The organism is Micromonospora sp. NPDC047187, assembly GCF_040643355.1.
Classification (GTDB): domain Bacteria; phylum Actinomycetota; class Actinomycetes; order Mycobacteriales; family Micromonosporaceae; genus Micromonospora; species Micromonospora salmantinae.
The window spans coordinates 128,870-186,540 of sequence record NZ_JBEYUF010000010.1; the positions used below are offsets into that span (position 1 = coordinate 128,870).

Annotated in this window: 38 protein-coding genes and 8 pseudogenes (1 of these 46 cut by a window edge); 15 read left to right on the forward strand and 31 right to left on the reverse strand. The window is 67.7% G+C overall.

The features are described from left to right. Window positions 1–194: 194 nt before the first annotated feature. From ABZ794_RS18325 to ABZ794_RS18350, 6 genes are all read right to left on the reverse strand, one after another. Window positions 195–950 carry a hypothetical protein gene (locus ABZ794_RS18325; RefSeq protein ID WP_357516507.1) on the reverse strand — a complete coding sequence of 252 codons (756 nt, stop codon included), beginning with the start codon at window positions 948–950 and terminating at the stop codon, window positions 195–197. Between the two features lie 34 nt (window positions 951–984). After that, window positions 985–1,407, reverse strand: coding sequence for a hypothetical protein (locus ABZ794_RS18330; RefSeq protein ID WP_357516509.1), 423 nt, complete (start codon window positions 1,405–1,407; stop codon window positions 985–987). A gap of 311 nt (window positions 1,408–1,718) precedes the next feature. Then, window positions 1,719–2,483 (reverse strand): GGDEF domain-containing protein, encoded by a 765-nt coding sequence (locus tag ABZ794_RS18335; protein ID WP_357516511.1) that lies wholly within the window; start codon window positions 2,481–2,483, stop codon window positions 1,719–1,721. Window positions 2,484–2,576: 93 nt separating this feature from the next. After that, the gene (locus ABZ794_RS18340) at window positions 2,577–3,239 is read right to left on the reverse strand and encodes a hypothetical protein (protein WP_357516513.1); all 663 of its coding nucleotides are present in this window, start codon (window positions 3,237–3,239) and stop codon (window positions 2,577–2,579) included. Between the two features lie 563 nt (window positions 3,240–3,802). After that, window positions 3,803–4,660, reverse strand: a complete 858-nt coding sequence (locus ABZ794_RS18345) for a replication-relaxation family protein (protein ID WP_357516515.1) — start codon at window positions 4,658–4,660, stop codon at window positions 3,803–3,805. Window positions 4,661–4,940: 280 nt separating this feature from the next. Beyond that, window positions 4,941–7,532: a DUF87 domain-containing protein gene (locus tag ABZ794_RS18350; RefSeq protein WP_357516517.1), complete on the reverse strand. Its 2,592-nt coding sequence runs from the start codon at window positions 7,530–7,532 to the stop codon at window positions 4,941–4,943. Window positions 7,533–7,875: 343 nt separating this feature from the next. On the opposite strand from ABZ794_RS18350, the gene ABZ794_RS18355 reads away from it, so the two are divergent. Then, the gene (locus ABZ794_RS18355) at window positions 7,876–8,568 is read left to right on the forward strand and encodes a DUF6348 family protein (protein ID WP_357516519.1); all 693 of its coding nucleotides are present in this window, start codon (window positions 7,876–7,878) and stop codon (window positions 8,566–8,568) included. 166 nt (window positions 8,569–8,734) lie between these two features. On the opposite strand, the gene ABZ794_RS18360 is transcribed toward ABZ794_RS18355, so the two are convergent. From ABZ794_RS18360 to ABZ794_RS18385, 6 genes are all read right to left on the reverse strand, one after another. Beyond that, window positions 8,735–10,522 (reverse strand): DUF87 domain-containing protein, encoded by a 1,788-nt coding sequence (locus ABZ794_RS18360; protein ID WP_357516521.1) that lies wholly within the window; start codon window positions 10,520–10,522, stop codon window positions 8,735–8,737. Then, window positions 10,500–11,462 (reverse strand): PrgI family protein, encoded by a 963-nt coding sequence (locus ABZ794_RS18365; protein WP_357516523.1) that lies wholly within the window; start codon window positions 11,460–11,462, stop codon window positions 10,500–10,502. The genes ABZ794_RS18360 and ABZ794_RS18365 overlap by 23 nt, the downstream gene beginning before the upstream one ends. After that, window positions 11,449–11,664 carry a hypothetical protein gene (locus ABZ794_RS18370; protein WP_357516525.1) on the reverse strand — a complete coding sequence of 72 codons (216 nt, stop codon included), beginning with the start codon at window positions 11,662–11,664 and terminating at the stop codon, window positions 11,449–11,451. The genes ABZ794_RS18365 and ABZ794_RS18370 overlap by 14 nt, the downstream gene beginning before the upstream one ends. Further along, the gene (locus ABZ794_RS18375) at window positions 11,664–12,911 is read right to left on the reverse strand and encodes a conjugal transfer protein TrbL family protein (RefSeq protein ID WP_357516527.1); all 1,248 of its coding nucleotides are present in this window, start codon (window positions 12,909–12,911) and stop codon (window positions 11,664–11,666) included. Before ABZ794_RS18375 ends, ABZ794_RS18370 begins: the two co-directional genes overlap by 1 nt. 1 nt (window position 12,912) lies before the next feature. Further along, the gene (locus ABZ794_RS18380) at window positions 12,913–13,251 is read right to left on the reverse strand and encodes a pilin (RefSeq protein WP_357516529.1); all 339 of its coding nucleotides are present in this window, start codon (window positions 13,249–13,251) and stop codon (window positions 12,913–12,915) included. 390 nt (window positions 13,252–13,641) lie between these two features. Continuing rightward, the gene (locus tag ABZ794_RS18385; protein WP_357516531.1) at window positions 13,642–14,460 is read right to left on the reverse strand and encodes a hypothetical protein; all 819 of its coding nucleotides are present in this window, start codon (window positions 14,458–14,460) and stop codon (window positions 13,642–13,644) included. A gap of 434 nt (window positions 14,461–14,894) precedes the next feature. Between ABZ794_RS18385 and ABZ794_RS18390 the strand changes: the two genes are divergently transcribed. After that, window positions 14,895–15,635 carry a hypothetical protein gene (locus ABZ794_RS18390; protein WP_357516533.1) on the forward strand — a complete coding sequence of 247 codons (741 nt, stop codon included), beginning with the start codon at window positions 14,895–14,897 and terminating at the stop codon, window positions 15,633–15,635. Window positions 15,636–15,692: 57 nt separating this feature from the next. Here the strand turns inward: ABZ794_RS18390 and ABZ794_RS18395 are convergent, their stop codons facing one another. Beyond that, the gene (locus tag ABZ794_RS18395; protein WP_357516535.1) at window positions 15,693–15,917 is read right to left on the reverse strand and encodes a hypothetical protein; all 225 of its coding nucleotides are present in this window, start codon (window positions 15,915–15,917) and stop codon (window positions 15,693–15,695) included. Between the two features lie 1,086 nt (window positions 15,918–17,003). Here ABZ794_RS18395 and ABZ794_RS18400 point away from each other — a divergent pair. From ABZ794_RS18400 to ABZ794_RS18415, 4 genes and pseudogenes are all read left to right on the forward strand, one after another. Next, a pseudogene (locus tag ABZ794_RS18400) lies at window positions 17,004–17,403 on the forward strand (IS110 family transposase); the annotation flags it as partial. Further along, complete coding sequence (locus ABZ794_RS18405) at window positions 17,366–17,812, forward strand: hypothetical protein (RefSeq protein ID WP_357516537.1); 447 nt, start codon at window positions 17,366–17,368, stop codon at window positions 17,810–17,812. The pseudogene ABZ794_RS18400 and the gene ABZ794_RS18405, both read left to right, overlap by 38 nt. Before the next feature lie 120 nt (window positions 17,813–17,932). Continuing rightward, window positions 17,933–19,753: pseudogene (locus tag ABZ794_RS18410) on the forward strand (IS481 family transposase). A gap of 38 nt (window positions 19,754–19,791) precedes the next feature. Next, a complete protein-coding gene (locus ABZ794_RS18415) occupies window positions 19,792–20,511 on the forward strand; it encodes a hypothetical protein (protein ID WP_357516539.1) in 720 nt (239 codons plus the stop codon). Between the two features lie 561 nt (window positions 20,512–21,072). Here ABZ794_RS18415 and ABZ794_RS18420 read toward each other — a convergent pair. From ABZ794_RS18420 to ABZ794_RS18430, 3 genes and pseudogenes are all read right to left on the reverse strand, one after another. Further along, window positions 21,073–21,263 (reverse strand): annotated as a pseudogene (locus ABZ794_RS18420) (IS5/IS1182 family transposase); the annotation flags it as partial. Window positions 21,264–21,429: 166 nt separating this feature from the next. Next, window positions 21,430–21,714, reverse strand: a pseudogene (locus tag ABZ794_RS18425) (transposase domain-containing protein); the annotation flags it as partial. A gap of 100 nt (window positions 21,715–21,814) precedes the next feature. Then, on the reverse strand, window positions 21,815–22,021 hold the full coding sequence (locus ABZ794_RS18430) for a DUF2716 domain-containing protein (RefSeq protein ID WP_357516541.1): 207 nt from the start codon (window positions 22,019–22,021) through the stop codon (window positions 21,815–21,817). A 92-nt stretch (window positions 22,022–22,113) separates the two neighbouring features. On the opposite strand from ABZ794_RS18430, the gene ABZ794_RS18435 reads away from it, so the two are divergent. Next, window positions 22,114–23,106 carry a DUF4238 domain-containing protein gene (locus tag ABZ794_RS18435; protein ID WP_357516543.1) on the forward strand — a complete coding sequence of 331 codons (993 nt, stop codon included), beginning with the start codon at window positions 22,114–22,116 and terminating at the stop codon, window positions 23,104–23,106. A gap of 209 nt (window positions 23,107–23,315) precedes the next feature. Here ABZ794_RS18435 and ABZ794_RS18440 read toward each other — a convergent pair whose 3' ends face one another. The 3 genes and pseudogenes from ABZ794_RS18440 to ABZ794_RS18450 form a co-directional block, all read right to left on the reverse strand. Then, the gene (locus tag ABZ794_RS18440) at window positions 23,316–27,059 is read right to left on the reverse strand and encodes a DUF4365 domain-containing protein (RefSeq protein ID WP_357516545.1); all 3,744 of its coding nucleotides are present in this window, start codon (window positions 27,057–27,059) and stop codon (window positions 23,316–23,318) included. A 150-nt stretch (window positions 27,060–27,209) separates the two neighbouring features. After that, a pseudogene (locus ABZ794_RS18445) lies at window positions 27,210–27,751 on the reverse strand (hypothetical protein); the annotation flags it as partial. A 56-nt stretch (window positions 27,752–27,807) separates the two neighbouring features. Beyond that, window positions 27,808–29,004: pseudogene (locus tag ABZ794_RS18450) on the reverse strand (IS110 family transposase). A 1,048-nt stretch (window positions 29,005–30,052) separates the two neighbouring features. Between ABZ794_RS18450 and ABZ794_RS18455 the strand changes: the two are divergent. Both ABZ794_RS18455 and ABZ794_RS18460 read left to right on the forward strand, forming a co-directional pair. After that, the gene (locus ABZ794_RS18455) at window positions 30,053–30,703 is read left to right on the forward strand and encodes an abortive infection system antitoxin AbiGi family protein (protein WP_357516547.1); all 651 of its coding nucleotides are present in this window, start codon (window positions 30,053–30,055) and stop codon (window positions 30,701–30,703) included. Between the two features lie 206 nt (window positions 30,704–30,909). Next, window positions 30,910–31,455 (forward strand): hypothetical protein, encoded by a 546-nt coding sequence (locus ABZ794_RS18460; RefSeq protein ID WP_357516549.1) that lies wholly within the window; start codon window positions 30,910–30,912, stop codon window positions 31,453–31,455. 146 nt (window positions 31,456–31,601) lie between these two features. Here ABZ794_RS18460 and ABZ794_RS18465 read toward each other — a convergent pair whose 3' ends face one another. The 5 genes from ABZ794_RS18465 to ABZ794_RS18485 all read right to left on the reverse strand — a co-directional run bounded on the left by ABZ794_RS18465 (window position 31,602) and on the right by ABZ794_RS18485 (window position 37,373). Then, window positions 31,602–31,742 carry a hypothetical protein gene (locus tag ABZ794_RS18465; protein WP_357516551.1) on the reverse strand — a complete coding sequence of 47 codons (141 nt, stop codon included), beginning with the start codon at window positions 31,740–31,742 and terminating at the stop codon, window positions 31,602–31,604. A 10-nt stretch (window positions 31,743–31,752) separates the two neighbouring features. Then, a complete protein-coding gene (locus tag ABZ794_RS18470; protein WP_357516553.1) occupies window positions 31,753–35,484 on the reverse strand; it encodes a hypothetical protein in 3,732 nt (1,243 codons plus the stop codon). Window positions 35,485–35,955: 471 nt separating this feature from the next. After that, window positions 35,956–36,528: a hypothetical protein gene (locus ABZ794_RS18475; RefSeq protein ID WP_357516555.1), complete on the reverse strand. Its 573-nt coding sequence runs from the start codon at window positions 36,526–36,528 to the stop codon at window positions 35,956–35,958. Window positions 36,529–36,806: 278 nt separating this feature from the next. Continuing rightward, window positions 36,807–37,043 carry a hypothetical protein gene (locus tag ABZ794_RS18480; RefSeq protein WP_357516557.1) on the reverse strand — a complete coding sequence of 79 codons (237 nt, stop codon included), beginning with the start codon at window positions 37,041–37,043 and terminating at the stop codon, window positions 36,807–36,809. Between the two features lie 21 nt (window positions 37,044–37,064). Then, the gene (locus ABZ794_RS18485; protein WP_357516559.1) at window positions 37,065–37,373 is read right to left on the reverse strand and encodes a hypothetical protein; all 309 of its coding nucleotides are present in this window, start codon (window positions 37,371–37,373) and stop codon (window positions 37,065–37,067) included. Between the two features lie 763 nt (window positions 37,374–38,136). On the opposite strand from ABZ794_RS18485, the gene ABZ794_RS18490 reads away from it, so the two are divergent. After that, window positions 38,137–41,958, forward strand: a complete 3,822-nt coding sequence (locus ABZ794_RS18490; RefSeq protein WP_357516560.1) for a hypothetical protein — start codon at window positions 38,137–38,139, stop codon at window positions 41,956–41,958. Window positions 41,959–42,387: 429 nt separating this feature from the next. Here the strand turns inward: ABZ794_RS18490 and ABZ794_RS18495 are convergent. The 3 genes and pseudogenes from ABZ794_RS18495 to ABZ794_RS18505 form a co-directional block, all read right to left on the reverse strand. Continuing rightward, a pseudogene (locus ABZ794_RS18495) lies at window positions 42,388–42,508 on the reverse strand (IS481 family transposase); the annotation flags it as partial. Between the two features lie 67 nt (window positions 42,509–42,575). Then, window positions 42,576–43,931, reverse strand: a complete 1,356-nt coding sequence (locus ABZ794_RS18500) for a hypothetical protein (RefSeq protein ID WP_357516562.1) — start codon at window positions 43,929–43,931, stop codon at window positions 42,576–42,578. Further along, complete coding sequence (locus ABZ794_RS18505; RefSeq protein ID WP_357516563.1) at window positions 43,932–45,728, reverse strand: hypothetical protein; 1,797 nt, start codon at window positions 45,726–45,728, stop codon at window positions 43,932–43,934. Between the two features lie 125 nt (window positions 45,729–45,853). Between ABZ794_RS18505 and ABZ794_RS18510 the strand changes: the two are divergent. Then, window positions 45,854–46,016: pseudogene (locus ABZ794_RS18510) on the forward strand (pentapeptide repeat-containing protein); the annotation flags it as partial. On the opposite strand, the gene ABZ794_RS18515 reads toward ABZ794_RS18510, so the two are convergent. Further along, window positions 45,985–46,290: a hypothetical protein gene (locus ABZ794_RS18515; RefSeq protein WP_357516635.1), complete on the reverse strand. Its 306-nt coding sequence runs from the start codon at window positions 46,288–46,290 to the stop codon at window positions 45,985–45,987. The pseudogene ABZ794_RS18510 and the gene ABZ794_RS18515 overlap by 32 nt on opposite strands. Window positions 46,291–46,910: 620 nt before the next feature. Between ABZ794_RS18515 and ABZ794_RS18520 the strand changes: the two genes are divergently transcribed. Then, the gene (locus ABZ794_RS18520; RefSeq protein ID WP_357516565.1) at window positions 46,911–48,320 is read left to right on the forward strand and encodes an ATP-binding protein; all 1,410 of its coding nucleotides are present in this window, start codon (window positions 46,911–46,913) and stop codon (window positions 48,318–48,320) included. A 475-nt stretch (window positions 48,321–48,795) separates the two neighbouring features. Here ABZ794_RS18520 and ABZ794_RS18525 read toward each other — a convergent pair whose 3' ends face one another. Continuing rightward, window positions 48,796–49,464: an HNH endonuclease family protein gene (locus ABZ794_RS18525; RefSeq protein ID WP_357516567.1), complete on the reverse strand. Its 669-nt coding sequence runs from the start codon at window positions 49,462–49,464 to the stop codon at window positions 48,796–48,798. A gap of 405 nt (window positions 49,465–49,869) precedes the next feature. Between ABZ794_RS18525 and ABZ794_RS18530 the strand changes: the two genes are divergently transcribed. After that, complete coding sequence (locus ABZ794_RS18530) at window positions 49,870–50,907, forward strand: endonuclease/exonuclease/phosphatase family protein (protein WP_357516569.1); 1,038 nt, start codon at window positions 49,870–49,872, stop codon at window positions 50,905–50,907. 108 nt (window positions 50,908–51,015) lie between these two features. Further along, entirely contained in the window at window positions 51,016–51,759 is a 744-nt protein-coding gene (locus tag ABZ794_RS18535) for a hypothetical protein (protein ID WP_357516571.1), read from the forward strand. Window positions 51,760–52,104: 345 nt separating this feature from the next. On the opposite strand, the gene ABZ794_RS18540 is transcribed toward ABZ794_RS18535, so the two are convergent. Beyond that, window positions 52,105–54,366, reverse strand: a complete 2,262-nt coding sequence (locus tag ABZ794_RS18540; RefSeq protein ID WP_357516573.1) for a restriction endonuclease — start codon at window positions 54,364–54,366, stop codon at window positions 52,105–52,107. A gap of 450 nt (window positions 54,367–54,816) precedes the next feature. Here ABZ794_RS18540 and ABZ794_RS18545 point away from each other — a divergent pair, with 450 nt between their 5' ends. Next, window positions 54,817–56,475 (forward strand): HEPN domain-containing protein, encoded by a 1,659-nt coding sequence (locus ABZ794_RS18545; protein ID WP_357516575.1) that lies wholly within the window; start codon window positions 54,817–54,819, stop codon window positions 56,473–56,475. Between the two features lie 486 nt (window positions 56,476–56,961). Here the strand turns inward: ABZ794_RS18545 and ABZ794_RS18550 are convergent, their stop codons facing one another. Beyond that, window positions 56,962–57,671 carry the final stretch of a protein kinase gene (locus tag ABZ794_RS18550; RefSeq protein ID WP_357516629.1) on the reverse strand. 1,669 nt of this gene lie beyond the right edge of the window, so 710 of the gene's 2,379 nt are visible here — the last part of the coding sequence; its start codon lies off the right edge, out of view; it ends in the stop codon at window positions 56,962–56,964.

Genomic DNA, 57,671 nt, shown 5'->3' on the forward strand with positions numbered 1-57,671 from the left:
GGGGTGGGTCCCTCGGCCACCACTTTCAAGGTTTATGCGGTGGGCCCAAGCCGTAACCCCTTGGTGGGGTCGCCGGGGCTGGCCAGACGGCCCTGCCCGGCGACACGTGATGGCCGGGCGTCGGCCAGGAACGCAAGAGTGGGCACCCGTCGAGCCGTCGGAGCGGCCCTCCGCGGCGCGGGTGCGGTGGTGATCTAGGCGTCGAACACGGGCTCCCCGTCGACGGTGACCCGCATCGGGACGGTGCCGTCGGCGCGGCGCAGCCACCCGGCCGCGTCCTGCAGGTGCGCGGACACCTGCAGCACACCGGCGGCGTCGACGGCGGCGATGACCCACACCCCGGCGACGTGGATCGCCGGGTGCGGCGCGTCGAAGCGCGCCGCGACGACGCGGGCGTCGAGGTTCGCGCCGATCGCGAGCACCGGCGTCGACTGGTGGATCTCGTGGAATCCTTGGGCGCGGCGCCGCCACCCGTCGGGGTCGTTGCCCGGCGACGCGGTGCCGCCGTGCCTGTCGGCCCACCGGCGGGCGCCGTCGGCCATCAGCTCGCACAGCCGCGCCGCTTCCCCGTAGAGGGTGGCGTGGGTCAACTCCGCCACCAACTGCGGCTGCGGCTGCGGCTGCCCCAACGGTCCGCGTAGCTGGTACACGCGCAGCCGCACGGCGTGCGAGTCGTCGTGCAGGACCAGGTGGTAGCGGTAGTCGAGGTCACCGATGTAGGTGTCGGTGGCGGCAGTCGTGCCGGTGACCTCCAACCGCGGCAGGGTGCCGGGGAAGGTGTCGGCGTGGGCGAGCCAGCTGTCCACGGTCAACGGCCGCTGATGCCGGTCGGCCCACGCGACGAAGTCGGCCACGTGCGGTATCTGGTACTCCGGGCTGCCCCAGCCGGCCCAGAAACAGCGGCTGTTCCCGTGTTCGTCGGTGATGGTGACCACAGCGCGGTTACCCATCAGGTGTTCCTCCTTCAAGGGCGACGGCACGTGCTCACAGCGGGATGCCGTGGACGGTGACCGTCGGGGTCGGATCGGTCAGGCGCAGCACAGCGGTCGGCGGCACAACCGCCCGGGCACCGTCGGCGTGGGAGATGACCCACCAGCGGTCACGCCGGGGCCAGATCGCGGCGACGGTGCGGGTGGTGCCGTCGAAGGCGAGCACGTCGTCCCCGGCGCGCAGCTCACGCACCGGGCGCAGACACACCCCGTCGGCGGGCCGCACCCTCCACGGCGCCACCACCTCGCTGCGCCGAAGGCCAGGCGCCACGGCGAGGCGGTAGTCGACGGTGACGCGTGCGGCGGCCAGGGAGGTGACGGTCGCCGGCAGCCAGGCGGCGCGGGCGTTGACGTGTACGGCCTGCCCCACCTGCAGCACGGCCGCGGGGAGGAAGGGAGACGTGAACAGATCGGTCATGCCGGGCTCCTTCACGGGGAAATGACGAACCCGGACACGGCGGCGCTGCCGAGCCCGGGTGGAGTGATCGGGTGCTCAGGCCGGGCAGCGGCCGGTGAATTGCCCGCAGGGGTGCCGGGCTGTCGCGCCGCACATGTCATGCCAGCGCGACCAGCGGTAGCGGCCGGCCAGTGCGGCGTCAGTGGGTGCCACGCGGACCGTGACTGCCGCAGCCTGATCAGCTAGCCTGCCGTCGGACGACGATCAGGTAGCTGTGGTGGGGGTACCGGTTGCAGACCCCACCCCGTGGTGCGCCACGGTGCGGGGTGGGATCAGGAGATGCCGGTGCGGTGCCGGTGGGGGCGGCGGTCGCGGTGGCGCACCGCCGGGCGCACACCGGGTGCGGGCGGTTCACCGTCGCGGGCGGGGTCGTAGTGCGCGATGCCGCCGCCGCGGCGTTTCGCCGCGTACATGGCCCGGTCGGCCCGGCCGAGGGCACGGTGCGGGTCTCCGCCGGGTGTGCGGCAGATACCGATGCTGACGGCCATCGGCCGGGTGATGCCGTCGATCGTGATGGGCGGCGCGAGGGCCCTGGTCAGGGACCGGGCCAGGGCCTGCGGGTCGCGGGGGGTGACGAGGACGAATTCGTCGCCGCCGAGGCGGGCGACGAGGTCGCCAACGTGACTGGCCTGCTCGAGTCGGGCGGCGAGGTCGGCGAGGAACCGGTCACCGCCGTCGTGGGTGTGGGTGGTGTTGATGGCATGCATGCCGTCGACGTCGATCAGAGCGACGGTCAGCTCGGTGCCGACGGCGGCGGTGAGGTGGTGTTCAGCGACGCGGCGGACCGCGAGGCCGGTGACCGGGTCCCGGTAGGCGACCGACAGGTCCCTCTCCAGGGCGGCGATGCGGTCCGCCGCGTACACGACACAGCGATGGGCGAGGGCCAGCAGGACCGCCTGGGTGATGCCGACGGTGGCGATGGTGCCCGCCACCCAGGGGCGACCGGTGGGTAGCAGGGCGAACAGTGCGGCCTGGGCCGTGATCGTGGTGGCGGCCGGGATCCGGCGCAGGGCTGTCGCCCACGTGGTGAGGCGCATGAACGGTTCTCCTTTCGACAGAGGGGGACGCGCATGCCGGTAGGCGGACCGGTTTGACCGGTCCGCCTGCTCGTTCAGGGGTGACGCGATGGTTCAGCGGGTGTGCAGCGCGACGAGTACGTCGCGGTGGTGCAGCAGGCTGATGTGGTGGTTGACCGCGGCGAGGTAGGCCATCTCGGCGACGTACCGATCGGTGGCGGCCACCAGGTGAGCGCCGTCGAGGCAGACGAGGCTGCGGCCCGGCACAGCGCGCAGCCACCCGTAGTGGGCGTAGCTGTGCGCGCCGGTCTGCAGCGCCTCCAGGTGGCGGGTGGGCAGATCCGTGAGCCGGTTCGGCAGGGCGTTGTAGGTGAGCATGCTCGCGATGCGGGGTTGGGCGAGGTAGTGCTGGCGGGCGGTGGTGATCGGGTACGTGCCCGGATGGGCGCGGTGCCGGTCGAGGAACGTCCAGTAGGGCTGCGCGGGTCGGGTGCCGCCGACGACCTGGTTCCAGAGGTGCCAGCGGCACCAGAACGCGTCGCGGGCGGCGGCGCGCATCGCCTGAAGGTCCAGATGTCGGACGGGTCCACCGGCGGCGGTGTTCTTGCGGGGCTGCAGCAGGCTGCCGCGGTGCCAGCGGGTGCGGGTGAGGAAGTGCCCGGCGATGCCGAGGGGGGTCAGCGGGGTGCCCGCGAGGCGGGTCGCGGCCGTGGTGGCCAGGCGGTGGGTGGGCGTGCCGTCAGGCAGGCACACGATGGTCAGGGACGTCTGGGGCACAGTTCCTCCTTGCACGGGCGTGGTGGGACGCGGGTACACCGGAAGCGGTTTCCCCTGATAGGGGAGGCGAGGAAGAGGGCTGGACCGCGTCGCGGTCAGCGGGTCGCGGGAAGGATCCGCGGTGGGCGCCGGGGCGGCGCGAGGTGGTGCTGAGGGTGGGCGGGACGCCTACGGGCGGCGCAGGCCGACCGGCCAGGTGGCGGGTGGGCGGTGGCGACCGCGGTCGTGGGCGGCAAGGCCCGATGGTGCTGCCTAAAGGGGTTTCAATGAATTGAGCCCTCACCGTAGCCCGGTCACCCAACAGACACCGGCCTCGCGGATCCTGCCGGCACGGGCGGTGAGGCACGCCGGTGCCACGGCACCGCCGGGCCCACCGCTGTTGGGTGGGGTGCAGGTGCCTGTTGGCCAACCCGCCACCGTCGTGGCCGTCGGGTAACCCGCCGCGGCGTCTCGGACCCGGGTGGCCCCGCTTCACCGGTGACTCCTCGTCGGCCACCATCACCGACGCCGAACTCTCGGAGCCCGCGGCTGCTCCCTGTGCCCGCGCGCCGCCACCCGCAGGGTCACGTCGTGGCGTCGACGATGAGGCGCAGCGGATGGTCCTCCGGTCGCGCCGGTCCGGGGGTGAGAGGGCCAGGTGGGCCGTGGCTGCTCGGCACATTGGCCAGGGTGAGCCGGTGACGTCCGTTACCGGCCAGCCGCCACACCGGCCCCGCCGGATCAGACCCGGATTCCGGTGAGGTGGTGGCGACGGTCAGGGTGGGCTCCGGCCGGTCGGCGAGCCTGCGGTGCAGGTTCTGCTCGCGCAGCCGGCTGGGCAGGACGAACAGCAGCGGGTACTGCGGTCCGCCCTCGGCGTGCAGCTTGCGGTGCGACGCCAACTTGTCGACCAGGCGCCCGATCGGCTCGGTGCCGCGGTCGAGCTCGAGGAAGAACCCGGTCTCCTGGTCGCCGTCGGTCCAGACGCCGTGGCCGTCGGGTTTGATGCGGTGACCGAACGCCGCGGCGGTGGTGCGCTCCGACCACCAGCGGGTCAGCGCAGCGCCCGGCCGGTGGCGGGCGTGTACGAGCAGGGCGACGAACACGTCGTTCACCGCGAGCAGGTGGCGCAGGGTGGGGCTGGAGTAGATGCGGTCCTGACGTTCCCGCACGGCCCGGGCGGTCGGGGGGCTCTCATCACGGGAGAGGGCGACGTAGCGGGAGGACAGCAGTCCGGGTAGCCAGCACACCGGGTCGGGTGCGCCGGGTCGGTTGCGGATGAACCGGTCGATGAAGCCGAGGCGCCGCAACAGGTGCAGGCGGTGCCGGCAGGTGGTGGGGTTGGCGAACAGGACGGCGGTGAGGTGCTCGGTGGTGAGGGTGCCGTGCTCGTCGAGGAGCGCGGCGATGGTGTAGTCGCGGGGTCGCAGACGATGGGACACGTCGATGAGGGTGTGCGCAGGCGTCGGACGACGGGTGGTCGGGCGCGCCGTCGTTAGCGGCGTGTCCCCCGTGGAGGGCTCCCCCTCAGGGAGGTGTCGGGTTTCGGTGTCACCGGTCATGACGGCTCCTAGCTGGGCTGTTGGGTGGGCAGGGGCGGCCTTCCCCCGGCAGCACGGCGCCCGGCGCCGGCCGGGTCGGTGGCTGCCGCGACGATCGGTTCCCGGCCGACCCCCGGTGGATGCCGGACGGTCACCACCGCGGCGGCGCGGGCCCTGAATCTCATCGGGCGGCGTCGCCTGGTGGCGCGCTGGCGGGTCCCGCAGCTTCCCCTGCGATGGGTGGCGGGTCACCCGGATTAGCGGTGTCCTGCCCGGGGAGGTTGGCCACGCCGGCGAGCCGGGCGATCGCCGGCCGTCGTGCGGGTTGCCCGGCAACGGGTGGCGCGGCGGCCTGGCGGACCGCCGTCGATTCGCCGATCAGTGGCCGTGGCGGGTTGGTGCGCAGGGTGAACGCGGCGGTTTCGCGGCTGTCGACGACGAGGCGGCATCCCGCCCGGTAGGCGTCCAGGTGCGACAGGTCGTGTTCGTCGAGTTCGGGCATGGTGTGCCGGGCCAGCTGGTGGGCGTCCTCGGGGGCGCAGGAGAAGAACACCTTGTTGCGGGCGTTCGCGGAGATGGCCAGTTGGGTGTCGCGGGGCATCTGCGTCAGGTTCTGATGGGCCAGGACAAGGCCGAAGTGGTAGCCGCGGGCCTCGGCGAGCATGTCGCCGACCGAGCCCGACAGGTTGAGGAAGTTGTGGGCTTCGTCGATGTAGGCGAAGGCGTCACGGCGGTCGGCTTCGGGGAGGCGGGCGCGGCCGGTCGCGGCCTGCCAGGCGGAGGCGAGAACGAAACTGCCCATCAGCCGGGCGGTCTCCTCACCGATCTGGCCCTTGGGCAGACGGGCCAGCAGGATGCCGCCGTCGAGGACACGGCGCATGTCGACGCTGGACTGCGGGGCGCCGAGGGTGCGGCGGACGAAGTCGCGCAGTAGGAAGGCGCGCAGCCGGGACAGGACCGGGCCGATGACCTGGGCGCGCAGCGGCGGCGGGGTCGACTCGAACCATTCCCAGTAGCCGCGTAACCCTTCCGGGTCGTCGAGGTCCTGGGTGAACGCGTGGCGGAACTTCTTGTCGTTGAGCAGCGGCGGGATCAGCGTCAGCGTGGCGTTGGCCTTGCGCAGCAGCGTCAGGCACGCCACGCGCAGCGTGTCGTCGATGCGCGGTCCCCAGTGCTTGGCGAAGATCCGCCCGAAGATGGACACGATGTTGTCGACGACCAGGTCGTGGTCGGCGCCCTGCAGCGGGTTGAGGGTGGTGCCGGGCGGCTGGTCGGGGTCGATGATGGTCAGCCGGGTGGCGTGGCTGGTGGGGATCCGGTCGAGCAGGTCGAGGACCAGGTCGCCTTTGGGGTCGATGACGACGACGCCGCGGCGGGCGTGGATGTCGTCGAGGATCATGTTGAGCAGCAGGGTGCTCTTGCCGGAGCCGGTGGAGCCGAGCACGTGCAGGTGCTGGCGGGCGTCGGTGACGCGCACGGCCACGCAGTGGCCGCCGACGTCGGCGCGGCCGAGGACCTTCGTGCCGCGTCCTCCGGTGGGGACGGCGACGGGTGCGGGCATCGGCTTGGCGCGGGCCCGGTCCAGACCGGGTACGGCGATGTCCTGCGGCAGTGCCGCGATCGTGGCCACCTCGGCGGCGCTGAGCAGGAATCCGCGGCGCAGCACCCGGGCGGCCAGGACGCGCGCCGGGTGGGACAGGGGCAGCCGGCGCAGCCGGTTGCGGCCGGTCCAGGATCCGAACGCCGACGCGACGCCGTGCGCGAGGGTGACCAGCCGGGGCGTGAGGGTGGCGGGGTCGCTGCCGCGGGGGTTGGTGTGCGCGACGCCGAAGCGCAGCGCAACCTCCCACTGGGTGCCGGTGAGCTTGTCGATGCCGGCGCGGGCGTCGCGCTCGCGCCGCGGGTCACCGCCGGGTGCGGGTGGGTGCGCTGCTGCCGGGGGTCGCCGTCCGGTGGTGAACACCTCCTGGCTGAGGTTGAGGACGGTACGCAGCCAGGTGGCGGGGTCGAGCAGGTTGCGCGGTGGGTGTCCGCTGCGCAGGCTCTGCACGCCGCGGCGCAGGGCGCGGATCTGCCGGGCGGTGGCGGGCCGGGCCAGGACCTGCACGCAGGCGGATTCGGCGGCGCGTAGGCCGGACGCGGCGGCGATCAGGGTCCGCAGCGGGTCGCTGTGGTGGTCGGTGTGCAGGGGGTACCAGGGCGCCAGGGTGGGGGCGAGTGCCCCACCGACGGCGACGGCGTCCGCGGGCAGCGGCGCGGTGGTGGCGGTGACGGTGCACGCCGCGCCGGGCCAGGCGCCGCGGATCGCGGCCTGGATCGACGCGGGGTGAACGGTGCGGGGCACCCACACGGCGATGGTGAGTTCCCGGCCGTTCCACCGGTACTCGACGGCGAGGTGCGGGCGGCCCTTACGCAGCCGGCGCCGCCACCCCGTGTGCAGGACCTCAGCGAGAGTGGCCCAGAGCGTCGCGGCGCCGTCCGGGTCGACCTGCGGCGGTGGGCTGATCGTGATCAGGTGGGCGTGGCGGGTCATCCGGGCGTGCCGGCGGCCGCCCACTACGACCCGCGCGGTGTGGCCGGCGGCGATGAGCAGCACGGCGACCAGGACGAGCCAGGGCCGGTCCCGGCACCAGTCGACGGCAGCGGCGGCGACGTCGTACAGCCACTGCGACGGGCCGGGCAACGGCGCGGCCGGCGGTGAGGTGGGCGCGACAGCGGGCGTGAGGGTGGCAGCGATTGCGGGGATGATCGCGGAGACGACACTGATGCTCACTGGTCGGACCCTTCGGTGAGAGCACGGACAAAAGGGGCCGGCACCGCCGATGCTGGCGGCCCGCGGCCCCTCGGGAGGGTGGTCGAGTCCCGGCCGGTCGGGCCTGACCCCTGTTCTCATGACGTCCAGCCCATCCCCTCGATCGAGAAGCGAGGGGCTGACTGTCGGGCGCTCGTTGGGTTCGCCGCGTCGGCTCGGGGTCGGCCGACGATGAGGCGGACTACGAGCAGGAGCTGGTGGATCAGTACCTGCTGGCGTGCGGGGGCGCGGGAATCTGCGACAGCACCGTCAGCGGTGACCGGTCGACGTTGGGCACTGAGCGTTGCCGGTACTGTGAACCACCATGATCGACCAGCGGCCGACCCCACAGCCCCTGCCTGCCGAGCGTGTGCTGGAACTTGCCGCGCCGATGCTTGCCGAGGTCGGTGGCGAGTGGCTGCTGACCGAGGGGCCAATGCTGCGGTCGGGATCGTTGGGTGTCCGGGTTCTTCCGTCGGACAGCGACGATTACCGCCACCTGGACCTGGAGATCCTGCTGAATGTCGACCGGCCGGACGCGCCAACGGTCGTCGACTGCACGCTTGGCCTCGCGGCTGATCCGGTCGAGGCGGCCCGTCAGGCGATCCAGGCGTGGATTGAGACCTGCCTGGTGACGGTCCTGGAGATGATCGAGCAGCAAGGGCGACTGGCGAACCACTTCAGGTCCGGCGACCAGGGCGGGTTCGCCGGCTGGCATGCGATAGTCGGCAGTGTGACCGGGTGGTCCGTTGACGGATCGCAGGTTAAGCAGGAGTGGTTCGCCGAGGCGATGCCGTGGTCGACCCTGGCGCCGGTGATCGCGGCCGGGCTCGACCGCCCGTATCTCAATGGCATTCGCATGCTCCTCGGCCAGGGTGGTGACTCCACCGAGTGCGAGGTCCGGATCAACGGCCAGCGGCACGAACCGTCCGCCGCGGCACTCGCCGCCCTGGACTGGCCGCGTACCGACCATTTCGGCCTGGCACGCACCTTCGTCCTCCTGGTTGGCCGCGACTAGTGCCTTGACCGCAACGGTGGTCGGGGTTGGTCAGGCCGCCCTCGTGGTGCAGCTGATGCTCACGTGTCGGACCCCTCAGTGAGAGCACCGACAAGAGGGGCCGGGCGCCGCCGTTGCCGACGGCCCGCGGCCCCCGGATATGTGGCCGGTCCCGGCCGGTCGGGTGTCACTCGTCGTCGGGCACCTCCAGGTCCCCGATGCACAGCCGGTGCTCCTGCGGGGAGGCCACCGCCTGGAAACCCACCCGGTGGGTGCCCGAGATCAGCAGGCCTTCGCCGCGGCCGGCGCAGAGCAGGACCCGGGCTTCGCCCGCGGTCAGGCCGAACACGTCGGCGATGACGTCGATCGCCTGCGGTGCCTGCCGCAGCAGCACCTGGGTGGCGGCGTTCGCGATGACCACCTGCCCGAGCGCGGAGCCGAGCAGGTCCCCGACGTCCTGGGTGATGACCGCGAGGCCGGCGCGTCGTTTGCGGGCGGACTTCGCGAGCCGGGCCAGGAACCGGGCGCCCTCACCATCGCGCAGCAGGGTCCAGGCTTCGTCGACGACGACGAGCCGCCGGGGTGTCTGCGCAGTGCGGATGGCCGGGGTGTCGACCTCACGCCAGATCGCGTCCAGCGCCAGGAGCATGCCGGGGGCGCGCAGCTCGTCGGCGAGGTGCCGGGTGGACCAGCACACCAGCTGTCCGCTCGGGACGGTGGTGGTGGGGCCGTCGAAGAGGTCCCGGAACGATCCGGTGGTCCACGGTGTCAGCCGGGCGGCGAGGGTGTCGGCGGCGTCGGTGCGCTGGTCGGTGAGCGCGGCAGTAACGTCGCGTAGCAGCGGGGCCTGCCGGCGCCAGGTGTCGGGGTCATTCGAGATGCCGGCCTGGTCGTAGGCGTCGTTGATCGCCTTGTCCAACGCGGCCCGCTCCGACGGCGGCGGCTGGTGTCCGAGCAGGACCGCGATGAGGGTGTGCAGGAACAACGCCCGGTGGGTGCGCGCCTGCGGGCGGCGGTCGCCGGGTGGGATGTCGAGGGGGTTGAGCCGGACCCCGCCGACGCCGAGGGCGATCGTGGCGCCGCCGACGGCGTCGGCGAGGCGGATGTACTCGTTGTCGGGGTCGATCACCGCGACGTGCACACCCTCGGCGAGGGAGCGCAGCACTTCAAGTTTGACGAAGTAGCTTTTGCCGGCCCCGGATCGGGCGAGCACGACGCTGTTGGCGTTGTGCTGCGCCCACCGGTCCCACCAGACGATGCCGTTGCTGGCGGGGTTGAGGCCGTAGAGCATCCCGCCGGTGTCGCCGGGCTGGCCGGGCAGCGGCGCGGGCAGGTCCGCTGAGGCGAGGGGGAACGCCGAGGCGATCGCGTCGGTGTCCATCACCCGGCGCATGCCCAGCCCGTCGGTTGCTAGGGGCAGGGTGGTGGTCCAGCCCTGCAGGTGCCGCCAGGTCGCCGGCTGGGTGTCGAGCAGCAGGGAGGCGGCGGTGGCCCGCACGTGCGCGACGGCGTCGTCGAGGTCGTCGAGGGTGGTGGCGTGCACGCACAGGTACAGGCCGACGCGGAACAGTTTGCTGTGCCCGCGGGCGATCCGGTCGGCCAGCTCGGCGGCGTCGTCGGCGGCGGCGTCGGCGGCCGGGTCGGTGAGGCGGCCCTTGTCGGCGTCGGCGCGCCGGGTGGATTCCAGCCGGGCCCGTTGCTTGCGCAGCTGGGCGGCGGCGGTGTGGGGTGTGAGGGGGTCGATGTAGACGACGACGTCGAGGCGGCCGGGCCAGGCCAGCAGCGGATCCAACCAGGCCGGTCCGACCTCGGCGGGGTACCCGGTGACGATCAGCGTGGCCGCGTAACCGTCGCCGACGCGCAGGTAGCGGGGCGTGTTCTCGATCCCGGCCGGGCCCAGAACGGCCGCGAGCCCGGCCGCATCGGCCGGGCTCGCGTCAGCTCTGGTGGGCTTAGGCCCTGGCAGTGGGGGCATGTTCGTCTCCTGCTCCGGTGATGGCCGCGTCCGGTAGGGCACGCGCCCAGGTGACGTCGGCCGGGGTGTAGGGGTCGGTGGCGCAGGTCAGCACCGCGGCGGCGTGACCGCCGTCCAGGACGGTGGTCTGCGCCCCGAGCGCGGACAGCGCCGACGCGGTATGCGCCGCGTGGCGCAGGACTTCGGTGTCGCGGGCCTTCTCGCCGGTCGCGGTGACCGCGACGGTGACGGTGCGCCACAGCGGGTCCCGGTGTGCCGCGAGGTCGTCGAGGAAGCTGGCGTAGTCGCGGGCCGCGCTGGCCAGCGCCGGATGGGCGATCGTCTCGCTGTTGTCGGCGATGCGGTGGGCGTGGCGGGACAGATCGACGCGCTGCGCGGAGATCACGATCTGCACCGGTGCCGACAGCGAGTTGAGCCACCGTCCGTAGTTGCTGATCAGGGCGGCCTGTTCGTCGCCGGTGCGCAGCCCGATGTTCACGGTGCTGCAGGCGACCAGCGCCACCGCGTGCGTGCCGACGTCGATGACGCCCGTGGCGCTGATGGCCGTCGCGGGCAGCCGTAGCACCGGCGCCGCGGTGGTGGGTGGTCCGGTGCCCGGTGCCCAGGCCGGCACTGCGCTCGGGTGGCCGGCCGCGGCCGGGGCCAGCCGCCGGGGATTACGGGTGTGCCGCAGCGCCGCCATCAGCCAGGCGTCCATGGACAGGCCGTCGCGGCGTCCCAGGGCCAGCACGATCGCCGCACCGGCGAGCGGGGTGAGGACCGCGATCAGGACCGGCTGCGGCAGCAGTGTCCCCACCGACCGGACGGTGCCGTAGCCGGCCGCTGCGGCCACCGCCAGGATGGCCAACTGCCGCGCGGTCAACCCGTAGACGATCTTGTCGGGGGTGTCGACGTCGGCGGGAATGCGGGCCTGCGGGGGCGCGTCCTCACTCGGGCGCATCGTCGTCCCCCTGATGTCCGGTGCCAGTGGCGCGGGCTTTCATCGCCTGGGTGTAGAGGTCCACACCGTCGGCGATCTCCGCGGCGGTGTACCGGTGGATCGGCCGGCCCGTGGGCCAGGCGACGGCGACGATGGCGGACGGGTCGGGGGATGGGCCGGTGACCTGGACGTCCTGGCGCGAGACAGGGTCAGTGGTGGTCATCAGGGTGCCTTTCGCAAGGGGGAGCCGGCGCGGGCCTTCAGGGAGCGGGTGTAGAGATCAACACCGGTGGCGATCTCCTCGCGGCGGTACGGACGCACGGACCGGACCGTCGGGTAGGCGGTGCCGGCGCGGCCGGGACCGCCGCCGGACGCCGGCGCAGGCGGTCGGGGTGCGGATCCGCCGATGAGCAGTGCCGGGGACGACGGGGCGGGGCGGGGGCGCGCTCCCCCTCCCCCGCCGGTGTTCACCGGCCACGGCCGGGCGGCCGCACCGCCGCCGGTCATGCCGGGGCCGCCGCCTTTCCCGCCGACGGCCCGGGCGGCCCCGCCTCGGGAGCCGACCGCCCGGGACAGGCCCCGGGTCAGGTGCTGCACGAACACGACCCGCAGGATCGTGCCCATCGGGTTCGGCCGGCTCTGTGTGACGTAGCGGCTCATCAGCGCGGGAATCTTGACCACACCTAAGAGCAGGCAGACGACGATGAGCAGGTTCATCACCGCACCGGGATCACCGGGCAACCCGAGGACCGGAAGGTTCGCGTCCGGGGCCAGGAAGATCCTCAACGTGGTGTGCAGGGCAACGGCCTGCACGGTGACCGTCCCCAGACAGCCGAGCAGGGTCCGCCACCACAGCTTCGCCGCGCCCTCGGTCTGCGCGGTGCCGTGCAGGGCCAAGGCGATCGGGGCCACCCCCACGGTGATGACCAGCAACCCCAACCGGATGATCCACTGCACGACGAGCGTGCCGAGCAGCACGGTGATGAGCAGTCCGATCAGGAGGAGGAGGAACCCGACCGGGCTGGTTCCCGTCTGCCCGGACAGCGCGGCGGCCGTGGTGACGCGCAGCTGCTGCAGCGAACCGGGCGCGGTGATGTCCTGCCCGGTCAGGGCAGCGGTGAGGGCGTTGACCAGCTCGATCGCGGTGGAGCAGATCGGGATGGCGAAGTTCGCCGCGATCAGACCGATGACCAATCGGGGAATGAGGTCCCCCGGTCCCACCCGGGACTGGATGGTGTCGCGACTCATCACGAGGACCGCCACCCACAGGAACGCCAGCACGTAGCAGGTGTTCACGATGGCCAGCGACGTGTCGGCGAACGCGGTGACCTGCGGCAGCCGCGTGACGTCGGGGCTGACGAACACCGTGGCGGCCAGCAGGTCCCACAGCACGTTCAGCGCGCCGAGGATCATCTCGGCGAACCATCCGATGACGGGGTTGATGAATTGGCCGACGAGCCAGTCGTCCACCTCAGCCCCCGACCCAGCCCTGCACGACGGCGAGCAGGATGGGCGCGAGCACGGCCAGGGCGTACCCGATCAGCGCGCTCTTGAGGGCGGACTTGGCCTTGTCCAGCTCGGTCGTGTCGCCGCCTGCCGCGAGGTAACGCAGGCCGCCGATGGTCAAAAACAGGGTGGCAACGCCGATGAGGATCCCGACGATCCAGGTGGTGATGTTGCTGATGACCACGGGCAGCGAATTGGCGACCAGGATGTGCGGCGCGGCCGCGTACGCCGGGGCCGGACCGGTCACGGTCGTCAGGAACGCGACCGTGACCACGGTGCAGCGGTACAGGATGGGCCGGAGCATGGTGGACACCTCCCGCCCCGCATCTGCGGGGCTCGGTTGGGGTTGAGGTGCGCCACCGGGGATCGGGGTGGGCCGTGGGAGCGTCGCTCCTTCCAGCCAAGAGGTGATCGGGTGCGAACACGGCCACTCAGGCCGGCCGCGCCCCGATCCCCGGGGCGCCGACACCGGCCGCCTCCCGGTCCGATGTCTTACCCACCAAGGCCCGCTGTTGGGTGGCCAACACGACGTCCGGCGCGTCGCGGCGACCCAACAGCGACCCAACAGCCTGGTGCTGTTGGGTCGCACCCACGGCAGCGACTCGGTGCGGGACGGAGGCCGCACGCTGCCGGGTCGTAGCGACCTGACGGTGAGTCGCCGGGTCCGCGGGAGAGACGCGCTGGTGGGCGGCGGTCATGCGGTCGTGGATGCAGCGACCCGGGGGTGAGTCGCGGCGGCCCGGGGGTGCGTCACGACAGCGCTGCGGCGCCGGCGCGGCCGCAACGACACGAACGCCAGGTCACCCGCACGAACCGCCTCCAGAAGCCGGCGTTCGGCCTTCAACCGCCACGACGAGGCCAGGCTGGCGGTGATACCGAGGCGCGCCGCGGCCTGCGCGAGCGTGGCGTCCTCCAGGCGGGTCACGGCGATCAGGTTCGCCTCGTCAGCATCGATGACCCCCGCCGCGACGGCCCTGGCCAACACCAGATCCGGATGATCCCACGGCTGGACCGGCGCGATCGGCCCGGTCACACCGGTGCGGATGAGCTGCGCATCGGAGTCCGCGTCGCGGGCCCTACGGGCGGCGCGCAGACCAGCGTCAAGGAGCCGACCGAGCACCCGCGGCGGGTGCAGGTCGATGGTCGTGAGTCGTTCGATGAACCCGACCAACAGCTCCGCGTCCAGGTCACGGGTGTCCCCCCGCCACCCCGACGCGAGGAGCCCGGCGAGGTGCCGCAGGCCCGGCAGGGCAATACCGACCGCGGCCACGACCCAGGCCGGGCCGTCGCGGCGGGCGCGGATGACCAGCTCACGCCACACCGCGTCGCGGACCTCGGCACTCGTTCGCGGCTCCAGCAGCACCGCGCGCAGCCGTTCCAGCGCCAGGATCCCGTCCGGCAGGCCATCGAACCCGCGCGTATCGAACCCGAGGGGGGTGGGCGGCTGGACCAGCAGGGTGAACGCACGGCCGGCCGCGGACAGCGGCGACGACGGCCAGGACCGAGTAGACATGGCATCCCTCGCGAAGCGCTCGGGCGCCGCACCGTGACGGCGGCGCGAGACCCCTATCCGCGCACAGGTACCGAACAGTCCACGCAACACCCGGGCGGGGGCGGGAGCCTGTTGCGCCTGCTCACAGGGCATCTCCACCCAACACCCACCAACAGGGCGAGGCCGGCGTTGGTAGGGTGCGGCAGCCCACCGGCCCAGCTCACCGTCCTGTTGTCCGCTGTTGCCAGGAAAGATCCGCGAGCCGCGGACGACCCCTCCGGGCCTCGGGAGGCGCCCATGGGGCTGATCCGGAGCATCCCCGGCGTCAGCCCACCAGGTCCGGACGCTGTTGGGTGCCGTTGGGTCACCGACCCCGTCACCGGATGCTCTGAGCCGGCCTGACGGGGCCATTCGTAGACGCGAACACGACCAGTCAGCGCGGGAGCCACCCGCCCATGACTGCTTCCCCTGACGCCGCCCCGAACGGCGCGACCCACCCGAACCCGGTGCACGGCGAGGCACGACAGCACACCGACGAGGCGATCCTCGTCGGTGGTGATGTCCCGATCACCGTCTGGCGCCTCGACGACCGCGACGACACCACACCCGCCGCCCTCCCGCGCAACCGGCTTGCATCGCGCCTGGCACAGCGACTCATCCTCGTGTACACCCACCGTGGCGACACGATCGTCGACCTCGACAGCGACCCGCACCTGGAGCACGCCAGCTCCACCACGTCCCGCACCTACCTGTCCATCACCAACCCCACCGCGGTCGCCGACCTCGACGCGCCCACCGACCCGATCAGCCTCGTCGCCCTGCGATGGCCACCACGGCACCACGCTCGGACACCGGCCAGCATCACCGACCTGTTCGCCGCCTGCCGACTCCACATGACCACCGACACCCGCGCCATCGCCGCCGTCAGCTCCGCCGCACCCGGCCAGCCCGGCACCACGCACGCCGAACACCTGAGCGAACTCCTGCCCGCCGCCCGCGCCGCCGGCCTCACCCCCACCCTCCACATCGTCGCGGTCACCGGACCCGGCGACCACGACGAGTTCCTCTACTACGCGACGCGGGCCGAAGCCGAGGCGGCACGCCGGTACCGGCAGACCGGCGACAACGAAGCGAGCGCCGACGTCGACCTCCTGGTCTTCACCAGACAGGAGCAGTCATGGCTGACCACGACGTGAGGCAGCCCGAAGGTGGCGCTACCCCACGCGAAACCCCCTCGCCGTGACCACAGCGCGTCAGTCGTCGGTGGTCACGGTGAAGGGCGCGTAACCGTCCCCCACCTCCGTCACCTCAACCTCGCTGAAGACAACAGTGATGGCGTGAGCGTTCATGTCGAACCGGACCTCGTGACAGCGAATGCCGATCTTGTCCGCCCACGACCGCGCACGCTCGGAGTCCGCCACCACCTTCGCACCCAGGTAGAGCGGCTGCCAGAGCACTGCCCACGCGAAGCCGTCCAAGTCCGGACCGACCTCCCGGTCCGTCAGCCGCTCGTCGAGCGAAACGACGCCAGGTTTCGGGACTCACTGCCGTCTGCACCTCGGCTACGACGCAGTGCGTGAAGAGGGCTCGGCCAGTTCGGCTGGGACCTCGTCAACGTCTCGGAATTCGCCTCCAACAGGATCGTCTACGCCTTCCTGCGCAGACGGTGACGATGGCTCTCGGGCCCTACCGGACCTGACGCGACTGAGCAGGTGACCGCCGTCGGACCATAGCCTCGACCGGCTTCGGCAGCAGACCAGACTCGGAGAATCCCGCTTCACCGCACTCGGCCAACGAGCCTCCCGTCCGACTAAGGTCCATGCCCATCCCTGCGGACGGGCTTTGATCCGCTCGGCAGGTGGGAGACGCCGAACGGGTTCGTCACCATTGGAGTAGACCTCCAGACAGCACAGATAGCCCTCGCCATCGAGGAGAAGCCCGATGCCGGCGTAGAATCCGTCGTCGTCGATGTCGGCCGACACTGGCGCACCGGACAACACCGTGGCCGGCGCTGCGACGCGGTCCACGGCGAGGTTGACGGTCACGCAGCCGCACCCGCACCGACCCTCGACTGTGGCGAACCGCAATTGCGCACGCAACTCGTCGCGCCCAAGGAACGGCAGCCGCGCGATGACGTCTCTTTCGATGTCGCTGAGCGGGCGAGGCGTGTCGTCGCCGGTCATGGCGCTTCCTGATGGGGCAGGCCGGCATGGAACCGCAGCAGCCGAACCTTGTCCTCACCCAGGATCGGGCGAGCACGCTCGATCAGCTTCTCGAGGCGGCGGCACGATCACGGGATGGCCCGTGATAGGTCGTGGCCGCCTCCCGATCGAGCCATGGCCGACGGTGCTACCGAACTGACCGGGGATGCACAGCGGATTGATGGGGTTGCAAGCCACTACCGGGCTCCCCATTCGACCACGCCGGTGAGGTCGTTGGTCACGCCGTTGAGCGAGATCCACGATCCACCGGAATGGGCTTGCATACGCCAGTCGTTGTCACGCCAAAGCAGGGTGAGCGTAAGCATGTGGTAGCGCGCGGTGTCTGCTGGCGGGGCGCGCGCAGCCCCGGACCTGATCGCCCTGCCCGGCGTCGGCGTCGACACCGCCGGACAACTCCTCGTCACCGCCGGCGACAACCCCCACCGGCTGCACTCCGAAGCCGCCTTCGCCCGACTCTGCGGAGCCGCCCCCATCCCCGCCAGCTCCGGACGCACCGACCGCCACCGCCCGCACCGCGGCGGTGACCGCGACGCCAACAGCGCCCTCTGGCGCATCACCCTCGTGCGCATGCGCTGCCACCAACCCACCAGGGACTACGTCGCCCGCCGCACCGCCGAGGGCAAGACCAAGACCGATCATGCGGTGTCTCAAGCGCTACATTGCTCGCGAAACCTTCACCCTGCTCAACGCGCTAGGAGCCGACCGTGGCCATCAGGAAGACCGCCGGCCTGTGGTGCGGTGACGACTTCGATGACCTCGCCACCTACATCCGGAAACACCAAGCGGGCGGCTATCCGGTCCAGCACGTCAAAGACATCAGCTGCCGGCACTGCCAAAGAACGGCGTTTCATGTCACGGTCGACGACGAGGAAGGCTGCGCCCAGATCATCTGCCAAAGCTGCCGGGCCGAGACGCCCATCGCCGACAGCGCCGACAGCGCCGACCACCTCGAAGACGCCGTGCTGGAGGAGTGCGGTTGTCCCTGCGGAGGCGAGACATTCACCGTTGGCGTCGGCTACGCCATGAACACCGACAACGAGGTTCGCTGGGTCAGCCTCGGCCTACGCTGCCTCGTCGACGGCACCTTGGGCGTCTACACCGACTGGAAGATCGACTACACCCCCACCGCACACCTACTTGCATACGCGTGAACCCACCCACTTGACGGAAATAGGAGCGTCCACCGTCGCCGGCAGCCGGTGTCCGGTATCGGGACCTGCGTGACATATCGGTATCAGGACCTGCGTGACACTCCGCGAGTGTTGGTGGAGATGAGCGTGATGGAACAGCGGTATCGAGCGGTCCAGGACGTGCTTGCGGGGTCGACGGTCACGGACGTCGCCGAACGTTCGGAGTTTCCCGCCAGTCCGTGCATCGCTGGCTGGCCTGGTATGCCGACGAGGGTTCTGGAGGGGCTAGCCGATCGGTCCAGCCGTCCGCATTCCTCGCCAGGACAGATTCCGCCGGAGGTGGAGGCGCTGATTTGTGAGCTGCGCCGGAATCATCCTCGCTCGGGTGCCCGTCGTCTGGTCTTCGAGCTGGGCCGCCGGGACTGCCCTGGCCCGATTCCGTCTCGGGTGACGGTGCATCGGGTGCTGATCAGGCACGGGCTGATCAAGCCGACACCTCGCCGTCGTCATCGGGAGACTACAAGCGGTGGGAACGTGGCCGGCCGATGGAACTGTGGCAGCTGGACATCGTCGGCGGCATCCGGCTGGCCGACGGTGGTGAGGTGAAGGTCGTCACCGGCGTCGACGACCACTCCCGGTTTTGCGTCATCGCCGCCGTGGTCCGCCGGGCCACCGGCCGGGCCGTGTGTTTGGCCTTCACCGAAGCTTTGCAGCGGTTCGGAGTGCCGGAGGAGGTCCTGACGGACAACGGCAAGCAGTTCACCGGCCGGTTCAACCAGCCCCGCCCGGCGGAGGTGATGTGCGAACGCATCTGCCGCGAGAACGGGCATCGTGGCCCGCAACACCAAACCCCGCACTCCGACCACCACCGGCAAGGTCGAACGGTTCCACCAGACCCTGCAACGCGAACTCCTCGACGAGGTCGAGGTCTTGGCCAGCCTGGAGGAGGCCCAGGCCGCCATCGACGCGTGCCGGCACTAATACAACACCCAACGGCCACATCAGTCCCTGAGCATGGCGTTCCCAGCCGATCGGTTCATCGCCTCTTCTGCGGACGAGCAGCTGCCGCTGCGGCTTCCACCGACGCTGACCAGCACGATCCCCGCACAACGAAAGCCGCTGTCTGCGCCACCGCCAGCGTCTCCGTCAGCTGCTGGCTCGGCTACTGTCGCAGCCGCACCATTAGCAACCGGCGACGATGTCGGCCTGGCCATGGAGGTCACGCGCATCGTTCCCGCCTCGGGCAACCTGACCGTCTGTGGGCAACAGTTCTGGCTCAGCTCCACCCGGGCCGGGCTCCAGGTGACCCTGTGGGCCGACACCACCGTCGTTCACCTGCTCATCGACGGCGTCCGACTCAAGACCGTCCCGTCCCGACTCACCCCCGCCCACCTGCGCCAGATCCTCGCCGACGACGGCCAACCCGCCGGACCACCACCGATCTCGACCGGACCCGCCCGGTCCGGCGCCCCGGTCGAGGCCGAACGGCTCGTCAACGCCACCGGCCTGATCAGCCTCGCCGGCCGGCAACACCCCGTCGGCTACCACTTCGCAGGCAGGCGCGTCACCGTCCGACTCGACCGCGGCCTCATGCAAATCACCGCCAACGGCCTGTTGCTCCGCAGCCTGCCCAATCCCCTGACACCGGCCGAGATCGCCGGCATCCGCGACGCCCGCCCCGCCGGACCACCACCCACCCCGGCGTCTGAGCCTGTGCGGGTGGAACGCCGCGTCAGCTGCCGAGGAGCCCTCGTCATCGCTGGGCAACGCATCCACGTCGGCGTCGCCCACGCCGGAGCAACCCTCACCGTCGAAGTCGCCGACACCACTTTCCGCGTCCACGACGGCAACCAGCTCCTCACCGAGATCGCCCGCACCACCACCAAGGCCATCGCCCGGTTCAAGGTCCGCAAGCCGGAACCTCCACGGCAGACGGCGATCGGCAGACGAGGCGGACAATGACCCTCTACCGCTTGGGCGGCCGATGCCATACTCCTCGGATGCCAGACAGAGCCGCAACGACTCGACTGGTCGCAGCTGCGGCACGGCAGCATCTGCAGCCGCTTGGGCTGCATCGGCGAGGCGGCTCACGCGTCTGGTTCGATGACCGAGGCTGGTGGCTGATCGTCGTCGAGTTCCAGCCTTCCCGCTCACACGGCACCTACCTCAACGTCGGCGCGATGTGGCTGTGGCACGAACAAGACCACTGGTCATTCGACGAGGGCAGCCGCATCTACTGGCGCAACGACGCCGCCTTTGTCGCACATCCGCCGATCGGCGAAGCCGGATGGACAAGTCTTCTCGACTTCGTCAACCCCGAACAGTTCACCCGCGACATCGACATGCTCGCCGGTATTGCCGCACAACGGGTCGAGCAACTGCGCAGCCAGTTTCCCGACGCCACAGCCACCGCTCACCAACTGGCCTCCCGCACGACCGGGCACGGCGAGTCGCCCTGGTGGCACGCCTACCACACCGGGAGCGCAGCAGCTCTGGCAGGCGACCCCGACAACGCACGCCAAGCATTCCACCGCATCACCGTCGGCAACCTAGACCCGGACTGGGCACATGATCTCGCCCAGCACGCAAGACAACTAGCCGACCTCGCCGACGACCCGCCTGCTCTGCAGCAGCACATCATCGAAGTCATCCACGCAACCCGCCAGCGGCTCAAACTACCGCCGGCGCCACCCCAGCCCATGCCCACACCGCCTGCCTAGCGGTCGGGGCAAGAACATCAGCGTGGGCAACCGACCGACTACCCTGACCACGAAGATCGTCTAGCCGGACGTGTCACCCATGTCCCGAAACTGATCTGTCACGCAGGTCCTGAGACCCGACAGTGCAGCGGGCACGTCAACGGCCAACCATCCACGCCGTTACCGCCAACAAAGATCATCCGTTACCGGATGTTACCGCCGACACCTGGAAAGATCTTCATCCTTCCAGGTCAACCGGTCGGGACGGCCGGATTCGAACCGACGACCCCTTGTTACCATCCGTAACCAGATTGAGCTTGTCATTGGTTGTCGATAATAGGCCCTGAGCTGCACAGAAACGATCAGACACCGGTCGCTTCTTGTCACTGATTGTCAACGGCGGACGGGGGTTTTCGGGGGGTAAACGGGGGCCGGCCGACATGACAACGCTGCGTCCCACCGCGCCCCGCTCCCCCACCATCGCGGGCGTGCCGTCACCAGGAAACAGCGTGCGCCTGCCCATCGCGACTCGCCTACCCCGGGCAAGGGGTTCGTGTCGGTGGACCGCCACGGAGCCACGGACACCTTGAAGCCGGCGGCGAGGCGGGTGAGGGTGTCGCCGTTGCGCAGGTGAGCCAAGGCCATTCGCGCCTGCTGCTGCGCGGGTAGCCTCCGCCATCGGCTGTCGAGCGCACGTCGGCGGTCGGGATCAGCGTGGTCATGCGGGTCAGACTGCGCGTGGAAAGGGGGATGCTGGCACGATAAGTCAGCAACGAAGCTCCCGTGCTGGGCGGTGCGTCTTGGTCGACTGCTGTCCTACCGGCAGCCTCGTCCGATCTGGAACGCCGACACACCACCGCGCGACTGCTCGGACGTCATGACCACAACCAAGAATGCCGCTATGTGCAGCTCTGGCGGGCCTGGGTGATCGCCGACGCCGGGAACCTGCCAGTCATCAGTCCATGACCCGAGCGTGCGCAGGTTCCCGACCAGCCGGCGCATCACCTCGTCGTAGGACTCGGCGAAGAACAACCTCATCGCGATCACATAGCGGATCATCACGTGAGCTGGCAGCCGCCGACTGCGTTTCTCCCGCCGCCCGGTGCTGTTGAGGACCTCTTCCAGCAGGTCCCGGTCGTACCGGGCAGCCAACACACCCAGTCCAACATGGTCGGTCAACCGGCCCTGCGGCCGCGGCGCGGCCCCCAACCCCGACGAGATCAGGGCCGGCCACCATACCCGCCACCACCCCCACGGTCAGCTCATCACACTGACCTCGACGGATGGCTTATCTGAACGGCATTGGCCTCAGACGGCTCCTCGCTCATGCGGCTATCTGCCGGCCGTCGCGTCTCATAACCTTGCCGAGGACGTCATGTAGATCGGATTCGACCAGATCCAGCATATCGTCGCCGAACACGCACAGCGACAGCTCCCACGGATGACCGAAGGTGCCGAACCGGAAGTCCTCAGCGAGGTGTATGTAGTAGTCGCCGACCGGCCCGCAGCCAGCATCGGCGGTACAGCCCACGGCGTAGCCCGCCGCTGCGGTGCATGTCGCACAGCAGGCCCCCCACCTCGGCCGCTCCGAATTCGCTGGCCAGCTGCCGTAGCCTTGAAGGCGTGGCAGGCAAGGACAAGTTGCGGCGCCGGCATCACATCGTGCCGCGGTTCTACCTTCAACGATTCGCTGACCAGCGAGGGCTACTCAGGCGCATCGTGCTTCCCGGCGACGTCCGCCACTCTGTTTCTGTCACGGACGCTACGGTGGCCAAAGACTTCTACCTCGTTGAGGAGGAGGACGGCAGCCGCAGCGACCGGGTGGAGCAGCTGCTCGGCGACGTCGAGACCGAGGCCGCAGATGCGTTCCGCACGGTCGTCGACCGCCAGGTGTGGCCAATCCCAGACGACGCGAGGCTCGCCATCGCTTGTTGGGCGGCCTTCCAGATCCTCCGCACCACCGTTCAGCGGCAATCCGGTGCGGAACTCGCCGACATGCTGTTCAAGCTGCAGATGGGCGCTGGCGGCAAACCCCAGCTCCGCAGCATGCTGCACAAGAACCTCAACCGGGAGCCTACCGAGGCAGAGGTCGAGGAGCTCTGGACGAAGGTCAGTGACTTCGACTCCTACGCAGTCGCGCCCCATCCGAATTCTCAAATCAAGACGATGCTGGATTTGATGCCCACTGCTGCGTACACGTTTTATGAGCGAGGCTGGACCCTGATCCGCTGGCAGCGGAAGGCCCTCGCAACGAGTGATCATCCGGTTGTCCTGGTGGCCGATCCTGATCGACCACAGTGGTCCGGCGTGGGGCTGCGGACAGCCGGTGCCATCCTCGTGCCGCTTGACCGCCGCGCTGCACTTTGGATGGAAGCGCCGAAGGCAGCCGACGAGCAACTAGCCGGCACTGCAGCAGTGGCCAACGTCTACAACTGGTTGGTCGTCGGCCAGGCCCACAAGGCCCTATTCCACCACCCTGACGATGATCCACTTGCCGGCATCGATCTGCCACAGCCGCGCGGCAGGCTCATGGGAGGCTATGAGCAGGTTAAGGGCTTCGTTTATCCGGACGGCATGCCTCCTATTCCTGCGGGCGTTGACTTCCCTACTTCCTGACGAGCCGAATTATCCCGCCGCCGCCCTTGCGCACGTCGGCGATCTCCGCATCCGTCTTTGATTCGTACTCGGCGCCCTGCCGGCCGTCCCCGTAGGACAGCACTCACGCCGTCGCGCCCCGGCGCCGCGCGCCGCAATTGCAGCCCACTGCTCACCGGCCCATGTCAAGATCGCGCCGCCTACGACGCGACTCCGAGCCCATGCTCCCCTCAGGCGTCGGGAGAGCGGCCATGTTGTTCAGAAGTCTCTTGGAGGTGAGCGATAATCGCACCGACGATCTGCTCTGGATCCCCAGGCATCTGCTCATACCGAGCCAGGGTGCTTGCTGCCGCTGGGAGCTGGGCGACGGGGTCGGGTAGACCCAGTTCCTCCGCGACGCGGCGTGCCCTGCGCGCCCCATCGGCTGCGGTGTCCGCAGCGGGTCCATTTCCGAATCCCAACAAGACGAGTGCGGCCAAGATCTTGACGGCATTGTCAGTTGGCTGAAAGGCTCGGCCAGCACCCAACATGGCCGCGTATTGCCAGGCCGGCAGTGAATCCGGGTTGTTGGCTGCGATCTGCTCGTAGAGCGTGAGCAGATCCTGGATCGGCGTCGCCTGCCACGCCCACCAGGAAGCTCTTGAAAGGACGAGGCCTCCGGTGTGTGGTAGCCACCCGTCCTGCTCCGCGATCCAAAGGAGATCGTCTAGGTGTAGAGGAACGTCCACGACCAGGTCCAGGGCCAGTTCGCGGTTGTCCGCTGCCGTTCGGTCTAGGACAGTGTCCTGGGCTAACTTGGTAGACGCGCTCTCGAGGGCGCGATCTCGAAGGGCGTCGATCAATGCTGGTGTGCCGAAGCATGTGACGCCCGTTCCCCGGGCGAGTCGGCGCAGCCCAAGGTCATCGCTCCAAAGGGCGACACCTTGGTCGTGGGCTAGCTGGATCGATTGGAGCCAGGAGGCATGCTTTGGATCTTCTCCGATGCCGGGGAAAAGGCTGAGCTCGTTGCTGGTACGGATGCTTAGGTCTTGTGCTAGGTCTTCCACGGCTTGAGCGCGGCGAAGTTGTCTCGTGAACTCGTCCCCGCTCAGCTCCCATAGGATCAATGAGCCCCGCTCCTGATCCCAGCCTGCGGTGCCGGGGCTGCCCGCCAGGGTGCGAATGTCGAAGCTTGCTCGGTGGATGTCACGCATGGCATCAGCGGGAAGCAGAAGCGTGGGGAATTGGCCCTCCAAGCGACGCCGCGAAGGCAAGCCGGTAAGTACCAAGAGCGTCGCAGCCTCAACGACCACCGGTCGCCCAATGGCTTCCGCAGCCGCCTGAACGTCGAGCTCGTGCTCATCGTCGTCTGCGGTGCCGGAAACCAGCGCGCCCATGGTTCGCTGCACGAGCATGCTCGCGTAGCTTTGCCCGCGGATGGTCGCCAGGAAACCACGCGGAACCCTTGCTTCTTGCGCGGCTGTAATCAAGTCCTCAAATTGGGCGGCGGCTGCCGCGGCCTTTTGCAGTTGGTTGGTCATCTCGGCGATGAGCTGATCTGGGTCGCCTCGCAGGACGGTAACCCCGGTGGCGTCACCGAATTGGCTAATGAGGTCGTCCAGTGCGGCGAACGCCTGTCGATGTAGCACGGCGGGGACGGCGCCTTGAGCAAGGCGTCGTCGTTCCTCGAGATCGGAGTCGACGTCAGGCTCATCACTAGCGCCGGCCTCTGCTTCAGAGTTCTCCGGAACGCCCCGAGTTACTGAGATGATGCGCCCGAGCAGGGCTGTGGACAGCTTTGGATCATTGAAGCGGCGGGCCAACGACAAGGCTTCTGAGGCTTTGGCCTCGTCCCAGGGGATCACCGAGTTGGCTTCGAGCCAGAGCTTTGCCTCGTCTCGGGTGTTCACCATCGGTCGATACTGTGCGATCGTGTTGGCTGCGCGTCGCAGTCTGCCCTGGTTCACTTGGGCGATGACGACGCGCCAAACCTCCTCAGCCGCCGGTGTGGCCGTTAGCCGAAGGACCTCTGTGAGCCGCTTTTCCGCGGTATCCCAGTCGTTCCGGTCTCCTGCTCGTGCGGCGAGGTAGGTCAGCAGGCTGGCCCGCTCGGTTGGGAATCCAGAGGCCACGTTAACAGCGTCCAGTGCTGCCGCCTCCGCATCAGGGTGTTTCCCCTTCAACAGGATTTGCGCACGGACAATCAGGAAGTCGGGATTGCCGTTCTGTTCGTACAGGGCCAGGCACTCGCGCGCCGCGTCGGCGTGGCGGCCGGCGGCCGTGAGGTTGCCGATGAGGTACTCGGCGGCAACCGGGTCGCGTCGCGCTAGGCTTCGCAGTGTCGGCAGCGCGGCGTCAAGGTCGCTCCTAGCTGTTATCAAGGCTTCGGCGAGGTCCAGGTAGCTGGCTGGAGCGATAGATTTTTCGACGAGCGGCACGAGCCGCGCACGTTCGTCGTGGCCGAGGGATGCTAGCGCGATTACCGCGATCACCAGTGCCTCGTAGTCCGCCTCGGCGACGGCTCGGCATAGATCCTCCGCCCACAGGGCTGCCTGATCCTCGTACTCCAGCTGCAAGACGCCGGTTCTGAACTTCGCGATGCGGTCTTGCGCTGAATCGCCGAGAGCCGCCGCCAGCTGGTGGAGCATGTCCCGTCGGCCGGCGAAGTGGGCCGCGTAGAGGGCGTTGCGACGAATGTGCGGATCAGCCGCCTCGTCTTGGGATGCCGTTCCCACCGGCGCCGGCGCGCAGCGCTCCAACATCGAGTCGTACTCGCCGCTAAGTCCATATGCTCGGATCAGCGGGCGAAGGGCAGGAAGGGTAGGACCCGCCCACGCGTTCCGCTGGTCCAGAGCACGCTCGAGGACGTCAATAGCGGTAGATAGATCGTCAACATGGCGCTTCGAGGTAATCGACCGCTTGATCAAAGCCTCTCCGAGGGCGACCATCGTATGGCTGGCCTGCGGATCCGCCTGAAGGGCAAGATGGGCATGGTTGCACGACGCATCGATGTCATCAGCGCGCATCGCCTGGTCGCTTAGCAGGCTTTGTGCGACAGCGCACGTCCGCACTGCTTCGCTGTCACTAAGGAGCAGCGGGGTCATGTCACGAGGCCCTGCGTCGCCCTCCGGATGACGTAGCAGGGTTTCAGCGACGGCGATGAGGATGGGTGCGCCGCCCGCTGCAACGGCTTGGGCGAGGAGTTCAGCCGCACGGGATCGATCGATTTCCATGAGGTTCAGCGCGGCCGCCGCGAGCAGGGGGCCGCGGCTGTCCGGCGCCGCAGCCGCGGCCCGCTGGAAGGCAACGGTGCTTAGGTCAAGCTGGTCATGCTCCGCTGCGTAGGAGGCGACCGCCTGCCAAGCCCAGGATGCGCCGCGTTCGATCCATCCAGGCGAGGTCGCTAGGAGCGACTCTATGGTTCCACGTGGGTTGCTTCGCCCTTCTGCGAGGTGGAGCGCGAGGATCGCTGCATCGAGGCGTTCGGCAGGCGGTCGATCAAGCTTCCGACGAACGGACGGCGGAAGCACGGTGATGGCGAAGTCGTAGCGATCGGCGGCCCGAGATTCGAGCCCGCTGGCAATATGCGTCCACTCATGATCCGCTTCCCCCATCGTCTGTTCTCGGGGAACCACGACCTTGAAGCCCTTACCCGTGGAGACAACGGTACGGGTCGAAATATGCTGCCAGTATGCGACTTCGCCTTCGACGTCAACGAGGACGACGAGAACCGGCAGAGCGTGACCTAGCCATAGCTTCGCCTTCTTGGCGTCGAAGCGAAAGACCCATCCGTCGTCGGTTGGTTCCTTGAAGTAGCTACGGCCGCTCTTAATCTGGATGGCGAGCAGACGTCCTGTGCCCACGTCGCCGATGGCCTTCTCGACGTGGGCGTCAATACCCTGGTCGCTCGTCTCCTGGGGCCGAAAGAACCAACCAAGCTGGAGGGATGTCGACTCGACGAGATTTACACCACGGCGATTCGTGAACTCACTCATCCAAACCCCAGCCACTTGTCCGACGGACGATTATATCTAGCGCTGCCGACCTCTGAAGGACGCCGGCCGTCAGCAGCGCGCCACGAGCGCCCCCGCGATTACCCGCTGTGACGCTTGCCGGCCAGCCAACGGTCGCGTTGGTAGGCCCGGCTAGTAGTGCTTTGTTAGGTTCGGTGGCGTTTGTTGCGGTGTAGGGATTTCACGGGTTGGTGGCAGGTGATGCAGGCGCCGGTCCAGGTCTCGAGGAGTCGCTGCAGCTCGCGGATGACCGCGTAGAGGGTCAGGCCGGCGCAGCCGCTTTGGGTCCAGGCGTAGTTCGGTGAGGAACAGGTGCGCGGCGGTGACGAGGGTGACGTGGCGGTGCCAGCCGATCCAGGAGCGGCCTTCGAAGTGGTCCAGGCCGAGGCCTGTCTTGAGTCCGCGGTAGTCGTGTTCGATCCGCCAACGAATCTTGCCGTAGCGCACCACGTTGGTGCGGCTGGTGGCGGCGGGCAGGCTGAACGGCCAGTACTTGACCCGGCTCGGCCTGGTCGTGCGGCCACTGGGCGATCAGCCACCGCTCGGGCAGGAGACCGTCGGCGTCACGGGCGACGCGATGCCCGGCCGGGCGTACCCGCAGGAAGATGAACTGGGAGGTCATCGTGCCCTTTCGAGCCTTCCCGCCAGCTGATCGTCTCGGCAGCCTGGCGGCCCGCCCTGGTTGTCGTTCACGTGCGGGGGTTTTCGGGGGGTGTCCCTATGGGTTTCGTCAAGCGGGGACAGGGCTGGTGGGCCGTGGCTGGTAGGGGATCTTGTCGCGGAGCATGGCGTATAGGACGTCGCAGCGGCGTCGGGCGAGGCAGATGAGGGCGGCGTTGTGGCGTTTGCCTTCGGCGCGTTTGCGGTCGTAGTAGGCGCGGCTGGTGGGGTCGGTGAGGGAGGCGAACGCGGCGAGGAAGAACGCGCGTTTGAGGTTCTTGTTGCCGCCTCGGGGTGGGTGTTCGCCGCGGATGCTGCTGCCGGATCGTCGGGTGACCGGGGCGAGGCCGGCGTAGGCGGCGAGGTGGCCGGGGGTGGCGAAGGCGGTGCCGTCGCCGACTTCGAGCAGGATCCGGGCGGCGGTCCTGACGCCGATGCCGGGCATCGAGGTCAGGACCGGGGCAAGAGGGTGCGCATCAAGCATCCTCTCGACCTCAACGGCGACCTGGTCGCGTTGTCGCAGGACGTCGCGGAGGCTGTCGGCGAGGCGAGGCAGGATCGTCTCCGCAGCCTGAGTGCCCGGGACCGTGACGGTTTGCTCGTCGAGGGCGGTCATGATCTGCTCGACGAGGCGGTCGCCCATGCGGGGTTCGTGGACGGCGGCGATCGACAGCAGTTTGCGGCGGCCGGCTTTGCGGAGTCCGGCGGGGCCGCCGCATCGTGACAGCAGCTCCAGCACGGCCTTGTGGTGCACTTTCGGGCCGAGAACTCGTTCCAGGGCGGGGTGGATCTGGGTGAGCAACCCACGGATCCGGTTCGAAATGCGGGTGGCCTCGCCAGCGAGGTCGTCGTCGAACCCGACCAGGACCTCCAGCTCGGCCAAAGCCTCGTCGCCGACGTCGACCGCGCAGCGTGTGCGGCAGGGTGCGGTCCGCGTCAGCGATGACGTAGGCGTCACGGGCGTCGGTCTTCGCGTTGCCGGGGTGCAGGTCCGCGATGCGTCGCATGGCCAGGCCGGGCAGGTAGGCCACCTGATGCCCGCACGCCCGAGCCACCGCGACCGGCAGGGCGCCGATCGAGGCCGGTTGGTCGACCCCACCAGAAGCCGACCGTGGCGGCCGAGTTTGTCGAACAGCTGCCGCAGCCTGGCCTCAGCGTTCGGCAGTGGCCCGTCGTGCAGCCGCTTGCCGTCCGGAGCCAGTCCGACCGCGTGGTGACCTTCCTTGCCAACGTCCAACCCGAGGAACACGCCGTAGTCGCCGTGCACCCACGCCTCCTCACCCGCGTCGCCGCCTCGGCCGCTGGTCCAGGCGTCGGACTGCCGGCAGCCACGTTACGAGGAGACCTACCCAGGGGGTGGCCGTGTCCCTATCAGCGGCCCGCCGACGCCACCCGACCCGGCGACAACACCCCCCGGATCATCCGAACGACAGGGGCAGGAAGTCATACCGGGCCGGGCGACCGAGGGTCCCCGGCTGGGGACGATCAAAAAGGTAACGGGTAAAAGGGGGGCCAACAGGGGTGACGCCCATAGCCCGCGGTGAGATCACCTCGCTCGGATAAAAGTCGCGGCAAGGGGCTCAAGAAACTCCCGGTAGCCCTGGATGCCGGTGATCCCCCCGGGAGGGGCGTCGAGCACAACGTCGTCCGCGATGTAGGTCATCGCGGCCGCGACGCCCCACCCGGATGAAGGGACAGCCGGCGTTCGCCTCGCAGATTATCGGGGACGGCACCGAGCGACCCCGCGGCCTGCTGGTGCTCACCCAGGCCGGCGACGCACTGGTCCGCCAAGGCACCAGGCAGCACCTCGACGCCTGGGTGGACCGCGCCCGCCACGCCGCATACCCCCGAAATCCGCGGCTTCGCCGCAGGCCTCGCCCAGCCCTGGAGCTCCGGTCGAGGGCCATGTCAACCACATCAGGACGATCAAGCGACAGCTGTATAGCCGCGCGAACCTCGACCTCCGACGCAAACGCGTCCTGACCACCCCGTGGGCCGCCACGAAGATCAACACAGAATGTGGGCCAGAGCCCGTAAAAGCCGCCCCCACCGGGTCGTTCCTTCCCAGCACCCTTGGGCAGCGCGGCCACCACCGGGGAGAGGATGGCAACGGGCGTTGCTATGCCCTGAGCAGTCAAGACCTGACAGGCGGTGGGGCAGCCCACCAGGCTACGGCAGAGGTATAGCAAAGTGGACCTGTGGCCAGTATCGAGGACCTTCTGCAGCGACGTACCGACTTGTCGACCTTCTTGATCCACCTGACCCGTGACACTCCCGGTGATGATGGGCCGGGTGCCCGGGAGAACCTGCTGACGATGATCGGGGATGGGTACATCGAGGCCCGCTCGCCGTTCGGGCCAGCGTCGATGCACGAGCCGAACCTGACGTACGCGGCGACGCAGAAGGTCGTGTGCTTCACCGAGACCCCGCTCGAGCACACCTGGATGATGCTGGAGGACATCGACAAGCGCGACGTGCACTTCCAGCCCTACGGCCTGGCCGTCACCAAGACCACTGCTCGCAAGGCCGGCTGCAACCCCGTTTGGTACTCCGACATCACGCCCGGCCGCGACTGGCCGATCACCGCGGTGAACGCCATGGTCAACGACGCCCTACGCCGTGCCACCACCGGTCGGAAGGTCGACCGCGACAAGTTGAGCGAGGAGCCCATCTTCAAGCTCACCCCGTTCTTCGAGCAGATGGGCCCGACCAAATACAGCCGCAAAGAGTTCTGGTGGGAGCGGGAGTGGCGCCGCATCGGCCACTTCCCTCTGTACCCCCGCAGGACCGTCGCGGTCCTGGCACCCGCCCACGACCATGAGCACCTTCGAAAGGATCTCACCGCAATCAACGAGAGGTGGGGTGGGCGGCCGATCCTTGATCCCCGGTGGGGCCTTGAGCGGATGATCGCGGCGATGGCGCAGATCAGCGACGAACACATCGGTCCGTTCCCTGACGCTGGCTGACACCCGTGCGCGGCGTTCGGGTGTCATGCTTCGTGGCCTGTGCGGTACCCCGTAGGCTACGGGCGGCGGTCACGCCCGCCCGTCTCCAAGCCGCTGGCGCCCACGCCGCAGGTGGTGATCGAGGACAAGCCGTCACCGACGCAGCGTGAACTCCACAGCAAACCCTTCCTCGCGAGGGGCGTGGGCCTTCGCAGAAGGACAACATCATGGGCAAGCGCAACCGCGCACGCACCCGCGCCATCCGCACCGAGATGGCGCGGACCGGGCAGAACTACACCCGCGCCGCAGCCACAGCGGCTGAATCACCGCTGGGCGACGGCGGGGTACGCAGCAGCGGCGATGCCGCCGTCGAGCACGTCAAGCGCCTGCTGCGGGCGCAACTGGCCATTGACGATGCCCGCTACGAGCGCCTGGAAGAGCTCGAGCAGAAGGGGTATCGCATCGTCGACGGCGGGCAGGTCGGCGTCAACGGGTGGAACATTCTCGACTGGCGCACTGACGAGGTAATCGCCAAAGGCGACGACGGGTGGGAGGGCTACACAGCCGCTACCAAGCGGCTGTGCCCCGACGGCCGGTGGGTTCACGTCGACAGCGTCACCGACGACCTGCCGCTGCCAGAGGTAAGCACCCCGGGGGTACCGCCTTCGCTTGCGAAGGCGCTCGACGAATGGATCAGCCAGAACAGCACATCCCCTGAGGAGATCGCGCAGTTCATCGGCTGGTCAATCGAGAAGGTCCGCGAGCACCAGTAACGCCGCCTCGGCGTCAGAAGGGCACAGGCACACCCGCTCTCAAGGACTGGCTGGCTGTCCACGAGTCAGTTCGACCGGTTGATCCGAGCGGCCCAATCCTCATCCTCGGGCCACTTCGCCAAAGCGGGCACCGGCGTCGCCGGTAGTCATTCCGGCAGTGGCTGCTCAGTCAGGCGTTCCCAGCGCTCGGTGGCCTGCTCGCGCATCTCGGCGACGACGCGCAGCAGCTCGACGTCCGTCGGGCTGTAGCTGGTGAGGTCAAGGCTCGTCCGGTCGCTGATCTCCACCCTGAACTGGTCAGAGTGGAACGGGCCCTGGTGCCGGGTCGACGCCGGCTTTCAAGATGTCCAGCAGTTGGTGCGGAAGCGCGAAAGGCACCTGCGGTTCGGCGACGAACGCGGCAGGTTCCACATCACGGGTCACCAGGATCGGCACCACGCGCCACCTTTCCCGGTCGGGACCGCCGACGAGCACGGCGACGCCGCGCGCGGCCTCACGGATCTGCGCGGCCTTGGCGAGCAGCCGCGGCACATACGGCTTCGGACCGCGGTAGAACTTACGAACGTGGGCCCGGAGAGTTTCCGTGCTGAACGCCGCGATGGGATCCTTGACCTCGCCAACCCACAGTCTGCCTGTGGCCGGATCGGCGACCACCAAGTCCACCTCCCCGAGCGGTTCCGGGATGCCAGCACCCTTGAGCTCGGCCACCTCGACATGCGTGCGGCATGGCAACCCCGTCCCGGCGACTACGCCGTGAACGAGCTCCTCGAGCTGGGCGTTCAACTCCTGCCGATAGGCGCTCATCATGTCGGCGACGCCGGGCGGAAGGTCCCGGTGGGCGAACGGCAGCCGTGACCGGTGCAGGTAAGCGTCGAACAGACGCTGCGTGTCGAGCAACCGCCACGGCAAGATCCACAACTGCCCATCGACGTCGACGAGCGGGCGCAAGGCGAGGCGGTGCGCGCGCCGCTCGATGTCGAGGAATCGCAGCGCGCCCGCCTCCTGCAGGTGGTCACCGGACAGGGTGAGCCGGTCGACGGCTGCCTCAATCTGCGCCACGCCGAGCTCGGACCATTGCCCGACGGCATCGACGAGCTCGGCACGGCTTACCGCTTGTACGCCGGTAGCGTCGGTGGCCCAGTCGACGGCCACGCCGAGGACGGCACGTATCCCGTCGAGACCAGTGCCCCAGTGATCGCGGAATCGATCATCGACCCGTTGCAGTTTGACCGGCAGCCGTCCGTGTATAGGGGTGAAGGGGACCTGGTACCGATGTCCCGGCGGTGAGTTTCTGAGGAGGCTGGAGTCGTCGTCCTGATGGCCGTCGACGGCGCCAGCCGGACGACTGGCGGCCGGGATGAGACGGGCCGCGCGGCGGTGGTCGGAGTAGGCGGCGAGGTCGATTTCGACGCGCTCGACATCGTCATGGTCGGACCGATCCGGTTCGATCGCGAACATGCCGCGGTTGATGGTGAGGCGCAGGCCGTGCAGCCGATCGGTGTAGCCGCGGACCACAGCTGCGGTGACCGCCAGCCGGTGCGCCAGCGCGGTGATCTCGGCGACGTCGAGCTCGTCGGCGACGGCGCTGCCTGCGGGTGGTTCGGCAAGAAGGGACTCGAGGAAGGTCTCCAAGGCGTGGGTCTGTTGGTTCTGATCGTCGGTGAGGGCGATCTCGTGCCAGTTGTGCGCCCAGGGCCCGGTGAGGGCTACGGCAAGTTGCTGGGCGCTACGGTAGGCGGTGGCGTGGGCGTCGTTGACCCGGGCGGCGACGGCCATCGTCACCGTGCGATCGAACTGGCACGTTAGGTCGTGCAGCGATTCCTGAACGGCCGGCAGGATGAATTCTTCGCACATCCGCAGTGCGTCCGGGCCGAGAAAGACGCCGTCGGGGGTTCGGCGGCTCAGGATGGCGGTGACGGCTCTCCGAGTGGCGCGGGCGTGTACCGCCGCCGATCGCGGGAGGCCGTCGTTGCGCGCTACCAGTGGAAGTGCCTCCACCTGTCGGTGCACGGTCATGAAGGGCCCCGCCGCCCGCCACGCCATTCGGAATGCTGACGGTGCAAACCCGCTTGCTTCGTCGCCGGTGGCCAGCGCGGTGAGCCCGCGTTCCAGCCCTTCGCCAATGAGCGCATACGCAGATGCCGGGTTGTCGGCGAGCATGATGAAAAGCTCTGCTGCCATAACCAGAGCTATCTGCCTCAAGCTCGGGTCGACCCGCACGAACGCGAGAGCGCCGTCGGTGTGCTCGAATGACGTGTCCGGGAGCCAGACCAGGACCAGCCGCAGTGTTCGCCCCGTCCCGTCGCGCACGTGTTTACTGATGGCCGGCTTGCGTAGGTGTAGGCGCAGGCTGTCGGCGAATCCCACGACCGTGTCGGGATGAGTGTGCAGCCTGGCCGCGTCATTGAGGTCGACTTCGAGAACGACAGGTGGGTTGACGTTGACCAACATCGCTGGGCTGTCCGGCTTGTAGAACAGGTCGGCGCCATCACCGTGGTCATCGCGCGCGAAGGGCCAGTCTATGTGCTGAGCGCTGATGCCGGCCCCGTCGAGCACGGCGTGGACGCCCTCCCACGACGCCGCCCTCTCCCACGTCTCGTCCGTTATCGCCGGCGCAACGGCCAAACCCTGCCGCGGTGCCCCCACCGTCACCGGTCCGATCGAGCCATGCTCCTTCCACGCTCGCCAGACGTCGAAGATGTCGACGAACGCGACATCGGTATAGCCGGGATGGAACACGAGGTCTTCGAGGAAGCAGACCACGGTGGTGAGGTCGCCACCGCACTCGGCGAGCATCTCGGCGAGTTCCTCAACGTGGAGGACGACGGCTTCGCCGACCATCTGCGCCACGAGGTTCGGCGGCCCTCCGTAGACGATAACCTTCGCAACCGGCCTTTCTCCGGTTACGGAGCGGCCACGAGGGCCTTGGGCGATGTTGTGCGTCGTGGCAGTGCCGACCGACAGCAGTTTCTCGCCCCAGGCGATCCCTCCTTGCAACCCAGCACCACTCACGCCGCTTACCACCGCGATGCGGAACCGCGGGCCCTCAATGACCGGTCGGACGGGTGCTGGTTCGGGCGCCTGGCCACCGCGGCTCACCAGTCGCCGCGAGAGCAGGTCTACGGTGTGCGACCACGTGCGCGCGTGCAACTGCACTGCGGCGTCGCCGGCGTCGCCGACCATCTCCGCGAGATACCGGGTGGCGGCGACCGCTGCGCTCAGCGCCAAACAGGCCGGCACCCCGACGTGCCGATGCTCAGCGGACACTTGCAGGACTGGCCCGAGCGTTGCCTCGTCGGCAATGTGGCGCATACGCAGATGCTGCCTGTCGCGGGTCAGCCAGGTCAGCGCCCGCCGGGCGGCCGCAGGCTTACTGCACTGGTCAATCCATCCAAACGGCTCGGCGTCGACCAGCCGCAGGACTGCCGACACGTCAGCGTCACCGACACGAGGCGCAGCAGCGCTAGCCTCAGGGCCTGCCTGCCAGGCTGGCGCGAGTTCCTCGATGATGTGGTCGCCATGCGCGAGGCAGACCTCAAGGACGTCACTGAGGGAAAATCCCATGCGAGCCGTTACGGTCTCGTCCACCGCTCGGGCGGTCTGTTCTAGCTGGCGAAGCAGCACCACGGGATGGTCAAAATCGCCGGGGTGAACTCGCCAGCGGCGGCTTCCAAGAGTAAAACCAACCAAGCGGCGAGGATCGTTGGGCGTCCAGGGCGTCTCGGGCACGCGGAACGGGGCAGCGCGCAACGCACTCTCGACCAAGCGGACCAGGTCCGCGGGCTGGGCATCGATACCGCCGGACGGCGGCCGCCGCAGTGCTCGTCCCCACAGCAACGTCAGGTGGTACTCCCAGGGGCGACATGACGGGGAGTCGAGTGCCGCGGCGATCAGTACGAGGATGGACTTGCCCGCGAAGGACGCAAGCGCCCGATCGATCAGGGCCCATCGTGGCTGAGTCCCAGTGTCGTTACGGGCGCCGGTGGGCTGGTAGCGAGTGACGTGCACGGCGCAATCCTGCGTGATCACGCCCCTCGCGGGCCAGCTAGTTCCACCGTGCCCGGTGGGTTGGCGTGGTGGCCTGACGTCGCGGCTGGCGGGCGGCCGTGACGACCAGGGTGTCCTCCAGGCGCGCGCTTTTGACGCTGCTGCTGGCATATCGCCCGGGAAAGACGTCGTCGCGGACGTGTCTGCGGCGCGGCCGTCAGCTGATGTCCAGTCACGCGCCAGGCCGTCACCGAAGTAATGTCGATCAGGTCCGGCATCGCCGTTTTCAAGACCAAGAAGCGGATTACCCCAATCACCCGGTTACTCACCGGATCTCGTCACCGACTTCTCCATCACGCCGCCGGCCCGTTGCAGGCCTTGGCCCAGGTACCGGACCCACGTGAACACCACCACCCGTTGTCTCAGCAACTCCGAGATCACCCCCGGGTGCACGCGCCCCGCGTCACCTCCAACGTGGCCACCACGCCGCGTACGCCCCGGTCGGGCACCCGTCTATCGACTACGCGAAGCCCTTGGGTCAACTAGGGCATCTCTTCGCCGGGCAGAGCCCCCTGTGATTGATTCAGCTGGGTCGCCCACGCGGGGGTTGACCGCCTCCACCTGGATCTCTTCATGTCCGAGCAGATACACCTCCGGATGGGTGTCGGGTCGCCAGCCGGCCGGTCGCTTGGCGAAACTGCGGCCGGTGACAGTGCGAAGGTGCTCCTCGACGATGAACACCCGGGTACGCGTGAGTTCGGCGAGGTCCGGTCCGCTGAGACCACCTCCGGCGGCCGTGACCAGACCGAACAAGTCCTGCTCCAGCTCCGAACCGTGCAGTAGCTGCCTGATCTCCCGGCGCATGTCCGTTTGGACCGCCATCACGTGGGGCGAGGCGGCTAGGACCCGCCCGACCGCCGGCCGCCGAAGAGGATGCGCCGCTGGCACATCCTCGGGTATGGGCGGGCTCGGACGGCCGGCGACGACGACCCGCACGCCGTCGGGCAACTTCTGCGGCAGCAACGCCGCGATGCTGTAGGCGTCCGGGCCTGCCGTAACCCCACGATCCTCGTCGAGCCCGTCCACGACAAGGAGGAGACGTTCACCCCGCTCGCGCAGAGCCGGGCGGCGCGTGCCAGCCGGTCGCGGAACTCGACCTCGCCCGAGGCGTCTGTGACCGTCGGCATCGGCTCGTCGAGGATCTCCGACAGCTGGGCCAGCACGAACTCCAGGAATGCCGACCGGTCGGAGTGGCTCTTGAGCCGTGCGGTGATGAAGAACGAGACGACCCGTACGCCCGGTGGTGGGTTCAGCACGAACCACGACAGCAGCGCTGTCTTGCCCGACCAGGCTGACGCCTGCCATCACACGTAGGGTTCGCCGTCCGGCACGGTGCAGAAGTGCCTGAGCTCTTCCAGCTCGGTCTCCCGCCCCCGCAACGACGGCGGCGCTATCTGGGTGACCACGCTGTCGCGGTACAGCGACCGGCACGGCGCCGACGGGTGCACGTGGATGTCGCCACAGTTCACGCCGGAGATGGCAACGCCACCGCCGCTGGCGGTGGCCGGCCCCGTGTGCGAGGCGTCGATCCGGCGTGGCATCACTGCTGCTCGTGCCCTGGATTAGATGGTGGCGCCGCTGGTTGCCTGCCCGCCGTCCGACGCCTCGGCCGGGCCGGTCTTCTCGGTGTCGACGTGCTGGCCGGACAGGGATCGACCCGGCCGCGCCAACAGCCCGCTCACTGCCGTCCCGGATGATCGCGCGACCGCCGGGCCCGTGCCCGACACCCGGATACTACCGTTCGGCCGACGCAGCGCCCCCCAGATCCCGATGCCGATAGCGGCGACCGAAGCCAGCGCCGACAGGGCCCCACCGAACCTCCCCGCACCCCTGTCGTCAAGGAGCCAGAACACCAGACCCAGCACCGCCACTAAGGCAGATGTTCCAACGAGAACTATGGTCGATCGCCTCATGCCGACCATTCTCCCAAGGCTTCAACGGTCGGCCCGCCAGCCATAGGTCATCTCAAGCTACGGGAGCGGTCGCTTCGCGGCGGAGGACCAGAAGCAGGTGAAGCTCCAGAGGCAACGGTCCTGCCAAACCGCCCCTTGGCAACCTTTGCTCGGCGTGGAACGGGCCGCGTTGAGGTGCCTGTAGCTGGGGTGGCCCGATCCCTGGACCACCGAAGCAGCCGGGGCCAATGGACGATGGGCTGTAAGCCCGCCCTCGACGCCTTCGCCATCATTAAGCGACCGCTCCTCAGCCGCTAAGCGCCTGGCCAAGATCGCCGAGGCTCGGTTAGCGAGACGCCCTCAGTCGGAGCGAGATTCGTCGCGGTGGTACGGGAGGCGGCCGTGCAGTGGTATCCAAACGTTTCGAGGTAGTTCATCATGGCGGGATGAGCGGCGGACGGATGGCGCTGTTGCATCACCGGGCTTGGCGGTGGGCGAGGTGTTCTCCCAACGTAGCGAGATCGGACAGGCCGAGGCGCGACCACGCGACCGGCGCCTGCGGCATCCGGGATCGCGGTATTGGCTCGACCCACCCGCCTCGAAGCCGTCGTGTGCGTATCGGCCAGCCGAAATCGACCGCTCCGGTGGGCGAGACCACCTCGGGCGGGCACTGGTCTAGTTTAGTGCCGAGGTATCGACGGCTTGCACGCCTGACCCGCACGGCCGTCGGGAGGTGTATGCGATGCCGGACAGGTCGCAGTTGAGCCAGATCAAAGCAACCAGAACAGGCTCGGCGATAGCCGCCACCGGCGGTCTCGCGGTCAGCGGCGTCGTTGTCGGCGACGTTTCCGTCAACTCCTGGGCGCCTGTGAGGTCCCGTTATCTTAGCCAGGTACGTCAGATTGCGCCGCAACAGTTACTCGATCGCGAGCGTGAACTGAAGGAACTAGAGACCTATTGCGCTGGAGATGACCTCGTGCCGTACCTGCGGTTGCGGGCACAGGCGTGGGCCGGCAAGTCGGCCCTGCTGGCGTGGTTCGTACTGCATCCCCCGCCAAGGGTTCGCATAGTGTCCTTCTTTGTCACAGCCAGGTCTAGCGCCCAGAGTGACCGTACCGCGTTCGCGGATGTGGTCATGGAGCAGCTAGCGGACCTTCTTGGCGAGCCGGTGCCGCCGTATCTCACGGATGCCACTCGCGAAGGCCACCTGCAAGGGATGATGGCCCTTGCTGCTGAAGCTTGCCGCGCGCACAACGAAAGGTTCGTCCTCGTAGTCGATGGTCTGGACGAGGATCTCGGAGTGACGACCGGAGCGGACGCACGGAGCATCGCAGCTCTGCTTCCGCGGAAGCCGCCGGCCGGGATGCGCGTAGTCGTGTCCAGCCGGCCCAACCCGCCGTTGCCTGACGACGTACCGGACGACCACCCGTTGCGCGACTCGGCCTCTGTCCGAGACCTGGCAAAGTCCGTGCACGCACAGGTGGTACGTCACGACGCGCAGCGTGAACTAAAGCGACTGCAGCGTGGCACGAAGTTCGAGCAGGATCTTCTCGGCCTGCTCGTGGCGGCCGGCGGTGAATTGTCTGGGCCGGACATCGGCGAACTGACGGGCGAGCCGGCACAGCATGTCGACGACTACTTTGCTGCAGCCACCGGGCGTACTTTCGAAGTCCGTCCCGGACGATGGCGACCTGAGGCCCAGGTTTACGTTCTGGGCCACGAGGAGCTCAGGCGGCAGGTCATCGAGCGGTTCGGTACAGACACATTGGACCGCTACCGAGAGCACCTACACAGCTGGGCCGCGCAATACCGCCGCGAGGGCTGGCCGCCGGGCACCCCCGAGTATCTGTTTAGTGGATACTTTCAGCTCTTGCACCAGACGGGCGACGTAGGTCGGATGGTGCAGTGCGCCCTCGACAACATCCGACACGACCGGATGCTGGAGGTTCGCGGTAGCGACACCTCCGCGCTCGTCGAGATCGACGGGACTCTTGAGTACCTCTATGGCCAGGCCGAACCCGATCTCTGCGCAATGGCCCTGCTTGCCCTCTACCGTGGCTACATCGGCAGTCGCGACGCAGAAATCGCCGGTGAGATGTGCGCGCTGTGGGCCGTACTGGGGGATCCTTTCCGCGTCGAGCTGTTCGCTTCCGAGAACGCCAGACCTTCAGGATACGACCCTTCGCCGTGGATGGTCTGGCGTCCGTTGCTTGAGTTGGGAGTGTCGGTCGCGGAGGCTGGCGCCTACGACCGTGCAGTGCAGCTGGCCACGCAAATCGGCCACGTTGGTCCGCGTTCTCGGGTACAGCGAGAAGCCGCAACCGCCATGGCCGAAGCGGCTGAGTGGGATAGGGCGGACGCGCTCACTCGTGCCATCGCGGACCCCTTCCAGCGTACTAAGGCGCTGTGCTCGATAGCTGAGGTGGCACTGCGCGTCGGCGATGCCGCGCGCGCCCGTTCGCTTGCCGTAGACGCCGCCGCCGCGACCGTAGTCGTCGAGGCAGACTGGTTAGAGCTGGCACAACACGACGTGGCGGTAATTCTGGCCAGATCAGGCAATCTCGACGGTGCAGTTGCCATGGCGAACTCGATGGCCAGACGCGCCCTCCGAGACGCTGCGCTCGCCGACGTCGTCAGGGAAATTGCCGACCGTGGCTACCCTGACCAGGCGCTGGCTATTTGCCGGTCGATCATCGACCCCGCGTGGTTGGCGCCGGGACTGGCTCTGGCGGCTATGTCCGCCTCTCGCCAGAACATTCCGGGCCAAGGCACCGACTGGGTTGACCGCAGCTTAGAGGTCGCCGGTTCCATCGCGGACGCGGAGGCAAGAGCGGCCGCCCTCGAGAGGGTTTCGATGGCATTCTCCGCCGCAGGGGACTACAACCGCGGCGAGGTCGTGGCACGGTCGATCACGGAGCGATGGTGCCGTAACAATGCCTTGCAGGAGGTGGCGGCTGCAGCCGTCCGGGCCGGGCGGCATGACCGGGCTGAAGCACTAGCGCGCACAATGGGCGACGCGGAAGCAGCAACGGTTGGCCGGGCGGTGCGCGAGATGGCCCGGACCGGCGACGTCGACCGTGCGGAGTCGCTGGCCCAGAGCATCGACGTCTCCGATGAAAGGGATAAGGGACTGCGGTTCATCGCGATGAAACGGGCCGGTGATGGCCAGTACGACCGGGCGGCGACCGTCGCTTTCTCGATCCAAGGCGCACATCGGCAGGCGGATGCCTTGCTGTGTGTTGCGACCAGGTTGGCTTTGAGCGAGGACCGCCGCCAGCTCGCCGCCCTGGCCGAACGGATCGAAGCACTAGCTCGCCCTGCCCTGAACCCCAAGAACCATGCACAGATACTCATCCGGCTCGCTACCACCTTGGCCCTGGCAGGTGACCGCGACCGGGCTCTGTCCCTGGCTGAGCACGCGCAAACCCAACTGCGCCGGGGCTCGGCTCGGCCGTGGCACGAGCAGGCAATGACGACCCTGTCGCGGCTGATGAGCCACACGGATAGCAGTCGGTTGTACCCGTCCTCGGCCACCCATGCGGACGCCATGATTCGCCTCATAGCCGATTCGGGCACGGACCGGATGTCAGTATCCGTTACGGGCAGGGGATGGAGGTATGCCGCTGCGGCACTGGGTAGGGCTGCGGACGGTTCAACCGACGGCGTTTCAGCCCCGTCGCGGACGGAACTCACCCAGAACTTGCTCCAAGCAATCATTTGCATGGGAAGTCAAATGTCGTCGATCCTCGTACCGCAGGACTGGCAGGAGCAGACACTGCGAGCGGTTGCCACGCTGGCGGCCCTCGCTGGCGACCACCGCAGGGCCGACATTCTGGCCAATCTAATCACGGAGCAGGCCGAGCGAGACGAAGCTTGGCGAGCGTTAGCGATCGCTGCGGCAGGCGCGGGCGACCACGACCGCGCTCAATCGACTACTGACCTGATCGAGACGCCGCACAGGCGCATACAGGCTCTGGCCGACGTGGCACTCACGACACTGTGCTTGGCAGACTCGGACCACGCCATGGTGCTGACGCAGTCAATCGACGATCGCGGCGTACGTGACCAGGCACTGGGTAACTTGGCGACCGCAGCGGCACTCCTCGGCGACCAAGAGCGCGCCGAGACCACGACCCGTTTGATCAGTGACGAGAACGTTCGAGCCTCCTGCCTGGCCACACTCGCCGTCGTGCTTGGCAGCCACGGCAGCTACGATCGCGCCGAGGATTTCGCACGCTCCATCATCCCTGAACGCGGGCAGGCCGAAGCCCTCAACACCCTAGCCGCAACTCTCGCGATCACGGGCAACTACCACCGAGCAGAGAAAATAGCCCGATCGATACAGGATCCGAGACAGCAGGTCAGATCCCTGATCGAAGTGGCGGACTGGGCCCCCCTAGCCGTGGCTCGCCGACTTCTGGCCGAGGCGCTATTCCGCGGTAGCACAGACTGGAAGATGTGGAGAACGTTGACCCGGGTCGAACCGACCGCGACGGAGGCTGTCCGTAAGAAGTTGTCTGAACTTGCGAAGGCAACAACCGCGCCGCCGCAGTCGCCGCCTTGACGGCAACGCTCCGGCGCGACGCACCGAGCCCTATCTTGGTTCTTTCTATACGTGGCGGCTACCGTGACGGCGCGCCAGTTGCCGGGGCAGCCGTCGTGGCGAACAAGGCAACTTGAACCAAAACAACCTCTTGTCGAGTCCCCTCAGGACTTGCCATTGGTTGTCATAACCCCGTTTTACCGTCCGTAACCAAATCGAGCTTGTCGTTTATCGCCGAAAGTCTTCGCTGAGCTGCAGTGACACTTCAAGCACTCATCACTCCTTGTCGCTCTTCGTCAACGATCAAGCGGGTTTTTCGGGGGGTAAACGGGGATCCCACGCGGGATTCCGCCAGGTCTGATCGCCCTCGCTGGCCCTGCCACCGTGCCGCGCCCGCCTCACATGCGTGCTGACCGGGTTGTGGTGTTTGCTGCTCGGCTTGCCGGTGGCGGCGTTGCGATCCTTGCTGCCTTTGGCTCGGCCGACGTATCGCCAGCCGCCGCCGTCGGGGATGCTCCCGAGTTTTGACGTCGACGTGCAGCAACGCCCTCGGTGTCGGGTGTTCGTAGCGGGCGTACGGGGCTACCGGCCGGTATTCGCGATCGAGAAGATCGTGCCGGCCGGTCGCAGGTGACTGCTTACGAGGGGTCTGGAGATTGGTGGGGCTGGTGCTCGGCGAGGACATCGCACAGGCCCTCGACGAGATACCAATGGTCAAGGTTTGCCGGTGCCCGCCTGAAAACATCGAGGATGCCCGGGATCTCCGGCATCAATTCCCGGTAGAAGACCTCCAGATCGGGGTAATCGAGCAAAATAAACGGAGCTGCGGCGACCAAGGCGGCGCTCAAAAGGACGATCCTCTCCCCGTGGGAACCCCGATGCTCGCCGAGCCTTACGTACCGCCCTAGCAAGTGCACGACGGCTCTCGCCAGCGACCTGATATGTGACTCCGAAAGCGAATCGGCCTTCCGCACCGCTAGGAGCGCGATGAGGTGCACGGTCTGTTCGTCGAGCCTGCCGAGGTCCGTCAGTTCGTCGCTCACGTCGCAGATATGCTCGAGGTTGACGTTGTAGTGCAGCAGGGCGTGGAGAACGGCCCCGCGGAGCTCGTGCTCGTCCCGCCTCTCGAAGGGGATCACGTTGCCCAGGGCGCCGGCGGCAGTCAGGTAGGAGCGTTGCGTCTCACCGACGAAGGCTTCCTCGTCTGCGGGCAGAAGCCCGTGCAGAGCGTAGGAGTGCCGGCGGGAACGGATCTCGCTTCCGTTTACCTCGAGCGCGTCGACCAGGGATCGCCAGCCCTCACCGTACAGGCCGCCCTGCCACAGGCGGACGGTCGTCCGGAGCCACTGGTGCTCGAAATTTGCCGGCGGGACGCGGGGGGATTTCTCGGCGAGGAGGACCCGGACCAGGGTGAGATTGGCGAGGTAGGACGCGAGGGCCGTGACGTGGTTGACCCGACCGCTGACGTAGGGACGGCCACCCTGCAGGAGGGGCCGATAGGGGGCCTCCCGCAGCAACTCGTCGACGAACGCTCCGATCCGGGCGGCGGTCGTGGCGTCGAGGCCCGCCAGGATCTCCCCGAGGAAGAGCAGGATTTGGCGGGCGAGGGACAGCGGGCGGTGGGCGAGCAACGGCCGGAGGAGGCTGTCGTCCAGGCGGGGGATCGCCGAGTATCCCTGGTGGTCCGACCGGTTGCGATCGGCAGCCTGCTCGATCAGCCGGACGACGTACCGTGCGATGAGGTACTCCCCGAAGGTGGCGTGCAGGAACTCGTAGGAGCGGTCCCCATCGTTCCTGGCCCGTTCCAGGGCGGCGGTGTGCACGAAGAAGAACCGCTGGACCGTCTCCTCCGCGAGCGCCCTCCACTCCCTGCGGTCCGGGTGGCCATTATCTGGGTCGAGGAGCGACGACAGGTCGTCGATCAGGTCGTCCTGCCGGATGAACTGCCGACCCCGGTTGTAGATGCCAAAGGCGACGATCGCCAGGTGCCACATCTACTCCTGGATCTTGGCCTGAACCGTCTCATAATCCACGCTGTCGGGTGACTTGCTTAGCTCTCTTCGGATGTAGTTGTCGAGCAGTTGCTCGTAGAGGCTGGTGCGGGACAGGTTCGCATCCTGCTGGGCGGCGAACGACGGGTCCGCCAGGTACATCGCCAGCATCACCAGCAGCAGTGGCTGGGTGGCGAGGTGCTCGTGCCGGAGAACAGCTTCCGGTGCCACCGGCCGGGCGCGTTTCATGTCGATCGCTGCACGGTTGACGTAGTTCCAGTACCCGAGCCAGTCGCCCACCTGCTCGTGAGTGAAATCCTCGAGCCTGATCAGCAGCGAGCCCTCCGGGATGTTCACCCAGTCCGCGACGAGAGTGCGCGAGGTGACGACGGCTACCACCGGATGGCCCTGCGCGGCCTCGACCTCCTGGAAGTAGGCAACCTCCTCCAGGTAGCCACCGCGCCGCTGGGACGTGGCCTGCAGCAGTTCGTCCAGCCCGTCCAGCAGCACCACCCGGGTCGCGTCGCGACTCGCCTCCACTAGACCCGGCCAGCTCGAGACGCGGCTGTTGGTGGCGGAGCTCAGCGCCAGTTCGACCTGCCGGTAGACGGGCGCGTCGGGGTCCACCTGCCGCAGCGGTACCACGATGGTGGTGAAGCTCTCTGTCGGCAGCCGGGCTGCGAGTACGCGTGTGAGCAGCGACTTGCCCGCTCCCGGATGCCCGAGGACGACGAGGGGCAGGTCGGTGCTCTCCGGGCTGATGAAATATCGGGCCAGGAAGGCCTCTAGATCCGTCCCGAGAGGTGCCCGGCCCCACCAGTCCTCGTCCGACGGTCGCGCGGACTCCGAATGGATCGCCCAGCGGAAGTACGGCGTGACGTAGGCGGCATTGACACTGGGAAACGTCAAGGTCTTCACGTGGGTCACCAGGCGGCCGGGTGCGATCGACTGGCCCAGGATCATCCGGTTGGCGTGTGCCAGTTGCTCCCGCACCGGGTGGTCGTGCCCGGCCGAGGCGGGTCGGATCTGGTCGAGAAGCCGCTCCAACCGTGCGAGCGCGCTCTCGTACACGGTGAGGGCATCGCGGATCTCGTCGGAGACGCCGGTCAGCTTCCGGTGGATGGAGGAGGTCTCGTTGAGAGTCGTCCACATGCGGAACTCGGGAACCTGGGAGCTGATGGTGATGTACGAGCCGCGGTAGCGCTGCACCGCGGCCGTGGTGAGCTGGTCGACGGAGACGTGTGGGCTGTGTCTCGTCCACCCGGCTAGGCCCTCGCAGAACGCCAGCAGTTTCGTGATCGACTGACGCAGGTACGGAGTCAGGTGTTCCTCTACGGTCTGCTCGAATCCCACGGTGGTCGAGGGACACGGCACCCGCCCGTCGTAGAGGGTCCGGTAGGCGTCGTCGGTGAGGTCACGACCGCCGACCGTCAGACTCTGCTTGTCGGCCTCGCTGATCTCCAGCGCCGCGTAGCTCTTCGTCCCGATAGCGGCTCGCAGGCTCTCGAAAGCGGCGTCCACGACGATGACCGTGTGCGAGGCGATCAGGAGGCGCTGCCGGTCCAGGCCCGACTTGTCGACGATGCGGGCCGTAGCGGACTTTCTGAGTTGCCCGAGAAGGCGTACTGCCTCGTTCTTCTGATCTACCAGTCCCCACAGCGCCGCCGTCGCCGCTCCCGGTAAACCGGACGCCAGGATCACGCCACCGAGTGCGGCGTCCAACGCGGTCAGGGAAGAACTATCCTCGGCGCCGAGGATTCTCAGCGCGCCCCGGTACGTGAACTCGATCCTGCGGATCATGGCCGCTCCTACGCGATGGGGTAGCAGACTCGCGGCTCCCGAGTCTCCCAGACAGACGCCATCGTGTGGCCTGGGCCAAACACGGCGTTCTCGTATCCCGCCGTTCCGTTGCGTACCGTGGCCGGTTGCCGGCGCCCACCGACGACGTCGCCTTCCGCCGCCACGACTGGTATCCGAGGAACTGGTCGACCGGCATTTCTCGGCCGGGAGCTCTTCGGGGTGGACCTCACCAAGGCGCTCACGCGCGGTACCGTCTTCACCGGGTGCACGTTCGGCAACGTCCGGTTCGCGTCAGGTTCGGCGATCTGCTTGAGGGGTCGTCGATGTGGCGAAGGTTGGCTCCGAGGCTGGTGCCGGCGTAGGGATCGCGCAGCGATTCGTTGACCCACGACACCGATTCCCTCAGCTCCCGTACCTCGTGGGCGACCGCCAGCCGCCCCAACGTCACCGCCTTCAACCGCAGGGCCTGCGCCTTCACCGGGTCGGTGGCCGACTCTTGAGCAAGGGCAATGTAGTTTTGGCACGCGCGACGGAGTTCAGCTTCGGCATGGTGCCACTCCATCCGATCGAGGGTCTCCCTCGGGGAGGGTGTCGGCTCAGAGGCCACGCCCCGCCCATCTGTCGAGTACTCGACATCTCCGGCTCCCGTTGACCTGGGTATGACTCGCACACCATCAAGCAGAAACGCAGCCCGATTGCTGCGCACCGAGGCCGAGATCCGCGCCGCTGGCGCCGCCGCGGTTGCCCCCGATCACTGACCGGCAGGTCGACCTCTTGGTCGCGCTGCACCGCCCTGTAGCGGCCGAAGTGCACCGTGAACGCGAGTTCAGGCGAGGATGGGCACCCGCCAGTAGCTCACCTGGCGGGCGCCCCTGCTGGTCACGCTGAGCAGCGAGCGAGCAGCTCTGCCACCTCCACCACGACGCCGGCAGCGCCGACCACCAAGGCCGCAAATTCCATGCGGCTGGCGACCCGACCTCGCCTGCGGCGTACCCGTGCTCCCTTGCCTTCGTTTCCGACATTGCCGATGCCCTCCCAACAGAGCAGAGGCCGGGGCGGTGCGCCGCTGTCATCGGCGCCTCCCGCTATTCCCCATATCGCTCAGCCACAGCCTCCACCGGCCGGCGTCGTACCCGCCATGCTGATCTGGCCAAGGACCATGGCGTCGGGCAGGATTTCTGCATGGCCGCTCTTCGTTCCCGCCGCTTAGAAGCCCTGCTCGGTGCGCCAGTCGACCGGTTGAGCTCCGAGCACATCGAGGGCTTGGTCAAGGCGTCAGCGCAGGAAGCGTTCGACATGGACTACAAGCTGACGCTCTACGGCAGGAGCGACGCCGATCGACGAGCCCTGGCCTCCGATGTCGCGGCGCTGGCCAACACTGCTGGAGGGGTGATCGTGGTTGGCGTCCAAGAGGATGACCAGGCGCAGGCCACGGCTGCTCCGGGTGTTGCGGTCTCTGACGCTGAGATTGCTCGGATGCGCCAGATCGTGGCCTCGCTGGTGTCGCCCATGCCTGTCTTCGATGTGTTCTCGATTCCTAAGACCATAGATGCCGCGGTTCCGACGTCTGCGGCCGGCGGTGAGGCCCAGTCGGTGCAGGGATACCTCGTCGTCGCGGTCCCTCGTAGTCCGAGTGCACCGCACGCTGTCCTTGTAGGCGAGAGCCTGCGCTACCCACGGCGGAACGGTGCTACGACCAGGTACCTATCCGAGCCGGAGGTCGCGACCGCCTACCGGGATCGCATGCTGGGCGCTCGCCGCCAGCAGGAGCGGATCGAGGATGTCAGGAAGGATGCCCTGCGCCGGCTGACGGTAAGTCCAAGGTCATCGTGGCTTTTCCTCTCCCTCGTCCCCAGCCTGCCGGGAGAGATGACCATCAGCCAGGAGATGTACTACGAAGCGCAGAGGCAGTTGGTGGGCAAGCGTTCCGCCATCGTGCACAACGGCGTAAGTGTGCAGCGGGTCCAGGTAGGCCACCGACGTCTGCTGGTGGATGGCGGCGTCAACGCGAACGGCTTTATCGACCGCCTCTCGCTGGAGCTTCATGCCGATGGAGCGGGCACCTACGCGCTCCGCGTACCAGACCTCCACTTCACAAGACGACGAGAGCTTACGGAGAGCGATGGCGGTTCGCCCCTGCCGCAGCGGCTCCTCGATGACGAGTCGATCGTGATCGCCATCATCTCAGGCCTTCTTTATCTTGGTCAGCACGCTCGGGACCGCGCCGCCGCAGGCGGGGCGGCCGCTCTCCGTGCCGAGATGTACCCGGTGTCGCCCGAGCATCCGACTGCCATCGGATACAGCAGAGGAGGCTTCGCGGAGTCATGGACAGGTGGCGAATATCAGTATCTTCCGCCACGGGCGGCTGAAGCGGATGCTCCGCTAGATGCTCTTGCGGAGGCCGGGCCAGGATTAGTTGCGGCGGCGGCTCTGCTCTCTAACGAGTTGGGCCAGGCGTTCGGACTTCCGGAGATGGCTCAGCTCAGCCCTGATGGCCGAGTCCGTCACCGTTATTGGGGTCGAGCCTGGAGCGAGCAGGTCCAAACCTGGGCTGACAGTGCGGGAATCGAGGTGTCTGATGAGGAGTTGTAACTGCCTCCACTGCCACGCGACTCGCAGATGTCGTGGTTGACGTGATCGTCTCTGACCACACAAGGAAGATCCTATGGGTAAGCGCAGGCGGTCGCTGTTCGATCTGCCGCTGCCAGCTTATTACTGGGGGAACTGATAGCGATGACCCCTCGGTTTTGTACGATCCGGCGGTGGAAGATGTGGCGGGGCGCGGGTGGAACGGGATTTGAGGGCGTCTGGGCTGTCGGGTTGTGTGTGGTTGACCCGGGACGTCAGGTGGAAGGTCGCCGCCCGTGCCGGCGATAGCGAGAGCGGCTGGGTGCTGCGGGAGAGTTCGGCACCGAGGACGAGGCTCCCGCCATGGTCAAGCGCCTCCTCGCTGCCGATTCGGGCGGCCGGTGGCGCAGGCAGTCCGACAGTCCGCCGCCGCAGGCGTAGGGCTGGCTTACGGTCCGCCAACCCCCGGTGGGGTGCGGACCGCAGGCCGGGATCGTGGTCAGGAGCTGCAGTTGTTCAGCATGCTCTGCAGGGCGGATTTCTCCGAACTCTGCAGGGTGAGGCTCCAGTTGTACTTAACGGTGATCCACATCTTGCTGTAGGTGCACCGGTACGACGACAGCGGCGGCTGCCAGGTGGAGGGGTCCTGGTCGCCCTTGGACTGGTTGACGTTGTCCGTCACTGCGATCAGCTGCGGGCGGCTCAGGTCGTTGGCGAAGCTCTGCCGACGGCTGGTCGTCCAGGAGTTGGCTCCGGAGCGCCACGCCTCGGCCAAGGGGACGACGTGGTCGATGTCGACGTCGGAGGCCGCCGTCCAGGTCGCGCCGTCGTAGGGGCTGTACCAGCGGCCGGAGGTGGCCGCGCAGGCGCTGTCGACGACGACGGAGGTGCCGTCGCGTTTGAGGACCTGCTCGCGTGTGTTGCAGCTGCCGCTGATCGTGATCCAGTGCGGGAACAGGTCGCGGGAGTAGCCGCTGGTTGAGCCTTGGGTTGCCACGGTCAGGGCGTTGAGCTGCGACTGGGCGGTGGCCTTCGATGGGATCCCGGGCGGCGTGGCGGACGCGGGCTGCGCGCTGACGCCGACCAGGGCGGCGACGGCGGCGAGGACGACTACGGCGCCGTGGCGCGTAATGCGTGGGAAACGGGCTGAGACGTGGGTTACCCGCATGGGGCCTCCTCGGCGCTGGGTGGACGGCAACCGTCTCTGACGATCATGTCCATCGAAAGGCGCGTTTGTGAAGAGGCGAGAAGCAGCTACGAAACTTCGAAGCACTTCACCGGTGCGCGGGCACGGGCTGGGCGGACCCAGCGGGGCGTGTGCCGCCGTTCGTTGCGGATGCCGCCATCGAACTTTGGGCAGCATCCAGCGCCACCGCGGAGACCCGCCTGCTCTCAGCCAGCCGCGCAGTGCGGCGGCGTCCATCGGGACCGCACCGCGGATGGTCGCCAAGGCGGTACCGGCGGGCTCCAGGACTGGCGGCTTGCTGATAGTTGCTGCCCACTTGGGCGGGTAAACCGTATCGTCAAGCTCTTCTAAGGGCCGATCCGTAGACAGTGAAAGCGGGCGGTAACTGTGAGGATCGCGACGTTCAACGCCAACAACCTGTTCTCCCGCTGGTCGTTCCAGGCGGAACTTTCCCGGACCGCGGCCAATCCCCCGCTCGCCGAGATCACCACCGACGCTACGCCGGACGCAGGCGGGCCGAGCAGCGAGCAACCGTCAGTGGTCGAGGTGGTCCTGCCTGACGGCACCCACATGAGCGGGATTCTGCGCACCTTCCGCGGCAAAGTGGTGAAGGGCAAGGACCCGAAAGCCCGGGCGTGGATCGCACGACGCATCGCCGCCCTGAACGCCGACGTGCTGTGCCTGCAGGAAGTCGAAGACCAAGACGCCCTTGACACGTTCCACCGCGACGACCTGCTCCCGCTGGGCATCGACTACCGCTACCGGGTCGTCGTGGAGGGCAACGACCCCCGCCGCATCGACGTTGCCATCTGCTCCCGCCACCCGATCACCCGTATCAGCTCCTGGCGGTTCTGGCCCAACCCCGACGGGGAACCGGTGTTCGGCCGCGACCTCCTTCAAGCCGAGATCGCCGCCCCAGACGGCAAACCGTTGCACGTGCTGGTCAACCACCTCAAGAGCAACTTCATCACCGACGAACACACCCTCAGTCCCGCCGAGGTCGCAGCCGCTCGACAAGCTATTGCCGAACGACGCCGCGACCAAGCCACGGCGATCAGCAAGATCCTGCGCCGGCAGCGACTGACCCGCCGCGTTGTGGTCACCGGCGACTTCAACGACGCCCCTGCAGCCGAAACCCTCGCCGCCCTGCAACAAGCGAACCTCACCGAACACATCCAACGAGGCACCACCATCGCCGGCCCCAACCGCAACGGAACCCTCGTCAACGACACGTTCGCCGACCTGTCCCCCACCATGTGGACACACCGGCACCAGGCAAAGAGCGTCACCACCTTCGCCCTCTACGACCAGATCTGGACGACCCCCGACCTGACCGTCACCGCCGCGCACGTGATGCGCCGCACCCAGATCAGCGGTGACGGGTCCGACCACGACCCCGCATACATCGACCTTGCCGTGAGCTGAACATAAGAGTCCTTCTGGTTCGCCGTCCTGCGCCGGGCTTACGCAGCATGGGTCGTTTCCGGTTGATGCCCGCCGGTACAGTCTGCCCACACCGGGCAGGAGGCGACGATGGGGCTCAGAGACCGACTTGGCGTCGACGCGTTCTGGACCCCTGGCGAAGTTCTCACGCACGGATTGGACTTTCGGCCACGCTGGTGGCAGCAACGCGTCCCTGCCGAAGGGTGGACGGCATGGCTATCCGACCTGCCCGAGGCCAAAAGGGGTCGGCAGTACCGACAGATCACGCGTGGCGACCTCCTCACCGCAGCGAATGGGGGTCCAGACGACGTCGGGCGCCTGCTGGTCGGCAGCTACGCCTGGGGCACCGGCGACCGAGCATTCCTCGTCGGCCGTCGAGCTCAGGTCTTCACCAAGAACACGACTGAGTCCATCACTGCCAAGCTCGTTAAGGCTTTGACCGTCCTTCGTGATCAGGGACCGGCGAAGGCGTACGAGGTGCTGGCCCTGGGCGGCGAGCAAAAGCTTCCCTACCTCGGGCCCTCGTTCTACACCAAGCTGCTGTACTTCGCGGATGCCCGGCCCGACGCACAACCTGGTCGCGCGCTGATCCTCGACCAGTTCGTTGCCATAGCTTTGAAGGAAGTCGAACACTGGGATATTACGGAACGCGGCCCTTGGGGCCCAGATCAATACCAGCGGTGGCTCGAATTCGCCCACAACCATGCCCGAACTGAGTCCACTAACCAAGCGGCCGTGCGCCCCGATGCTATCGAGGCGGCGATGTTCAGAAAAGGTTGGGCAATCTACCATGCGCGCATAGTTACCGCCCGAGCCGCGCGCCGGCAACCGTGACTCCTGACGCCACCATCGTCGCTCTACCGAACGGAGAACATAGCGCGAACAGCATGGCCGACCCCAATCTTGGCGCTTGCCAGAAGCAGTTGATAGCGAAGGACGACCATAGAGTCGTGGTTGTCACCGCCCGACAGAGCTAAAGCTCACAGCCGAGCAGCTGACGGAACGACTAGCATTATCGTAACTAACATAGTGACCGTTATTGGTACACGTGCTCCAGCCATGCTCCCCGACTACATCCGTCATTTAGCTCCAGGCCTGAAGCCGTCTGATTGGCTGCGCGCCGAGGATGAGCCCGTTCGACGCGTCCGGTCGCTTCATCACCGCTCCGTAACTGCCGCCCTAACTGGCGTCGGCGGGTTCATCGGCGTCGGCGAGGCTACTCATTAGCCGTGACACGGATGCTCTGTCCCGCTCGATATCATTGCGGGGAAGCGGGCCGGGCTGGTGCGGAGTAGGCCGCTTCTGGCGCGCCTCGAATCGATCGATCATGCTTTGGACGACGACGACCTCGTCGTCGTCCAAGATGACTTTTCCGTGCTGAATCAGGAAATCCAACACGTCATCCATCGCCGCGACGTCCCAGTGCTGCAGGCGTTCTTCGTCGACCTCTATGAATTCGGACAGTCTTTCCAGCGCCAGTTCCACGAGTCGCGCTGCCTCGGGTTCCCCGGCTTCGTCCGACACTCGCTCGAGCATGGCGAGTGACTTGAGAGCCTCAACGAGGTGGCGATTCTCGATGAGGTCGCCAAGGCCGTAGCGGATCTGGTTCGCCACGTTCCGCTGAAACTGCTCGCTGTGGCTCGCGGGAATGAGCTCACTTTGCCCAAGCCGCTCGGCTAGCTCGACCAGATGTGGGATATGTTGCGAATGGGTAATGTGCTCGTCGGTCTGCTTGATGATGTAGCTGGCGAGTGCCCATGAATTCAGGTCCTCGGCGATCCCGACGAGGCGTTCGAGATGCGCCGCGAAGCTGTCGTCCTCCGGAGTTAGGCAATCCTCGACTGTGTCCTCGACTTCGGCGAACATTCTCGCGACCTGTCGCGGATGCGCCCGGAGCTGAGTGAGGAGCTGCGCGCCGTCAGCCATCCCGGCTGCCTCCATGATCCGGTACGCCTGCTTGACGTCGACGACCGCGGCGATCAGGGCGGGGATGTCGGCGCGTCCTGCGTTCAGGTGCCGTCGGAGGTAGTCGGCGATGGATGGGTTGTGGAAGGCGATCTCACCCGCATGGATCCTTACCATCGTACCGTCGAGCACCTGCAGCGCGCCCCGGAGGAGCCGGCCATCGTTCGGCTTTCCCATCTCCGTGCGGTACCACGACCAGGATTCGCTCAGCCCCTCCAAGGATGCGCTCTCGAAGGTGAAGAGCACCTCCAGGGCGTGAACTGCCTCCTCTTGAAGATCGTTTACGACGATGCGGTCCCAGATGCGCCACGGATCGGCAAGGTTCGCCAGGAGGGTCGCGGCGATGTCTTGGTCGTCGGAGCCGGCCAGCCGGAGGGTCTCCTCGATCGGACGCGGGTTGAAGTTCGGGTGCTCCACGATGGGCCGCCACACCGCCGGCTCAGCGAACCGCGCCTTCTGCGCCCTGGATACCCCGCTGCGATACACGTGGTTGTAAAGGATCTGACCGCGGACGAGAAGATCGAGATCGTCGAGGCGGACGGTGCTGGTGACGAGTGAAAGGGCCTCCTTCGAGAGCTTGTCGTACTTGCGGCGGGCCTCTTCGAGGATGTAGTCACGGCTCGTCATGACGAGGGCCTTGCCCGGCGTCCGGCGGATCCGATGGATCAGCGACAGCAGCCGACGGTCCTCGTTCTTGCTCAGTAGCCGGTCCAGCGTCGTCCCGCCGAGGAAGTCGTCGTAGACGAAGACCTGCGCTTCATCGTCGCGCCACAGGTTGAGCACCTCTGACGCATTCTCGGAGACCTCGTAGAGCTGGTGGCCGCGACCCATGAGCCAGGCTGCCAACATCATCGCCGTGGTGGTCTTCCCCGCGCCGGGAATGCCGGTGAGGATGCAGACGCGCTGCTCTTCGAGCACTCTCCGGGCTCGTTCGAACCCGGCGTGGGGCACGAACGTAGCCGCCACGTGCGGCAGCTCCTCACAAAGCCAGGAAGCTCGCAGGTGGTCTTCCTGACGCAGCACCGTCTGTAGTACCACTGTGCCGCTCAACCACAGACGGAAATGCCGCTCGACGATGGCGGGTCGCTCGCGGAGGGCCGCCACGATGTCGTCGAGGCCAAAGATGTCGCCGGTCGTCTTGATGTAGGGATCAAAATCCCGGCGGATCCGCTGCTTGCTTGTATCGGTGAGCTCGACCGACGCCGCGATCAGGTACCGGCCCGGACGTACCTTGCGGACCTTCGGGACTTCCTGCTTGCGTAGATGGCTTTCGAGCCTGGAGCGGCCAGACTTCCACCAGTGCTTACATTGCACGACGGTAGTCGTTCCGTCGGTAGCGGTGTGCCGCAGATCGACGCCGCCGTCGGGGCCGCGCGGGAAGATCTCCAGCCGTAGGCCGAGAATCTCACCGAACAAGTCGCGGCACACCTCTTCGAAGTCGTGATCGGTGAGGCGCCCGAGGTCGAAGCCGTCCATGCACATCCTTCTGCGGAGCCCGAGCTGTGCTGCCCGTAGGGCAGTGTCTCGCACCGACGCCCAACGGGCGAGCCACCGCGCTGCGCCGTCCCGCCAGGCGGGCTGCTCAGAAACCGTCGTTCAGCGTGGTCTGCGGGGCGGCCCGTCGCCGCTTGCTTCGGAACATTCGGGCTTGGGCGTGCCCCCGTCGAGCGCGGGCCGCGCGGGTGCGTGTAGCTATCGGCCGAAGATCTCGGCATAGGCCGAGCACCTCGTACGGGCCGACGACCTCCGGGCCAGCGCCGCGCAACATGACGATCATCGTCACGGCGTACAGGTCCCACGGACAACCTGAAAACGCCGCCTGCAACACGTCTATTGCCCTTCACCCTTCTTCGGACACGAGGGGTCTCGGGTTCGTCGCCGTTCGGTGTGGAGGCGTCTCCATGGGTCTCGTCAAGCGGCGAGGGCATGTTGCGCAAGCCGGGCCCTGGCGGGGCTGCGGCTCGCTGCCGAAAGGCCGGCAAGATCCGGATGAAGGGTAAGGGCTACTTCATGAAGGGCGGCGACATCGTAGAGTTCCGGGAGGGTGGACCATCTGGGAGCGGGGAGGAGTGGCTGCCCTGCGCTGCGAGAGCGAGCATCATGGCTAACGATCCTCTTAACCTCGATGAGTCCGCCGAGTGGGCAGGTCTCTGGTGGCTGCCGGACGACCCTGACGAGCGGATCCCCGGTGTGCTCCGGTACGAGCCGGAGGACGGCCTAGTGCTCTCGTTGATCGGCGCGTTCGAGGACCGCATTTTCTCGAACCCTTTTCCTGGCGTAGTTGCGGTCCACGAAGGGCACCGCACGTGGCACGTGATCCACGGTGCAGCCGAGCAGCGCGAGATCACCCTTCTCGCCTGCGTGCCGAATAGCAGCAAGCGGACCATTGGTGCGCGAGTGAAGAGCCCGGACAAGCAGACTGTGGCGGCGGCGACGGCGCTCATCGGAGCGCACGTCAGCGGCGAGGACGACGCAGCGTTCTCAGCAACCGAGGTGTCTGTGGAGGACCTTGGGCTCTGGGCAGCCTCGTCGGTGTTCGAGGGCTTTCACGGAGCCCCCGACGGTAAACCGGACGGAAGCGGAAGCATCTCCGTGAAACCGTCGGAAGCCCAATCGATAGTGGTCCATGGGACTGAGTTCCGTCTCTTGCACCGGCACACGCTGCCGTTCTTTGATCAGCGGAGGGGTGGGACCGTCGGCCGCATGCGAGATACCGCGTTCGTGCGAATCGTCAATACGGACCCGTTCTCTCTGAACGACGCACTGGACGCGGCCAGCCTGGTGCAAGATCTGATCGCTCTCGCGACACACCGTGCTGCCGGCGTGATCTGGTTGCGGCTGCAGCTGGCCGAAGCGGACTCTGCGTCGCGTGGTGACCGCCCATCGCTGCGCCGAGATGCTGATGTGCTCTACTCGCCCTCTGTGCTCGGTAAGCACGATGCCAAGGCCGTCGACCACCACCGCGTGTTCTTCACGTGCGCATCGTTCCCATTCGAGGAGGTCGTTCCCCGCTGGTGCGAGGCACACGGGCGGTTGCAGGTGGCAATCAACATGATCTTAGGCCTCCGCTACGCACCGGCTCGCTATATCGAGAACAATCTTCTGACGGCGGTGGGCGCAGCCGAGGTGTTGCATCGCCGTCTCGGCATCGAAGAGCGCCCGATGCCCTCAGACGAATTCAAGCCGATGCGCGAAGCGATGCTGGCGCACGTGCCCGAGGATCACCGAGAGAGATTCAAACGAGCCATCCGCAATGACCCGACCCTGCATGACCGGCTGTACGCGCTCGCTGCGCGTCCTGACGATAAGGCGATCGGGCTGCTCATGCCGGACGTGGATCGATGGGCGAGGAGAACCACTCGGGCTCGGAACGACCTGGCGCACGAGGGCAGGACTCTGCATCACTCAGTCGAGGAGCTGGCAGCCATTGTGGAGGTGACCACAGCCGTCGTGATCCTCAACGTGCTGCACGAACTCGGGTTGCCCGCCGAGCGACAGCGCGAGATCGTGCAGGAGCATCCGCAGCTCCGTGCGACGGCCAGTAGGGCGCGTAAATGGTTGGTCGTCCCGCGATCCGACTCTTGAGCCTCGTCTTCTGCCAGCGAGAAGAGTGCTGCATGGGACGTGGCCTAACTTCCAGCGGCGCCGGCGCCTACCGCTGGTCCGCTGCCGTCGGCCGGAAGGTATCCCTCGGCAGCGATCGTGGTGGACAGGACGGCAGGTCACGTCGTCAGCGGCCTTGCGTCGCGTCAGCATCGCGGTGGGGTGACCGCCAACGGTCGAGTGCTCGAGGGCCTGCCAGGCCCACAGCATCGCGACAGGTGAACCGGGCAACGGTGGCCGGTGCGCGGATCGTGTAGCCGGCGAATACCGAGTCGTGAGGACGACCGAACGACGCGGTCGGCGCGGACTTCACTGCAAGACGCGCAAACCCCCAGTTAGACCTGCATACGCGTGATGTGACCGCCGACGAGAGCCCCTGACCCGGCATCAGCCACATCACGATCATGCACACTGGTCACCGAAGCAGCCGTCAGGGTCCCCACAGGACCCTCGAGGGTTAAAGACAAGTTAGGTCGATTCCGACGTCGCGGCCAAAGCTGCGTCAAGCTCCGCGGCGTTTTGGAACCGATCGTCGGGTTCACGCCTAGTTGCGGTGGCGATGACCTCCCGCAGGTGCGCCGACACCGGAAGCGTCGAAGTGTCGATGTCCTCCTGGAGGCGCTTGCTCAGCAGCAGCGCCACGCTGGCTGATTCCCAAGGCACCTTTCCTGCCGCACAGAAATACAGCACCAGGCCCAGGGAGTAGATGTCAGAGCGATGGTCAGGAGTCCCGCCAGCAATAGTCTCGGGGGCCATGTACATCGGCGTGCCCACGAGTTGACCTGCGGCAGTGATGTTGCCACGGCCCTCCTGCCGTGCGATGCCGAAGTCCACGATGACCGGACCCCGGCGAGGTTCCATAACAATGTTTGATGGCTTTAGGTCGATTCGCGCTATCCGCTTTTCGTTCAAGTACGATAAGGCGCCAGCCAGACGCCGCCCAATCTGCACCACCTCGTCAGGTGGCAAGGCGCCCGACTCGGCCACGACGGATGCCAGATCAGAACCGAGCATAAGCTCCATGATGATCGCCACCCCGCCCTCGTCAACGTCGACGGCGTCGTAGGTACGAACGATCTGCGGGTGTCGCAGCTGCGCGGCAATGTCGGCCTCGCGGCGGAACCGTACGAGGGCGCCCGGGTCGTCCCTGTCGAAGTAGCCAAGGGTTTTGACCGCAA

Excerpts from the sequence above, each read along its gene's own strand:
- ABZ794_RS18325 (WP_357516507.1), bottom strand. The coding sequence starts at position 950 with ATGGGTAACCGCGCTGTGGTCACCATCACCGACGAACACGGGAACAGC.
- ABZ794_RS18330 (WP_357516509.1), bottom strand. The coding sequence starts at position 1,407 with ATGACCGATCTGTTCACGTCTCCCTTCCTCCCCGCGGCCGTGCTGCAG.
- ABZ794_RS18335 (WP_357516511.1), bottom strand. The coding sequence starts at position 2,483 with ATGCGCCTCACCACGTGGGCGACAGCCCTGCGCCGGATCCCGGCCGCC.
- ABZ794_RS18355 (WP_357516519.1), top strand. The coding sequence starts at position 7,876 with ATGATCGACCAGCGGCCGACCCCACAGCCCCTGCCTGCCGAGCGTGTG.
- ABZ794_RS18360 (WP_357516521.1), bottom strand. The coding sequence starts at position 10,522 with ATGCCCCCACTGCCAGGGCCTAAGCCCACCAGAGCTGACGCGAGCCCG.
- ABZ794_RS18365 (WP_357516523.1), bottom strand. The coding sequence starts at position 11,462 with ATGCGCCCGAGTGAGGACGCGCCCCCGCAGGCCCGCATTCCCGCCGAC.
- ABZ794_RS18370 (WP_357516525.1), bottom strand. The coding sequence starts at position 11,664 with ATGACCACCACTGACCCTGTCTCGCGCCAGGACGTCCAGGTCACCGGC.
- ABZ794_RS18380 (WP_357516529.1), bottom strand. The coding sequence starts at position 13,251 with ATGCTCCGGCCCATCCTGTACCGCTGCACCGTGGTCACGGTCGCGTTC.
- ABZ794_RS18385 (WP_357516531.1), bottom strand. The coding sequence starts at position 14,460 with ATGTCTACTCGGTCCTGGCCGTCGTCGCCGCTGTCCGCGGCCGGCCGT.
- ABZ794_RS18390 (WP_357516533.1), top strand. The coding sequence starts at position 14,895 with ATGACTGCTTCCCCTGACGCCGCCCCGAACGGCGCGACCCACCCGAAC.
- ABZ794_RS18415 (WP_357516539.1), top strand. The coding sequence starts at position 19,792 with ATGCCAGACAGAGCCGCAACGACTCGACTGGTCGCAGCTGCGGCACGG.
- ABZ794_RS18440 (WP_357516545.1), bottom strand. The coding sequence starts at position 27,059 with ATGAGTGAGTTCACGAATCGCCGTGGTGTAAATCTCGTCGAGTCGACA.
- ABZ794_RS18455 (WP_357516547.1), top strand. The coding sequence starts at position 30,053 with ATGATCGGGGATGGGTACATCGAGGCCCGCTCGCCGTTCGGGCCAGCG.
- ABZ794_RS18460 (WP_357516549.1), top strand. The coding sequence starts at position 30,910 with ATGGGCAAGCGCAACCGCGCACGCACCCGCGCCATCCGCACCGAGATG.
- ABZ794_RS18480 (WP_357516557.1), bottom strand. The coding sequence starts at position 37,043 with ATGCCACGCCGGATCGACGCCTCGCACACGGGGCCGGCCACCGCCAGC.
- ABZ794_RS18490 (WP_357516560.1), top strand. The coding sequence starts at position 38,137 with ATGCCGGACAGGTCGCAGTTGAGCCAGATCAAAGCAACCAGAACAGGC.
- ABZ794_RS18500 (WP_357516562.1), bottom strand. The coding sequence starts at position 43,931 with ATGTGGCACCTGGCGATCGTCGCCTTTGGCATCTACAACCGGGGTCGG.
- ABZ794_RS18505 (WP_357516563.1), bottom strand. The coding sequence starts at position 45,728 with ATGATCCGCAGGATCGAGTTCACGTACCGGGGCGCGCTGAGAATCCTC.
- ABZ794_RS18515 (WP_357516635.1), bottom strand. The coding sequence starts at position 46,290 with ATGGAGTGGCACCATGCCGAAGCTGAACTCCGTCGCGCGTGCCAAAAC.
- ABZ794_RS18520 (WP_357516565.1), top strand. The coding sequence starts at position 46,911 with ATGGCCGCTCTTCGTTCCCGCCGCTTAGAAGCCCTGCTCGGTGCGCCA.
- ABZ794_RS18525 (WP_357516567.1), bottom strand. The coding sequence starts at position 49,464 with ATGCGGGTAACCCACGTCTCAGCCCGTTTCCCACGCATTACGCGCCAC.
- ABZ794_RS18535 (WP_357516571.1), top strand. The coding sequence starts at position 51,016 with ATGGGGCTCAGAGACCGACTTGGCGTCGACGCGTTCTGGACCCCTGGC.
- ABZ794_RS18540 (WP_357516573.1), bottom strand. The coding sequence starts at position 54,366 with ATGGACGGCTTCGACCTCGGGCGCCTCACCGATCACGACTTCGAAGAG.
- ABZ794_RS18545 (WP_357516575.1), top strand. The coding sequence starts at position 54,817 with ATGTTGCGCAAGCCGGGCCCTGGCGGGGCTGCGGCTCGCTGCCGAAAG.